Origin of the sequence: Acinetobacter sp. 1566109 (assembly GCF_000582255.1) — a bacterium.
Classification (GTDB): domain Bacteria; phylum Pseudomonadota; class Gammaproteobacteria; order Pseudomonadales; family Moraxellaceae; genus Acinetobacter; species Acinetobacter nosocomialis.
The window spans coordinates 57,672-103,222 of the sequence record NZ_JEYB01000009.1 but is presented as its reverse complement, the minus strand read 5'-3'; the positions used below and the strand labels follow the sequence as shown (position 1 = coordinate 103,222).

General features: G+C 38.9%; 37 protein-coding genes and 4 pseudogenes (1 of these 41 only partly in view). 29 read left to right on the top strand and 12 right to left on the bottom strand.

What is annotated here, in order from left to right; genetic code table 11:
* Nucleotides 1–706: 706 nt before the first annotated feature.
* A complete protein-coding gene (locus J582_RS10340) occupies nucleotides 707–1,528 on the top strand; it encodes a TorF family putative porin (RefSeq protein ID WP_002048960.1) in 822 nt (273 codons plus the stop codon).
* Nucleotides 1,529–1,570: 42 nt separating this feature from the next.
* Here the strand turns inward: J582_RS10340 and J582_RS10335 are convergent, their stop codons facing one another.
* Nucleotides 1,571–2,449, bottom strand: a complete 879-nt coding sequence (locus J582_RS10335; protein WP_002048953.1) for a dihydrodipicolinate synthase family protein — start codon at nucleotides 2,447–2,449, stop codon at nucleotides 1,571–1,573.
* Nucleotides 2,450–2,464: 15 nt separating this feature from the next.
* Complete coding sequence (locus tag J582_RS10330; protein ID WP_031982186.1) at nucleotides 2,465–3,241, bottom strand: aldolase; 777 nt, start codon at nucleotides 3,239–3,241, stop codon at nucleotides 2,465–2,467.
* Nucleotides 3,242–3,352: 111 nt separating this feature from the next.
* Between J582_RS10330 and J582_RS10325 the strand changes: the two genes are divergently transcribed.
* Nucleotides 3,353–4,777 carry a PLP-dependent aminotransferase family protein gene (locus J582_RS10325; RefSeq protein WP_032047829.1) on the top strand — a complete coding sequence of 475 codons (1,425 nt, stop codon included), beginning with the start codon at nucleotides 3,353–3,355 and terminating at the stop codon, nucleotides 4,775–4,777.
* Nucleotides 4,778–4,806: 29 nt separating this feature from the next.
* Here the strand turns inward: J582_RS10325 and J582_RS10320 are convergent.
* Nucleotides 4,807–5,457, bottom strand: a pseudogene (locus tag J582_RS10320) (ATP-binding protein); the annotation flags it as partial.
* 114 nt (nucleotides 5,458–5,571) lie between these two features.
* Here J582_RS10320 and J582_RS10315 point away from each other — a divergent pair.
* The 6 genes from J582_RS10315 to J582_RS10290 all read left to right on the top strand — a co-directional run bounded on the left by J582_RS10315 (nucleotide 5,572) and on the right by J582_RS10290 (nucleotide 12,254).
* Nucleotides 5,572–6,267: a heteromeric transposase endonuclease subunit TnsA gene (locus J582_RS10315; RefSeq protein WP_032047828.1), complete on the top strand. Its 696-nt coding sequence runs from the start codon at nucleotides 5,572–5,574 to the stop codon at nucleotides 6,265–6,267.
* On the top strand, nucleotides 6,264–8,153 hold the full coding sequence (locus J582_RS10310; RefSeq protein WP_032047827.1) for a Mu transposase C-terminal domain-containing protein: 1,890 nt from the start codon (nucleotides 6,264–6,266) through the stop codon (nucleotides 8,151–8,153). Before J582_RS10315 ends, J582_RS10310 begins: the two co-directional genes overlap by 4 nt.
* The gene (locus J582_RS10305) at nucleotides 8,150–9,001 is read left to right on the top strand and encodes a TniB family NTP-binding protein (protein WP_000073961.1); all 852 of its coding nucleotides are present in this window, start codon (nucleotides 8,150–8,152) and stop codon (nucleotides 8,999–9,001) included. Before J582_RS10310 ends, J582_RS10305 begins: the two co-directional genes overlap by 4 nt.
* Nucleotides 9,002–9,020: 19 nt before the next feature.
* The gene (locus J582_RS10300; protein ID WP_000622362.1) at nucleotides 9,021–10,112 is read left to right on the top strand and encodes a TniQ family protein; all 1,092 of its coding nucleotides are present in this window, start codon (nucleotides 9,021–9,023) and stop codon (nucleotides 10,110–10,112) included.
* A gap of 19 nt (nucleotides 10,113–10,131) precedes the next feature.
* Entirely contained in the window at nucleotides 10,132–11,547 is a 1,416-nt protein-coding gene (locus J582_RS10295) for a hypothetical protein (RefSeq protein WP_032047826.1), read from the top strand.
* A gap of 68 nt (nucleotides 11,548–11,615) precedes the next feature.
* Complete coding sequence (locus J582_RS10290) at nucleotides 11,616–12,254, top strand: hypothetical protein (protein WP_000530048.1); 639 nt, start codon at nucleotides 11,616–11,618, stop codon at nucleotides 12,252–12,254.
* Here J582_RS10290 and J582_RS10285 read toward each other — a convergent pair.
* Nucleotides 12,243–13,346 (bottom strand): hypothetical protein, encoded by a 1,104-nt coding sequence (locus J582_RS10285; protein WP_001289337.1) that lies wholly within the window; start codon nucleotides 13,344–13,346, stop codon nucleotides 12,243–12,245. The two genes, J582_RS10290 and J582_RS10285, sit on opposite strands and share 12 nt — an antisense overlap.
* A gap of 487 nt (nucleotides 13,347–13,833) precedes the next feature.
* Here J582_RS10285 and J582_RS10280 point away from each other — a divergent pair, with 487 nt between their 5' ends.
* The 11 genes from J582_RS10280 (at nucleotide 13,834) to J582_RS10230 (ending at nucleotide 24,824) form a co-directional block, all read left to right on the top strand.
* The gene (locus J582_RS10280) at nucleotides 13,834–14,514 is read left to right on the top strand and encodes a DUF305 domain-containing protein (RefSeq protein ID WP_023188004.1); all 681 of its coding nucleotides are present in this window, start codon (nucleotides 13,834–13,836) and stop codon (nucleotides 14,512–14,514) included.
* Nucleotides 14,515–14,604: 90 nt separating this feature from the next.
* Nucleotides 14,605–14,946 carry an ISC system 2Fe-2S type ferredoxin gene (fdx, locus tag J582_RS10275; RefSeq protein ID WP_023188003.1) on the top strand — a complete coding sequence of 114 codons (342 nt, stop codon included), beginning with the start codon at nucleotides 14,605–14,607 and terminating at the stop codon, nucleotides 14,944–14,946.
* An 84-nt stretch (nucleotides 14,947–15,030) separates the two neighbouring features.
* Nucleotides 15,031–15,474 (top strand): hypothetical protein, encoded by a 444-nt coding sequence (locus J582_RS10270; protein ID WP_023188002.1) that lies wholly within the window; start codon nucleotides 15,031–15,033, stop codon nucleotides 15,472–15,474.
* A 49-nt stretch (nucleotides 15,475–15,523) separates the two neighbouring features.
* Nucleotides 15,524–16,723, top strand: coding sequence for a TolC family protein (locus J582_RS10265; RefSeq protein WP_023270954.1), 1,200 nt, complete (start codon nucleotides 15,524–15,526; stop codon nucleotides 16,721–16,723).
* Between the two features lie 13 nt (nucleotides 16,724–16,736).
* Nucleotides 16,737–18,206 carry an efflux RND transporter periplasmic adaptor subunit gene (locus tag J582_RS10260; protein WP_023188000.1) on the top strand — a complete coding sequence of 490 codons (1,470 nt, stop codon included), beginning with the start codon at nucleotides 16,737–16,739 and terminating at the stop codon, nucleotides 18,204–18,206.
* Between the two features lie 17 nt (nucleotides 18,207–18,223).
* A complete protein-coding gene (locus J582_RS10255) occupies nucleotides 18,224–21,358 on the top strand; it encodes an efflux RND transporter permease subunit (protein ID WP_023187999.1) in 3,135 nt (1,044 codons plus the stop codon).
* Nucleotides 21,359–21,370: 12 nt separating this feature from the next.
* Nucleotides 21,371–21,703: a hypothetical protein gene (locus J582_RS10250; protein WP_023187998.1), complete on the top strand. Its 333-nt coding sequence runs from the start codon at nucleotides 21,371–21,373 to the stop codon at nucleotides 21,701–21,703.
* A 40-nt stretch (nucleotides 21,704–21,743) separates the two neighbouring features.
* Nucleotides 21,744–22,457 carry a HupE/UreJ family protein gene (locus J582_RS10245; protein ID WP_023270952.1) on the top strand — a complete coding sequence of 238 codons (714 nt, stop codon included), beginning with the start codon at nucleotides 21,744–21,746 and terminating at the stop codon, nucleotides 22,455–22,457.
* Nucleotides 22,458–22,467: 10 nt separating this feature from the next.
* The gene (locus tag J582_RS10240) at nucleotides 22,468–23,157 is read left to right on the top strand and encodes a hypothetical protein (protein ID WP_023187996.1); all 690 of its coding nucleotides are present in this window, start codon (nucleotides 22,468–22,470) and stop codon (nucleotides 23,155–23,157) included.
* A gap of 76 nt (nucleotides 23,158–23,233) precedes the next feature.
* Entirely contained in the window at nucleotides 23,234–24,541 is a 1,308-nt protein-coding gene (locus J582_RS10235) for an MFS transporter (RefSeq protein ID WP_023187995.1), read from the top strand.
* A 94-nt stretch (nucleotides 24,542–24,635) separates the two neighbouring features.
* Nucleotides 24,636–24,824 carry a heavy-metal-associated domain-containing protein gene (locus J582_RS10230; RefSeq protein WP_023187994.1) on the top strand — a complete coding sequence of 63 codons (189 nt, stop codon included), beginning with the start codon at nucleotides 24,636–24,638 and terminating at the stop codon, nucleotides 24,822–24,824.
* 64 nt (nucleotides 24,825–24,888) lie between these two features.
* On the opposite strand, the gene J582_RS10225 is transcribed toward J582_RS10230, so the two are convergent.
* Nucleotides 24,889–25,761, bottom strand: coding sequence for a DMT family transporter (locus J582_RS10225; RefSeq protein WP_023187993.1), 873 nt, complete (start codon nucleotides 25,759–25,761; stop codon nucleotides 24,889–24,891).
* A 25-nt stretch (nucleotides 25,762–25,786) separates the two neighbouring features.
* On the bottom strand, nucleotides 25,787–26,377 hold the full coding sequence (locus J582_RS10220; protein WP_023187992.1) for a pyridoxamine 5'-phosphate oxidase family protein: 591 nt from the start codon (nucleotides 26,375–26,377) through the stop codon (nucleotides 25,787–25,789).
* A gap of 167 nt (nucleotides 26,378–26,544) precedes the next feature.
* On the opposite strand from J582_RS10220, the pseudogene J582_RS0104545 reads away from it, so the two are divergent.
* Nucleotides 26,545–27,417 (top strand): annotated as a pseudogene (locus J582_RS0104545) (LysR substrate-binding domain-containing protein).
* 55 nt (nucleotides 27,418–27,472) lie between these two features.
* Here J582_RS0104545 and J582_RS10215 read toward each other — a convergent pair.
* The 3 genes from J582_RS10215 to J582_RS10205 form a co-directional block, all read right to left on the bottom strand.
* On the bottom strand, nucleotides 27,473–29,065 hold the full coding sequence (locus tag J582_RS10215) for a hypothetical protein (RefSeq protein WP_023187991.1): 1,593 nt from the start codon (nucleotides 29,063–29,065) through the stop codon (nucleotides 27,473–27,475).
* Between the two features lie 133 nt (nucleotides 29,066–29,198).
* Nucleotides 29,199–29,657 carry a Cu(I)-responsive transcriptional regulator gene (gene cueR, locus J582_RS10210; RefSeq protein WP_023187990.1) on the bottom strand — a complete coding sequence of 153 codons (459 nt, stop codon included), beginning with the start codon at nucleotides 29,655–29,657 and terminating at the stop codon, nucleotides 29,199–29,201.
* A gap of 10 nt (nucleotides 29,658–29,667) precedes the next feature.
* Entirely contained in the window at nucleotides 29,668–32,154 is a 2,487-nt protein-coding gene (locus tag J582_RS10205) for a heavy metal translocating P-type ATPase (protein ID WP_023187989.1), read from the bottom strand.
* A 120-nt stretch (nucleotides 32,155–32,274) separates the two neighbouring features.
* Here J582_RS10205 and J582_RS10200 point away from each other — a divergent pair, with 120 nt between their 5' ends.
* Complete coding sequence (locus J582_RS10200; protein WP_023187988.1) at nucleotides 32,275–32,589, top strand: ArsR/SmtB family transcription factor; 315 nt, start codon at nucleotides 32,275–32,277, stop codon at nucleotides 32,587–32,589.
* Between the two features lie 224 nt (nucleotides 32,590–32,813).
* Here the strand turns inward: J582_RS10200 and J582_RS10195 are convergent, their stop codons facing one another.
* Nucleotides 32,814–34,502 (bottom strand): hypothetical protein, encoded by a 1,689-nt coding sequence (locus tag J582_RS10195; protein ID WP_023187987.1) that lies wholly within the window; start codon nucleotides 34,500–34,502, stop codon nucleotides 32,814–32,816.
* A 40-nt stretch (nucleotides 34,503–34,542) separates the two neighbouring features.
* The gene (locus tag J582_RS10190; protein WP_032047825.1) at nucleotides 34,543–35,526 is read right to left on the bottom strand and encodes a cation diffusion facilitator family transporter; all 984 of its coding nucleotides are present in this window, start codon (nucleotides 35,524–35,526) and stop codon (nucleotides 34,543–34,545) included.
* A gap of 450 nt (nucleotides 35,527–35,976) precedes the next feature.
* Here J582_RS10190 and J582_RS10185 point away from each other — a divergent pair, with 450 nt between their 5' ends.
* The 8 genes and pseudogenes from J582_RS10185 to J582_RS10155 all read left to right on the top strand — a co-directional run bounded on the left by J582_RS10185 (nucleotide 35,977) and on the right by J582_RS10155 (nucleotide 44,883).
* Nucleotides 35,977–37,158, top strand: a complete 1,182-nt coding sequence (locus tag J582_RS10185; protein ID WP_023187985.1) for an efflux RND transporter periplasmic adaptor subunit — start codon at nucleotides 35,977–35,979, stop codon at nucleotides 37,156–37,158.
* Between the two features lie 3 nt (nucleotides 37,159–37,161).
* Nucleotides 37,162–40,326 carry an efflux RND transporter permease subunit gene (locus J582_RS10180; protein WP_008942230.1) on the top strand — a complete coding sequence of 1,055 codons (3,165 nt, stop codon included), beginning with the start codon at nucleotides 37,162–37,164 and terminating at the stop codon, nucleotides 40,324–40,326.
* Nucleotides 40,323–41,804 (top strand): efflux transporter outer membrane subunit, encoded by a 1,482-nt coding sequence (locus J582_RS10175; protein WP_008942231.1) that lies wholly within the window; start codon nucleotides 40,323–40,325, stop codon nucleotides 41,802–41,804. Before J582_RS10180 ends, J582_RS10175 begins: the two co-directional genes overlap by 4 nt.
* A gap of 76 nt (nucleotides 41,805–41,880) precedes the next feature.
* Nucleotides 41,881–42,264 carry a hypothetical protein gene (locus J582_RS10170; protein WP_008942232.1) on the top strand — a complete coding sequence of 128 codons (384 nt, stop codon included), beginning with the start codon at nucleotides 41,881–41,883 and terminating at the stop codon, nucleotides 42,262–42,264.
* 10 nt (nucleotides 42,265–42,274) lie between these two features.
* Complete coding sequence (locus J582_RS10165; protein ID WP_017396455.1) at nucleotides 42,275–42,814, top strand: nuclear transport factor 2 family protein; 540 nt, start codon at nucleotides 42,275–42,277, stop codon at nucleotides 42,812–42,814.
* 121 nt (nucleotides 42,815–42,935) lie between these two features.
* The gene (locus J582_RS10160) at nucleotides 42,936–43,637 is read left to right on the top strand and encodes an IS1-like element ISPa14 family transposase (RefSeq protein WP_001223318.1); all 702 of its coding nucleotides are present in this window, start codon (nucleotides 42,936–42,938) and stop codon (nucleotides 43,635–43,637) included.
* Nucleotides 43,638–43,665: 28 nt separating this feature from the next.
* A pseudogene (locus J582_RS0104535) lies at nucleotides 43,666–44,439 on the top strand (IS30-like element ISAba125 family transposase); the annotation flags it as partial.
* 168 nt (nucleotides 44,440–44,607) lie between these two features.
* Nucleotides 44,608–44,883 (top strand): hypothetical protein, encoded by a 276-nt coding sequence (locus tag J582_RS10155; protein ID WP_032047823.1) that lies wholly within the window; start codon nucleotides 44,608–44,610, stop codon nucleotides 44,881–44,883.
* Between the two features lie 168 nt (nucleotides 44,884–45,051).
* Here the strand turns inward: J582_RS10155 and J582_RS10150 are convergent.
* Nucleotides 45,052–45,551: pseudogene (locus J582_RS10150) on the bottom strand (YifB family Mg chelatase-like AAA ATPase) (its annotated part continues 346 nt past the right edge of the window); the annotation flags it as partial.

Sequence of the window (45,551 nt, the reverse complement as noted above, 5' to 3'; positions counted from 1 at the left end):
ACTTCAAAAAATACGTGATTCTTGTGTTCATTTTTTATCCTTTTTTGCTGGATATGTTTACTTTTTAACCTTGCTTTGAGTTGATTTTTTCAACGATTTATTTTAAGCCTACTTATAAATTGTTACTGTATAACATTATTTTTAGAAGTACTGTATATATGAACCGATTGTTATAATAAGCCAATAGAATTTAATTGAACTGATCAAATCTAGTGCGATATTTTGCATAAATTCTGTGCAGTACTTTTTTTATTTATATTGGTGCCTAAAAAAGACCCAAAATAGTTCATCGACTTTAACTCAGAAATAAATACAGAAATGAAGTAAGCAAAAATGCTCAATCACAGATCATTTCATCTACCGCCTTCAATAATTTACATACTTTTTATATCTCAACTTTAGATCTAAATAGAAAATTTACGCGTATCAAAGGAATACTTCTTACCTCGGTTACTAATTTCCGATAAGGGGTTTTTTCTATGTTGAGTATTTTTAGATTTGTAATAAATCTATTTTATATATTTGTTTTTTATAAATATATTTCTATGAGCGTTAGGCGATATTTTCATTTTAAAAAGAATTTGATTTCAAAACTTATGCAGCCCAGCGATACGAAATATGGACTTGGCACAGCAATTGCTAAAGCTTAAGTAACAAAATTTGTTTAATTCAATTAAATCGTGCGTTCATTGTGGGGGAGATCAAAATGATGAAATTTGCACTTAAAGCAGTAGCAGTCGGCGTACTCACAGCAGGTTCAACCATGGTTATGGCTGAAAGTGCTCCATCTTTCTATGGAATCACGACAACAGGTAGCGTAGCAGCAACCACAGATTATCGTTTCCGTGGTGTTACACAATCTTCAAATAACCCTGCCATTCAAGGTGGTTTTACTTTTTCTCATAAATCAGGTGCTTATTTATCACTTTGGGGTTCAAGTGTTGATTTTGGTGTAACAGGTAACTCAACTGAAACAGATGTCGCTTTGGGTTATACCAATACGTTAAAGTTATCCGATAAGCTTGCGCCAACTTATGATGTAGGTGTGATCCATTATGGTTACATTGGTTCGGGCCATAGTTTTGACCGTAACGGTATTGGTTACGATGGCAAAAATGGATTAGATTTTAATGAAGTTTACGGTAAGTTAACGTTTGCCGACTCTTTATTTAAAGGTGATGCACTCAGTGTGGGCGTTAACTATTCAAATGACTACTGGGCGAACTCTAAACAGTTCTGGTATTTTAACGTAGGTTATTCGGCACCAATTGCAAACACTGGATTTACTGGACTTGCATCAGTTGGTTATAACAAATTCAAAAACAAAGAGGCTTTAGCCGTAGTTGCGGGCGGCCCTGGTACAGACGACAGCTATATCGATTATAAAGTTGGTGTAAACCGTAACATTTTAGGTATTTTGGCTGAATTAGACGTAGTGGGTACCGATGTGAGCACTTCTGGTATGACTGATGCTCAGAAAAAGCCTTATGACGCCGGTCTAGTATTTAGTTTAACTAAAACTTTCTAAGTTTATGCTGTAAAAAAGCGGGTAAATAAACCCGCTTTTTTATTAGTTTTCTATTTCAGAAAGTAGTTGTTTTAACTGATTAAGCTCAATATTTGTGGCTTTAGACAAAGGCTTACGTGGTGACCCCGCAGAAATACCTTTTAACTGTAAACCTGCTTTAATCGTTTTAGGCAAACCACCAGTTACAATAAAACGTAGGACAGGAAGTTGTTGGTAAAATGACTTCTGAGCTTGCTCTAATTCACCATTTTTGACGTGTTGAATAAGCTGTTGAGGTTGTTGACCTAGCAAGTTTGGTGCTGCTGTACACCAACCGCTTGCTCCCGCACATAAGGCCTCTAAAGCTAGAGGATTACAACCGTTATAAAATGGAAGTTCACCTTTTGATAGTTCATAAATTTTATGCATGCGCTGAATATCGCCGCTGCTTTCTTTTACCATCGTGATATTTGCGATGTTGTTAAACATACGCACAATTAACTCTGGAGACATATCAACGCCACTGGTTGCAGGGTTGTTATACACCATAATCGGTAAACTCGTGGCCTGAGCAATCGCTTGATAATATTCAAAAATCTCTTGATCAGTTAGTTTCCAATAAGATACAGGAATCACCATAAGTGCATCTGCACCATAGCTTTGCGCGATCTGGGCTTTTTTGATGGCTTGATCAGTGGTGAGTTCTGAAATTCCAATAATGACAGGCACGCGCTTATTAATGCTTTCAATTGAGGTTTTTGCGACTAAGCACCATTCATCCCATTCAAGATAAGCGCTTTCGCCTGTACTGCCTAAAGGTGCAATTGCATCGCAACCATTTTCAATAAGCAAATTCAGCATTTGTTTTAGAACAGGAAGATTAATGGTGTTGTCATCAGAAAATGAAGTAACAGGGTAGCCAATAATGCCTTTTAGTTTCATGGTCGAAGTCTCTTTTTAAATACAGTCAGAATGGTTTTTCAAAGCTTTACGTGCGTAGTAAGCAAAGTTCACTTTGTTGCGTTTATCGTTAGATACCCAGTCATGTGCTTCTGTTGCTAGACTGTGGGGGATAGGCTGAATTTGCCCGGCAGACATTGCCAGTAGTTGCAGTTGGGCTGCGCGTTCAATTAAAAGAGCCAAGTTACATGCTTCTTCAATGGTTTTTCCTGTGACCAGTTGGCCGTGGTGAGACAACAAAACAGCGCGGTTTTTACCCAGAGCAGAGGAAATCAAAATGCCTTCTTCATTACCTACAGGAACACCTGGCCAATGACCTACAAATGAGCAGTCCTCGTAAAGTGCACAGACGTCCATTTGAGAAATCATGAGTGGAATCTGTAGCATAGATAAAGCAGCTACATGGGTGGGATGTGTGTGAATAATGCAATTCACCTCTGGATGTTCTTTATAAATCCAAGTGTGAAAACGGTTGGCTGGGTTTGCCATTCCTTCTTGATTGATGGGTTCTAGATCTTGATTTACTTCAAGTAAGTTTGAAGCAGTAATTTCATCAAAACCTAATTCGAAACGCTGAGTAATAAAAGTTTCTTTATTTTCACTACGGCAAGTAATTTGTCCCGCTAAACCAGCATCATGACCATGATCAAATAAAATACGACAAGTGAGTGCAAGCTTTTGACGATCAGTTAAATCTGAGTCGCTTATCCACTTTTGCATGTTTTGCTGTGCGTGTTGCATCAGCTCTTGTTTATTTACAGAAACAGTCTTCATCTTTTCTCCAGTCCAGTTGACCAAATTAAGTAGGTGGAGGCAGAATAGAAAACAACTGGATGAATCAATACATCCAGTTTTAATAAGTTATATGGTCCAGATGGGGCGAATATGTTAAGACCTTGGCAAGTACATTTTCGTATCGATGAGAGAGAAGAAAAAACAGTTTTTTTAAAGCTAACTAACTTGATTAGTCAGGAAATTTTAAGTGGCCGTTTAGGGCAGGGGACTATGTTGCCGGGGTCTCGTAGCTTGTCAAAAGAACTAGGAATTAATCGGAAAACCGTACAAGCAGTCTATGAGGAACTAGAGGCACAAGGATGGTTGGTGACTCGGCCCCGAAAAGGCACATTTGTGGCAGATGTTTTGCCTGAAAAACAGCTTCAAATAGAGTCAGTAGCTGAGCGAAAAGTTAATGAGAAGCCAATTATTCAAGAAGTGATTCAACGTCCACATAACGATGGTGTACCAGATCCACGTCTTATTCCATACGAATTATTTTCGAGGGCCTATCGGCATGCACTGATTAAAATTACGCAAAACCAGTACATGGGCTATGGCGACCCGCGGGGAATGATTGAGCTAAGACAAGCCTTACAACAAATGTTATCGATGGAACGCTTTATGAATGTTGCTGAAGATGAAATTTGTATTGTACGTGGTAGTCAGATGGGAATTTTTCTTGCATCTCGTGCATTACCTAATCGGCAGGGTGTTATTGTTGTTGAAGAGCTTTACTACCCATCTGCTTTTAAAGCGTTCCAATCAAATGGTTTTCAGGTCGTTTCTGTCAAATTAGATGAACAAGGTATTGTCCTTGAAGATTTAGAACGGATTTTAAACAAACACTCGGTTGCAGCAATTTATACAACGCCACATCATCAGTACCCTACAACCGTTACTATGCCAATGAGCCGTCGTCTCCAACTCTTAGAGCTTTCAAAAAAATGGGGTTTTTATATTATTGAAGATGACTATGACCATGAATTTCACTATGACAGTCGGCCTATGCCACCCTTAGCAAGTTTGCCTCATTCTGAATTAGTCATTCATGTGGGTTCATTGTCTAAAGTTTTTGCACCCGGTATTCGCTTGGGTTACATCGTGGCATCTTCACCAATCATTCAATCCATTACTGAAGATATTTTATTGATTGATCGGCAAGGTAATAACATTACTGAACTTGCGTTAGCAGATTTAATGCAGCGAGGGGAGATCAAACGACACATCCGTAAAATGAAAAAAATATATCAACTACGCCGTGACCATGCCTTAGCTGAGTTTCAGCGAGTTTTTGCTGAGTCTGTTCAGATACAACCACCTGCGGGCGGAATGGCTTTATGGGTGAAGTTCCAGAAACCATTTACTCAAGATCAGCTTATAAAGTTAAAAGAACTCAATATTGATACAGAGCATAAGTTTAAACAGGGAGAACACCCTAATCATAGTATCCGCTTCGGTTTTGCAGCTTTATCAGAGAAAGAAATTACGGCTTTAATTGAAAACTTAAACAATATTCTTAATAGAAATAAATGAACAGCGGACACATAATCCGCTGTTTTATTTTAAGAATGATTGCCTCGATAGGAGAGAGCTTCTGTAAGGTGAGGACTTTGAATCATCTCACTTTGAGACAAATCGGCAATGGTACGAGCAACCCGTAAAACACGATGATAAGCACGAGCTGATAGATTTAAACGCTGTTGAGCCATTTCAATCATTCGCTGTGACGTGTCATCCAGAATAGCGAACTGCTCTAATTGTTTAGGCGAAAGCGCTTGATTTAAACAATTTTGTCTTTGCATTTGTTGTTCATAAGCTGAAATTACACGCTGTCTTACAGCCGTAGAACCTTCAACAGGCGTTGGATCTTGTAGTTCCTGAGCTTTTAAAGGTGGTACATCAATATGTAAATCGATACGGTCAAGTAAAGGTCCTGATATACGATTTTGATAACGTTTAATACTCTCTGGTGAACACTGACAACGACTGTCTTGATTAAATGCATAACCACATGGGCAGGGGTTCATGGCTGCAATGAGCTGAAAGTTTGCAGGATAAGTAATTTGCCGGGCTGCACGAGAAATAATAATTTCTTTTGACTCGAGCGGCTGGCGTAAGACTTCTAATACTTTGCGATCAAACTCGGGCAATTCATCTAAGAATAGAACACCTAAATGGGATAATGTAATTTCACCCGGTTTAGGGTGTGAGCCGCTGTCATTTCCAAAGAACTATGCGACAATATGAGCTAGGGTCAATGACTTAGACTGCCTTTTACAAATAACTATGCGACAAATTTTATAAAGAACTATGCAACGGAACCCAGAATGAACAATCAATCATGCGACACCGTTAACATCGTACCAGCTCGAAGAAAAATTGGTAATACACGGATTAGTGTATCTGGTTTATACCCTTTTAAAAAAGATTCGGCAGTGGCCTTTGAATCAACACTGGAACGCGATTTTCTCATTCGATTAGAGGTTGACCCTAATGTTCTTGCTGTTGAATCTCAACCCTTTACGATTGAGTATTTTGATAATGGGCAGAAACGAGTTTACACCCCTGACTACCTGGTAACTTATAAGCATGATGATTTTCTTCCATTTATTGCACCTAAACTGGTTGAAGTAAAACCTACAGATGAATTGCAACTTAATTTACATCTATGGAAAGCTAGATATCGTGCTGCCATGAGGGTATGCAAAGAAGAGGGTTGGAAATTTCATATTGCACATGAGGGTCGTATTCGGGACCAGTTATGGTCGAATGCCATGTTTTTACAAAAGTACCGAAAGATGGAATTTCCCCCTGCTGATTCAAAGCACTTATTGGATTATGTGAGAGATCGAGAAGTAGTAACTTTTGAGACTCTATTAGCCAGACATTTTCTTGGCAAATGGGACCGAGCAAATGGAATTAGTCAAATCTGGTATTTAGTTGCTCATGGTTATCTGGTTTGCGATTTAAGTGCACCTTTACAGCCATCTACTGAACTCTGGGTAAGTGGGAGTTTGTCATGAATGATAGACGTGTGAATATCAAAATAGCTGCTGGGGAACCTGTTCAGATAAAAGGGATTCCTCATACGATTATTGAAGTCATTGACCTGAAATCAGTTTTTGTTGAAAACAATAATACAGGTAGGAAAAATATTGCGGCTATCAGTGAATTAAGGCCGTCAATAGCTGTGGAACAGCATGAAGATCTAGAGCTCATCGCTGATAAAGACTGGATTGAGGCTGAAAGACGTTTCAACATCATCCGTCCTTTCATTGAGGGAGGCGTGAGTGGTCGTAAGGAAGTAGAGTTACGAGCCCAAGAACATGATATTAATCCAGCCACTATCTATAGATGGTTAAAAATCTATAAGGCATATGGAACTATTGATGGATTGCGGCCCAGAAAAGAGGGATTGCCACAAGGCAAGAAGATAATTAATAAACATGCTGAAGCAATCATTGAAAAAGCCATCAAGGATTTATACCTAACTAATCAAAGAATAAGTGTTCAAAAAGTTGTACTTGAAGTGAAACGCTTATGTCATGAATACCATATCCTAGAGGTGCCTCATGCCAATACAGTAAGAAATCGTATTGCAGCGATTAGCCAGAGAGACTCTCTTCGTAAGAGGGGACATAAGGAAAAGGCCGATAACAAATTTACACCTGCCGCAGGGAAATTCCCTCATGCTGATTATCCACTTGCCGTCGTACAGATTGACCATACGCCTGTTGATCTTATTCTGGTTGATGATTTTAGCAGGTGTCCTATAGGACGACCTTTTCTTACGTTGGCAATTGATGTGCGTTCAAGGGTAGTTGTGGGATATTACTTATCATTAGATGCCCCCTCTGTTATGTCTATTGCAATGAGCGTTTCTCAAGCTGTACTGCCCAAAGAGAAATGGCTAGCTTCGCGCAAGATTCAAGCTGAATGGCCTGTCTGGGGAATTATGAACACCATTCATGTCGATAATGGACCTGAGTTTCACTCAGAAACTTTCAGAAATGCTTGTATGGCACATGATATTCGTCTGGAATACCGACCAGTTAAAAAACCACGTTTTGGCGGGCACATTGAACGTTTGATGGGAACATTTGCAACCGATATTCACGCAGTTCCAGGAACAACTTTTTCAAATATTTTTGAAAGAAAAGGCTATAACTCAGATGCGGAAGCAGTTTTCACATTCTCCGAATTTGAGGACTGGCTGATTGATTTTATCTGTAATGTTTACCACAAAAGGAAACACTCTGCTTTAGGTACTTCTCCACTACATGCTTTTGAGTTAGGTATCTTTGGTGATAAAAACACGTTAGGTTCTGGGGCTGCTAGATTGCCTGCAAATGATCATAATTTCTTTCTTGATTTTCTACCAAGTTTTGAAAGGACGATTCAAACAACAGGTGTAACAATTGATGGTCTTGCTTATTATGCTGATGTACTAAGAGGTTGGATTAATGCTGTAGACCCTGATAATCAAAAGGAAAAACGTAAATTTATCTTTAGGCGTGATCCAAGAAATATTAGTGAGATATGGTTCTTTGATCCCGAAATCAAAAATTATTTTAAGGTTCCTTTAGCGGATCAAAGTATTCCACCATTTAGTATTTGGGAACACAAAAAGATTCAGGAACTGAAAAAGGAAACTGGCGAATATCTAAAAGATCATGAACTTGGACAGGCTCTAGCTAAACTTCGGGAGCGTGTTCAGGAGGCAAGTACTAAAACTCGACGGGCTCGCAGATCACATCAGCGCAGTACCCAACATCAACAGAGTGTTAACCCTGCTTCAATTCAGGGCAAAAAACCTCAACAAGAGAGTACGATTTTGGAGCAACAGCTTGAAAACGTATATGGTTTATTGCCTCTCGATGAGCTGGAAAATGATGAGGATATTTCATGAGTAACTATTCACATGTTTTTCAAGAGTTTCGCCCTATTGTGGAACAGTCTAATGAGGACAGACTCTACTTCCTGGAAGAGGACCGATGGATTGGGTATCCAGCAGCCAATGACTTGTTAGACCAATTGAAAGGATTCCTGACACTTCCTAAGCGGAGCCGTATGCCCAACTTACTGGTATTGAGTAAGCCAAATAATGGTAAAACCTCAATTATTAACCAGTTCTTTAAGCTGTATGGGGAGGGTTATGTCAATGCAGAAAATAATGCAGTAAAACCTGTAATCATTGTACAGGCACCTGTTTCCCCTGATGAAAAAGCTCTGTATATGGCTATTCTTGATAAGTTCTGGGTTCCTTTTCGAGAAAGAGATCCCGTTGCGAAGCTACGTTACCAAGTGGTCCATTGCCTTAAACTTTATGAGGTAAAGCTCCTCATTATCGACGAAATGAATTCTCTATTATGTGGCAGTCCGATTAAGCAAAGAACAGTAATGAATGCGATTAAGTATTTGTGTAATGAAACACAGATACCCATTGTTGGGTTTGGTACAGAAGAAGCAATTAGTGTTCTGCGTACTGATCCACAGCATGTCAGCCGTTTTCGTGTGGTTAATTTGCCCTTATGGAAACTAGATAAAGACTTTCAAGCTATGGTAAATAAATTTGAGAAAGTTCTTCCCCTCAAACAGGCTTCAAAACTGGCTGAACCAGCAACAGTAAAATATCTGCATGATATTACAGATGGAAACTTAGGTAATCTGCGAACGATTTTACGGGACGCCGCAAAGAAAGCTGTTGTTTCTGGTCAGGAGTTTATCGACCGTAGCTTGCTAGAAAGTGTGAAATAAGCAATGTGGAGGACTAGGTATGATAAGTGCAACAGAAATCCATTCATGGTTTATTCCCACGGACTTAAAGCAAGATGAGGCATTATCTTCTTGGTTGATACGTGCCGCACTTGACAGTGGTTGTGACCCATTAAGTTTAACTGGAGTACTTTGGCCCAAATGGCGAATCTGGTCTGTAGATGTAGATCGTGGTTTAAGTGCAGAGCAAGTACAGGTATTGATCAATACGACAAAAATTGATGAAAGCCAATTTAATTCTGCTACGCTTCGCAATTTTTTAATTAAATATAATCTGGATAATCAAACTCTTGATGCATGGTACTTGGTATTAGGTACAAGAAACCGTAAGCATCGAGGTGGCTGGCAATATTGTCCTGAGTGTCTATCTGAGGATAATGTTGCCTATTTCCGTCTGCCTTGGCGTTTTGCCTGGCATACAGGTTGTATAAAACATAATCAGCATTTACATGATCAATGTCCTCATTGCCATAATGCTATTCAACCTAGACGTCTTGAAGCCCCTGATCAGGTTATGACTTGCTGTTCAATATGTAAAAAAAGTCTATTGGAGGTTAATAAAAGCCTTGTGGATTGTCATGCCTTGGCATTCCAAAAAATCTTTGATCAATTCCTGGAACAAGGCTGTGCAACCTATCAAGACAAGTTGATTTCAGTAACTGATTGGTTAACGGTGATTAAGTTATTTTCACAATTTATTAGAAAAGCTTTAGCTGGCTCAGTAAATGGAAAAGGATGGGCTTTTCTTGAACAACTCAGAATTCAGGTGCCCCATCCTGAGCTTATATCGAATGGATTGGCTGTTAACCAACTTCCAGTTACCGAGAGAGAACGGCTATTTTCCTGTATTTATCAATTACTCATTATTCCCCAGGAAAAGTTTATTGAAACAGCAAAATCTTTAAATATGAACAGGTCTTCATTTTGGGATAAGAGAAACCAGTTGCCAGCCATATTAAGGCCTGTTGAAGAACAATTAGGCTCGATTTATCGGAACTACCCTCCAAAGAGAGCATTGGTAGCTACCTTTAAACCTAAAAGTAAGGAGACTGTAATACGCAAGTTTTTAAGATTAAAAAGAAAACTAGGGTAACTTTTGGGGGGACAACACCATGCCTCAGTGTGATGAATGTGGTGATGCGGTTGAAAAGATACACCGACTTTATAAACAGCGTAACTATTGCCATAAGTGCTATGTACGAGTTTTTAAAAAACAGGATTGTCCGTCGTGTGGTAAAAGTTCCAGATTATATAAAGCTGATAACTTGGCCGTTTGCCAACAATGTGAAACCAATAGACCTTGCATTAGATGTCAGCGTATTGATTACCCTATAGGAAAAATAACGGAGCAAGGCCCTGTTTGTAATAGTTGTTCAGTTTATTTTAGAGAGTTTCAAGCTTGTGAACGGTGTGGTGTGACATCACAACGCTTATCTCGTATCAGCCGTTTTGGAGATAATTTAAGAGTTTGCCCAAAGTGTGCAACCCGTGATTACCAGACATGCCAAAGTTGTAGAAGATATAGGTTGATTGAACAGGATGTTGTGTCAGGCAAAATGCTTTGTAAGAAATGTTTGACCTGTCCACCACTTCAATGTCTAACTTGCCAGCAACAGATTCCTGCTGGATATGGGAAATACTGTGAATTATGTACATGGCGAAGAATATTGGGGAATAGGATTAAGGAACTGGTTAATACATTAGTAAATCCAAGCCTCAAAGGTTACTTTAAAGATTATATGAATTGGCTTGATCATGAGGTTGGACCGCATAAGGCTGCATTACTAATTCGTAAACATATTCATTTTTTTGAAAAGACCAGTGATCTTTGGAGAGATCAGATCCCAGACAATGACTCTTTATTACATAGACTAAGAACAAGTGGTTTACGCAAATATGAGCTGCCCATCCGGTGGTTGGTTGCAGTACATCACCTGCATATAGATACCCAATCTAAAGGCCACTGTTCTGAATTTGACCAACTGAGAAAACTGGCGAACTCATGTCCTGGTTCATCGCTTTCAGCCCAAATTCTTCAGAACTATTATCAGGTTTTAATAAATAAAATGGATTTAGGGAAAACGAGTATACGTTCTGCCCGTTTAGCCATGAAACCAGCATCTGCTTTAATGCTGTTGGTAAGTCAATCACGATTAGATTTACCAACAATGTGGCATGTAAAATATTACTTATTTAAGTCCCCTGGACAAGCTTGCGCTATTGTTGGCTTTCTTAATTTTTTAAACAAGAATTATGATACGAACCTTGATACGTCATGGGTACTAGATGAAAAAATAACAGAAAAAAGTAATATGAAGAAACTGGAAAAACAATTGTTGGCCATCATGAAAGCCCCAGAGGAAAATTTTAATGAACTAGAGTGGATAAAGTTAGGATTGATGTATTTTCATAATTTGGATAAATCCTTTTTTAATCAAATGGATAGTATTAATTATAGGGGGCTGAATGATGGCTTTGAAGTGAGGTTTGGTGATCAGCAATATTGGATACCTAAATTGCTTGTATAACTGGACCATATAACGCTAATGTAGCTACATAAAGTTAAAACTGAATTTTGGGCTTCCAGAGGGTATGTATGGGGCAATTAGGTCATGAATATTGTGTTCATAATGGATTCAATAGGTCTCATGCAGGGAAATATGTTTATTCACTTGCTACGTTTATATCTTGGATATTGATTTACTTTTTACTGAAGTTCTTGGGTGGATTGTCTCCTTATTGGAATGTCATCATTTCTAGTGCTATCACTGCTTTATTATTTCTTACTTTTTATTTTCTATTTGATAAATGGATATGGAAAACAGGTTTATTTTTCAAGATTCTGAAATATCCTGATATTTCGGGAGAATGGTCATGTAAAGGTATCTCTGATTACCAAGAAGAAAATTCTGAAATGATTAAGCACAATAGAGAGTGGATTGGAAAAGTAACAATTTTACAAAGTTGGGATAAAGTAAGAATCAGATTAGAAACAGAATTTTCCACATCTGACAGTATTTCTGCTGCAATTATTTATGACGAAATTGAAGAATACAAAGTTCTTTATAGTTATGAAAACAAACCAAAAGATTTAGATCATGAAGAGTTACGTATCCATCGAGGATTTGTAGAGCTGACACTTCATAAAGACAATAAAAGTGCCAGTGCTAAATATTATAATGTTACTGGTCGAAGAACCATGGGAACAATGTTATGGGAAAAATTAGATAACTAATGGATAAGAGCCAATGGTTTCGTCATATAGGTAACCCAAATCTTTACGTATTTCCGTAACGAGTTTATCTAAGGCAATGCTCATTGTTGTGAGAGAGGTTTCTTTCTGATAACTATCAAATATTTTTCTGGTCATATCAGGTGTATATAAGCTATTTCTATAGTTTGGGTTATGATACAGATAATCAAAAAATCTTTTTGTTTCAAGAACTATTGCTAAAGCATTTGTTCTACCTTTCTTTAAATTTTCTAGATTGGAATGATACATAATAGAGGCTAGATCAAAACTACTTAAGTAAATTACTTTGCCCTCTTCAACTAAATCGGCTTTTATTGTTTTACAAAGGCGGATAGATTTTTTCAATCCTCCATCAGCATAGTATTTACATTTGTAATCTATATAAAAAATATGCTTGAAAGGTAAGTTCATCAATGTAGTAGGAGTTTTATTATCTAGAATATTGACTCCTCTTAAATAAAGGTGCTTTTGTTGTTGGTACTCATATGTTTCTACCCAATGAGAGGGTACAACATCTACATCCCGAGGAAGTGATCCACCTGTTAAAGTTATAGATTTAGCACCAGTAGTATCAATTGTTACGGCAGGATATGCTTGTCTTAATTCATAAGTGCACGCGTTCCTGAGTTCTCTTAATATTTTTATATCATCATGACGTAAAGTACCTAAATAACCCTCTGTACGATAATGTGATTTGTTAAGTACAAGTAAATCAACATCACTTACACCTTTGATATGAATATTTAGGGGAACTGACCCTTGTAATCTGTATTCTGTGACAATGTTATGATTATTTAGTAGCCTAGGCTCTAATTGTTTTTCAATTCTTTTAGCAGTTTCAATACTGATTTCTGTGTAACGTTTACTAACTTCTTGCATTGCTCCTACTGCATAACGGATAGATGGTTTGTCTGATACAATCTGCCATTTTTCTATTGTACGTTTTAATTCATCAAACTCATTAAATGAAGTTACGCCTGCTGTTACACTATCAAAAGCATTGTATGTAAGGTCAGTACCTTTTCGTCTTTTCTCTAATCTGTTCAATCTTTTATAAAAATCAATTTCAGACATTGTGAAACTCAAAAAATAGTAGTTATGGTTAAAATAATTATACCTTAATAATTATTTTAAGGTTTTAATAAATAAGGTTTTATTGTCATAAATGCTCAAATTTAAGATGAGAAGTAAGATAATTTTTAAGTATAAAGTTTGAGAATGTTTGTAGTCTTTTGTAGTGCATCCAATAATCAAATAAATAATTGTGAAACCATGAAAACACATATCACATTTATATTTATATAAAAATATTATTTGTGATTGGAGGTGATTTTTTTAATTCTATTGATTATTGTGACTCACTACGGAGTTAATTGTATTTAAGTATTTGTTTTTAATTGTTTTATTTTTTAATTATTTTTATTTGATTAGGTGTTGACCTTACCATAATTGGAAAGAATAGAGTTACTACATCAAGGGTAATGATGTACCTGATAGGAAAGAATAACTTCCGAGCTTATTACCCATTATTTTTTCATAATTGTAGTAAGAGGATAACTCCATGAAACGCTTTGTTCCAATGTTAATGATCGGTGCGATTGTATTTAGTGCGGGGTGTTCCTCTTCTGACGCTCCAAAGGATAATTCAATGAGTGAGAATAAACATGAAAGCCATTCAATGCACCATGATATGAATGGTTCAGCTAAAACAGATAATCCATCTACAAATGCCTATATGGAAGTAAATACTCGTATGCACAGCGGAATGGGTATTGATTTCACGGGAAATGCAGATACTGACTTTATGTTGGGTATGATTCCTCACCATCAGGGTGCGGTTGATATGGCAAAAGTAGTTCTTCAATACGGCTCTGATCCAAAAGTGCGTCAGCTTGCTGAAGATGTTATCTCTGCCCAGGAGTCAGAAATCAAGATGATGAATGAATGGTTGGCAAAAAATAAAAATCATTCTGACAGCAAAAATGAAGATAGCCCATCAACTCAAGCATACATTAAGGTCAATGATGAAATGCACGCAGATATGATGGTTCCATTTACAGGAAATGCTGATGTTGATTTCATGAGAGGCATGATTCCCCATCATCAAGGTGCAATTGATATGGCTAAAGTAGTTCTTCAATACGGTTCTGATCCAGAAGTGCGTCAGCTTGCTGAAGATGTTATCTCTGCCCAGGAATCAGAAATCAAGATGATGAATGAATGGTTAAGTAAACATAAGTAGATACTTCTCTATTCGATGTTCTTTTAAATGAGGGGCTTTTTAAAGCCCCTTGTTTTATCTATAAATTTGATGAATTGAGGATTATGTTATATGCCAAAAATTATAGTTCTTCCGCATGAAAAGATTTGTCCACAGGGTGCGGAACTTGAAATTGAAAGTGGAAGTAATTTATGTCGAAGTTTATTGGATCATGGCATTCCCATAGAACATGCCTGCGATTTATCAGGTGCATGTACAACATGTCATGTTGTCGTGAAAAAAGGGTTTGATAGTCTGGAAGAAATGGATGATGTAGAGGCTGACTTACTGGATCGTGCTTGGGGGCTTACGGCTGAATCAAGACTATCTTGTCAGGTTAAAGTCCAAGATGAAAACTTGGAAGTAGAAATCCCCAAATACACGGTAAACTATATTTCAGATCATCATGAATAAGTGTTTCTAGTTTGTTTTTAAGACATTTACTTTTGAAACTTGATTAAGTATTCTTGGTACAGATAAAAGGTGAATCTGGTCAGTATGTCAAATAATAAGTTCATAAAACTTATTCTTGTATTTGTCCTGTTTTTGTTTTCAATAACAACTACGGGTGTTTATACATGGGCGCCTGTAATTGCTAAAAATTTAGACCATCACCATGATCTAAATATTTCTATTGTGTCTGGAGATATAAGTCACTGGACTCTAGTTCATCATGATAATCAAATTTCTCAGGAAGATACAAAAAATCATAATTGGAAAAGTTATGATCAATCTGCTTTACAACATTCAGTTAAGCCTATTACGATTCAAGAACATTTTGCTCTTGATCCTGTATTCTTCTTGAGCTTTGCCCTACCTCTTATACTACTTTTTCTTAGTTTTTTTGAAATACCTATTAGGTCTTTTGGATTTAGGAAAAGGCAATCTTTTATTAGTAACTCTTATACTTATACAAAAGCTTTAATCGTTTTACGTAATTGATTTTTCTATACAAAAAATAATTTTTCATTTTTTTTGTATAGGTAAAGTCATGTCTAAAATTTATCAGATATTTCTTACCTGTGGTTTGGTAGTCATGGCAGCACCTGCTTTTGCAGAGCAAGATTATGCCCGACTACAACAACAGGTATTAGCAAATGATGTAATTCTCAAGAGTTTGCAACAATCTCAGTCTGCGTATGATATCAATCAACAATATGCTGGGCGATTGAACAATCCAACTTTTAATATGGAGCTGGATAATTTAGGAAATTCCAAGCTTAAAGAACTTGATGGCCCTACTACCATGATTGGGCTTTCTCAAGATATTCCCTTAAATAATAAGTTACAGTTACGTAAACAACTGGCAGGATTTCAGGGCAACAATAATCAGTTTGAGATTGTAAAACGTCAGGCAGAACTTAAATCAGAATTAAGGACTTGTCTGTCAAACTGGTATGTTGCAACCCAGCGTGCTGAAATTTTTTCAACTGAAAGTAGTTTGTATAAGCGACAAGTCAATGTACTCACTGAAAAGTTAAAATTCGGTCGAGTGATTCCCTCTGATGTCCAGTTAAGTTCGGCATTGTCAGCAGAATCAGCTTTACGTCATCAAAATGAGTTAAAGAGGATTCAATATCAGAGAAACCTCTGCTCTAAGTATCTTCCTGATTTGCCAAATCAAGCCATTGAAGTGCCTCTAGATATTAACTTTTCCAATCGTGTCAGTTTATTGGAACAGGAAAGTGTCTTAAAAACACAGTTGGCAAAAACACAACTTGAATTGGCAAAAAGAGAGGCCGTACCTGATATTACATTGGGTGTTGGTGTCCGAAATTATCAGGAAACCAGTGACAAGGTATTTTTAGTTTCCACCTCAATTCCCCTCGCTGTCTTCAATCGTAATAAAGGCAATATTGCCATTGCTCAAGCTACCCAAGCCAATGCAGAAACCCAATCTGTCTGGGCAAATCGTAACGCTAAAATTGAATTGGAAAATAAATCGGTTGAGATTTCAAACCTGATTGATGCAATCAAGCAATATGACAGCACGGTATTACCCGCAGCCAATGAAAGTTTACGTATTGCTGAACTGGGCTATCAGGCAGGCAAGACTTCCCTATTGGAATTTAATAGTAATAAGCAAATTTGGTTGGATAAACAGTTAGCCCGTTATGACCTGTGGTTGGCTTTGCAAAATCAAATTGCAGAGATTGAGAAAAACTACGTCACCAATTTAGAACAGGAATAGGGGGAACACAAACATGAATAAAACCACCAATACTTTAATTGCAACAGGTGTTGTTGCATTACTGATTATCCTGTGTGCGATTGCTTGGTATAAGACAGGTAATAAACCAAAGGCGAATTCAGGTGAAACGGTAGAGGAAAGCGTTGCAGTTGCAGGTGATGAAAAAGGCCAACATGGTGGACGTTTATATCGAGATGGCGATTTCTCTACGGAAGTTAAGATTTTTGAGGAAGGTGTTGAACCTCATTTACGTGTATATGGCTATTTCAAGGATAAGCCCTTAAAGCCTCAAGAACTGACTGCAAATATTTTCATCAAGCGTCTTGATGCGGAACAAAATATTAGCTTTGTACCTGAAAGTGACTATCTGATTGGAAATGAAGTGATTTATGAACCACATTCATTTTTGATGATGATCAATGTGGAATATCAAGGTAAAAAGCATACATGGAGGTGGGACACCAAAGAGGGTCGTACCAATATTCCTGATGCCAGTCTAAAAAGTAGTGGACTCGAAGTATTAACTGTTCAGCCTATGATGTTTGAAAATAGCTTACAGCTTAAAGGTGAACTTAAATTTCCAGACAATTTTGAGAGTTTTATTACCCCTAAAGCAAGTGGCACACTGGTTAAAACCTATCGTACGATTGGTGATAAGGTCAGTAAGGGTGACTTATTGGCAACCGTACAAAGTCAGGATGTGATTCGTCTAAATGCTGAACGTACTATCGCTCAGGATACCTTGCAGTTTACACGTAAAAAAATGGAGCAAGAACGGGCTTTATGGCAGAAACGTGTTTCCCCTGAAATTGACTATATTAATGCCGAACGTGAATTTGATAATGCCCATGTTCGTGTCAATGAGTTAAGTAACATCATTAACTCTTATGGTGGTTCTGGCAATGGAATGATTGAAGTACGTGCCGCGATGTCAGGCACAGTGCTGGAAATTCTAAGTGCCATTGGCACAAATGTTAACCCATCTACTCCGATGTTTAAAATTGCCAACACTTCACAACTTTTAGCAGTAGTGAATATTCCTGCTGATAAATTGAATGTGGTGAAAACAAGTAATAAAGTCACCATCCAATCACAGACAACAGCTTCGGAAGAAGCATTGGGGCGCATCAAATATATCAGTGATGTGATTGACCCTAAAACTCGTACTGCTCAAGCCTTTGTTGAAATTCCGAATCAGTTTAACTGGCGTTCAGGTCAGTTGATTTCAGCACAAATCTTTGAAAGTCAATCCATGAAACCGATGGTGGTGCGTGAAGATGCACTACAAACCTATCGTGACTGGGACGTGGTTTTTCTTCGTGTTGGTGATGACTTTGAAGTTCGTCCACTTGAGTTGGGTGAGAAATTCAATGGATTTGTTGAGGTCAAATCGGGTTTAAAAGTTGGACAAAAATATGCAGCAGGTAATTCTTATCTCATAAAAGCAGAGCTGGGTAAATCTGGCGCTTCTCATGACCATTAAAAGCAGGAGTAGCGAACATGTTTGACCAGATTGTAAAACTGTCAATCAAGAACCGTTGGTTCGTATTGATTGTATTTTTGTTTATTGGGGCATTTGGTGTCTATAACTATTTCAAACTGCCGATTGATGCAGTCCCTGATATTACAAATGTTCAGGTACAAATTAACAGCGAGGCTCAGGGACTCTCACCACTGGAAATGGAAACTCAGGTGACCTTTCCAATTGAAACAGCCCTAGCAGGTATCCCCAATCTTAACTATACCCGTTCGGTGTCAAGATATGGACTATCACAAGTCACTGTTATCTTTAAAGAAGGTACAGATATTTATTTTGCCCGCCAATTGGTGAATGAAAGGCTTCAGGGTATTGTACCAAGTCTGCCAAGTAGTATTTCCACTTCAATGGGACCTGTGTCTACAGGACTTGGCGAAATCTTTATGTATACCGTTGAGAATACACCCAATAATCCAAATCCAATGTCAGCTACGGATTTAAGGACATTGCAGGATTGGGTGATTAAGCCACAACTGCGAAATGTTGAGGGTGTCAATGAAATCAATACCATTGGTGGCTATGTAAAACAATTTGTGGTACGTCCTAATTATCCTTATTTGCGGAGTATCGGCTTAGACCAACAGGTAATTGTTGAAGCTATTTCAAAAAATAGCATGAACAAAGGTTCTGGTTATATTGAAAAAAATGGTGAGCAATATCTACTGCGTTCAGATTCACAAATCACATCAATTGAGCAAATCAAGAGTATTCCAATTACGACAAGTAATGGCTATATCCTGCGTTTAAATGATGTTGCAGAAGTATCTATCGGAAGTGAATTGCGTACAGGTGCAGCGACCAAGAATGGTCAGGAAATTGTATTGGGTACAGCATTCATGCTCATTGGAGAGAACTCTCGTAGTGTCGCCCATGCTGTAGATCAAAAATTACAGGAAGTCCAGAAGTCACTACCAGAAGGTGTGGAAGCGAAAGCTGTTTATAACCGTACTACACTGGTTGATGCAACAATTGAAACCGTTAAAAAGAATCTGTTAGAAGGTGCAATCCTTGTGATTGTGGTTCTATTTATCTTTCTTGGGCATTTCCGTGCCGCACTTATTACAGCAATGGTCATTCCATTATCCATGTTGATGACCATTACAGGCATGGTCAATCAGAAAATCAGTGCCAATCTAATGAGTCTTGGGGCATTGGACTTCGGGATTATCGTTGATGGTGCTGTGGTTATTGTCGAAGCATCTCTGGCAAAACTTGCTTTAAAACAGAAAGAGTTAGGGAGAGTACTAACTCGACAGGAACGATTTGCCACAGTATTTGATGCCACCAAAGAATCTAGAAAAGCCATTCTTTATGGTCAGCTTATCATTATTCTGGTTTATCTACCTGTGATGACGCTGACAGGTGTTGAAGGAAAAATGTTCACGCCAATGGCAGCAACAGTGGTGATGGCATTACTTGCAGCGATGATTCTCTCGATTACTTTTGTCCCTGCCATGATTGCATTAGTTACCACAGGCAAAGTAAAAGATGAAGAGTCCAAAATTGTTCATGGCATTAAAAAGTTTTATCACCCTGTTCTGGACTGGTCACTTAACCATCGACTGATACTGGTTGCTTGTGTAGCAGGTTTCTTTGTATTTACTGCCAGTTTGTCTACTCGTCTTGGTTCAGAGTTTATTCCATCGTTGGATGAGGGTGATGTGGCATTACACGCATTACGTATTCCTGGAACATCACTAAGCCAGGCAATCGAAATGCAATATGCACTTGAACGAGAAATCCAAAAGATACCAGAGGTGAAATCGATTTTTGCCAAAATTGGAACAGCCGAAATTGCAACAGATCCTATGCCACCTAATGTGGCAGATAACTATGTCGTGTTAAAGCTCCGTAGGGAGTGGCCGAATCCTAACAAGGAGAAAGCTGATGTCGTGGCAGAAATCGAACGAGTTTCAAAAGGTGTTTATGGCAATAACTACGAGTTCACCCAACCCATTCAGATGCGTTTTAATGAGTTGATTTCTGGTGTACGTACGGATGTTGCTGTAAAAATTTCAGGTGATGATTTGGAACAACTGTTGGAACTTGGCAATGAAGTCGCAGATATCCTTGAAACTGTTAATGGAACTGCCGATTTAAAAGTTGAACAAATGTCTGGTCTACAAATGGTTTCTATTGAACTTAAGCGGGACATGATTGCCAATTATGGTTTAGATGCTGAAGATGTTCAAAATAAAGTATCTAGTCTGATTACTGGGCAAACCGCAGGCAGAATGTTTGAGGGTGATAGAAAGTTCGATATTGTCGTTAGAATGGAAGAAAGTGCGGTCAGTAATCTGGAAAAACTCTATCAAATTCCAATGCGTTTGCCAGATGGGTCAAGTGTACTGTTGTCCGATTTGATTGAGTTAAAAACCATTCAAGGTCCAAACCAGATTTCTCGTGAAAATGGTAAACGCCGAATAGTCATCACTGCCAATGTACGTGGAACAGATATGGGTAGTTATATTGCTGAAGCTCAAGCCAAAGTAGATTCCCAATTCAAATTACCAGAAGGTTACTGGATGTCTTGGGGCGGTACATTTGAGCAGATGCAGTCTGCTACTAATCGTTTGATGATTATTGTACCTGTAGCACTATTATTAATCTTTACCATGATTTACATGGCATTAGGGAATATTCGTAATAGTTTATTGGTCTTTACTGGTGTGCCATTTGCATTAACTGGTGGTGTCATCGCTTTAGCATTAAGGGATATTCCACTTTCAATCTCTGCTGCTGTGGGCTTTATTGCCCTCTCAGGTGTGGCGGTATTAAATGGATTGGTCTTAGTCACCGCAATTCAACGCTTGCAAGCTCAAGGTCAAAGTTTGGTTGATGCGGTAAAGCATGGTGCTTTAGAAAGATTAAGACCTGTATTAATTACGGCTCTGGTTGCTTCTCTGGGATTTATTCCAATGGCGTTAAATGTCGGCATTGGTTCAGAGGTTCAACGCCCAATCGCAACTGTAGTTATTGGCGGGATTATTTCTTCCACATTACTTACATTGATTATTCTGCCTACCTTGTATGTCTGGTTCAATCAAAGAGCCAAGCGTAAAGCAGAAGTAGAAAATTTCTCTGAGCAACAGGTTTAGGGAAGAAATGAAATGATAGGCATGGTGCAAGATAAAAAGTTTAAAGGAACAATGATGTGGCTTGTCTGCATCCTTAGTCTTGCATTGTGCCTGCATTCTAATACACATGTAACTGAAATCAGTTCATTTCAGAACGCACCTTATGCAGAAACACATCCACATGAAGTGAATCAACCGCATATACATAGCCACCAAGATACTTATCATGAACATTTTGTTGGTTATGATGTTGGTCAAAATATTAGTTTTATTGTACTGATTTTCAATTCTCAAATTATTGACAGAATCAAACACTATACCCTTTTAGTGATGAGTCGCATTTTTAAACCGCCAAAAAATGAATGAATTATCAATTCATCATTTAATTTTTTGGAGTTTAATTTATATGACAAGTTCTTTCTTGCAGTGGGTGAAATCAAGAAGCCGCTTAAAACTGATAGTAGTATTAAGCCTATTCTTGTTTAGCCCAATGTTATTTGCGCATGGTGTTTCGGAAGGTGACAAAGGTTACATTCAGGAAATCTACGGTGTCCATATCATCCCATTTATCTATTTGGGAGCGAAACATATGCTCACGGGATACGACCACCTATTGTTTCTCGTTGGCATTATTTTCTTCCTATATCGAATAAAAGATATAGGCTTATATGTCAGCCTTTTTGCCATTGGTCACTCAATCACCATGCTGATTGGTGTGTACTACAACATCTCAATGAATGCCTACATTATTGATGCAATCATTGGTTTCTCTATTGTTTATAAAGCCTTAGATAATTTGGGTGCTTATCAAAGATGGTTTGGGTATCAACCCAATACCAAAATTGCAACCTTAATTTTTGGTCTGATACATGGTTTTGGTTTAGCCGTCAAAATTCAGGAATATGAAGTCCCTAAAGATGGCCTATTGGCAAATTTAATTTCATTTAATGTCGGTGTTGAACTCGGTCAGCTCATGGCACTGTGCATCATTTTGCTATTTATGACCATGTGGCGAAAAACCCCTTACTTCTTTAAAACAGCTTATCAAAGTAATGTCTTTTTGATGTTTCTTGGTTTTTTATTGGTCGGCTATCAGCTTACTGGCTTTATCACACAATAAGGATTGAATTATGTACAACACTGAAATTCCAAAAAATATTCAACTTCCATCTTCCAAAAAGTTGATTAAATCAACAGTAATTGCAGCCATAAGTGCGGTAGTTGTATTAGTGACATGTGTGATGCCCGCTGAATATGGTATCGACCCAACAGGTATAGGAAAAGCCATTGGTTTGGTTGAGATGGGAGAAATTAAACAGTCTTTAGCCAAAGAAGCTGAACAGGGATTGGGCGAAAACACTGGCGGTTTTGCAGAAGAGTTTGATATTTCTGGACAAGATACTAGTGTTTCAGAGGCAACCCAAGCTCTAGGACAAACAGAAGCAAATACAAAGGTTTCAAATGAAAGTGAACCAGCCAAAATGATACCTGCTGTGACCAAAGAATCTATTTCGATTGACCTCAAGGCTGGTCAGGCAACAGAAGTGAAACTGGCAATGCCTAAAGGTGCAAGTGTTAATTTCGACTGGAAAACATCAGGTGGTGGTTTGAATTTTGATACACATGGAGACCCAGTGAATGCCCCGAAAGATTTTTATCATGGTTATGGCAAAGGTCGAAATGAAACTCAGCAATCAGGGACTTTAACGGCTGCATTTGACGGTAAACATGGTTGGTTCTGGCGAAACCGTAACAAAGAATCTGTCACAGTAACTTTAACAGTTGAAGGACAGTTTAGTGAAATAAAACGGATTTTTTAATCTATTTAAGGACATTTAAGGGCAATGCTCTTAAGTGTCCTATGGATAAAGCAGGTGAACTAGGAGAGCCGATAAAATGTTTACAGTATTAAAAAACACAACATATAGACATCTATTTCTTGCACAAGTGATTGCATTAATTGGTACTGGCTTAATTACGATTGCATTGGCTTTACTTGCGTATGATATGGCTGGCGAAAAAGCGGCACAGGTTCTCGGTATTGCACTGGCAATTAAAATGATTGCTTATATTGCCGTCGCACCTGTTGCCTCAGCTTTTGCAGAACGTTTACCCCGAAAAAAGGTTTTGGTTGGATTAGATATTATTCGGGCATTAACAGCACTTTGCTTACCATTTGTAACCCAAATCTGGCAGATTTACCTGTTAATTTTTATTTTACAATCCGCATCAGCAGCATTTACCCCTACATTTCAGGCAACGATTCCAGATGTATTGCCTGATGAAAAAGATTATACCAACGCCTTATCATTGTCCCGTCTAGCTTATGATTTAGAAAATATAATTAGCCCGATGTTAGCAGGGCTGTTATTGACAGTTATTAGTTATAACAATTTATTCTTAGGTACAGTCATTGGCTTCATTGGTTCAGCATTATTTGTTGTCAGTGCAAAACTACCTGTAGCAAAAATTCCTGAATTTAAAGGTATATATAGTCGAATCAAACAGGGGGCAAAAATATATTTTAATACTCCACGATTGAAAGCCTTACTTGCATTAAATCTAGCCATTGCTTCGGCAAGTGCTGTAGTTATTGTCAATACAGTGGTACTGGTTCAATCAACCTTTAAACTGACAGAACATGCAACAACTTGGGCGTTTGGTCTATTTGGTCTTGGTTCTATGCTTTCAGCATTTATATTGCCTAAAGTTCTTGATAAATTTAATGATAGAACCGTGATGTTAACAGGTACAACCATACTGACCATTGGCTTGTTCTCTGGCTATTTTATTCATTCCTATGCTTGGTTATTGGCATTGTGGTTTATTTTAGGTGTGGGCTATTCAGTGGCTCAAACACCAACAGGGCGATTAATTCGTAAATCAGCATCCAGTGAAAATAGAACAGCTTTATTTGCAGCACAATTTGCGTTTTCTCATGCGTGCTGGTTGATTACTTATCCATTAGTTGGGTGGTTGAGTACCAATGTGGGAACATTACAGACTTTTATACCTATGGCAGTAATTGCCGTTATTTCACTCATACTTGCGATGCGTGTATGGTCAGCTCAGGACGAAATGTATTTGGCTCATAATCATGATGATTTACCACCAGAACATGAGCATTTGCAACAACATCTGGTCAATGGAATCCATATTCATGAATATGTAATTGATGATTACCACCAGAAATGGCCAAAATAACTACTTTTTACTTAATTAAATTTTAGTAAGACTTGACCTTACAATTATGGCAAGGTTTATATTAAATAAATCTTGAATAATAGTGGAGATAAATATGGAATTTCATGTTGAAGGTATGACCTGTGGCGGTTGTGCCCGTGGTGTCACCAGAGCAATTCAAGCAGTTGATGCTAATGCAAAGGTAATTACTGATCCTCCAAATCGCAGTGTGAAAGTTGAAACAACTGCAACTCAGCAACAAGTGGTTGAGGCTTTAACAGAGGCTGGTTTTCCTCCTCGCTAAGAGTGAACAAAATAATAAAGCGACTCAAAGTAGTCGCTTTTTATTTCCAATAAAAAGCTAAAACTTAAGTATTTTTGGGAAGTTGAATTAACACCACCCCTCCAAGAATCAAAACTAATGCCAATAATTCAATTACTCCTATACTTTCTCCAATCATAGCGCCAATGATAACAGCCACAATTGGGGCAATATATGTAGCCCCAGCAGCTTTTACTGGTCCAAGCTTTTGAATGATGTAGTAATAAATGAAGAAAGCACCTCCCGTTCCCAACATCCCTAGGCCAATAATCACCCCCCATAGTGTATGGATGTCCGATGTAATCGCAGTAATATGGTCAAAGTCTGTTAGAAGCAACAATGTAAGTGTTGCGATGCCTGACTGCCATGTTGCTAATGCCACTGGAGGTAAGTTTAAGGGAGAAAGAAAATATCGGGCATAAACAAAAGAACATCCAACACTGAGTGTTCCAACAATCATCCATACGATACCCATCAAAGGGATCTCCTGTGTGCTTTCCCATGGTCTGGCACTTAAGATGATGCCTAGGAATCCTAGTATAATTCCAAGGGTCATCCGCTTTGTAGGTTGTTCCTCACGAAGAAATATGATGGAAGCCAAGAACGTAAAAATGGGAATAGAGCCACTAAGCAGTCCAGCGATACTGGTGGGAAGAAGAGCTGTTCCAGCGACAAACCCATAATAATAGAGTGTCGTTGCCAATACTGACATCACGGTGAAATGAGGGAGATAACGTAATTGCTGGCGATTGATTGCCCTTGTATAAATAGCAATCACTAAAAGAGGAAGAAATCCAAATAGGACTCGCAGGAATACGGTTTGTGAGGGGGAAATAAGGATAGTGGCCCATTTCATATAGATAAAATTTGTTCCCCAAATGATTCCAAGTAGAACTAGTGCGACATAAGCGCGAAGCATCTTATCTGTATCCTATTGAGTCAGTTTAGGGGTTAATCCAATGGCTATTCATCAAATTTCCATCGTTGTCATAAGTGAAATATGCACGCTGGTTGTTTTGGTGCTGCAATTGAAACCAGTCTAAAATCTCAATCTGGACAGAAATAACACCAAAACATGAATATCCATCTTGTCTTTCATCACTGTCTGTTTCTAGAAGTGAGTGGCAACCAGTGGTAAAAGCACACTCATCTCCTGGTGGTCCACCCGTATAGGTTCTCTGTGTCCATATACTCAATGATTGCCATGCCTGTTGAGCAACTTCAGTACCAGAAGCATGAAGTGTGGCAATACCTTTTAGGCGAAGCTGCAAACGCGTCTTTGAGCAAAACCCCAGAATGGTCGTAGATGGGTTTGCCAAGAGTTCATTCCATTTTGGACTGCGAATATCGGTATGGATCTCAAGAATACGTTTTAATTGATTTACATGTCTTAGCACGACCATTCTGGCCTGTGGCGTATCCTCTTTATCTACCGAGCATAGATTGATATAGCGGAAACCTGATTCAGGGGTGATAGTTGCCAATTCAAGTTCTTTCCAGGCCAAAGTATTAATTTGAATAAGATCATTTGCCATAACAGACACCTCAGTCAGGATAATTTTCCAGTCCTATACTTTATTTTCTAAAGGAAGACTCAGCATAAAAATTGCTTTTATTAGGACATTATTTCAACTAGTTGAATGACTTGCACACGATTAATAAACGCATTAGAGTGTAGAAAAACTACTGTCTATTTGGTTCTATGTTATCTCGTCGGAAACTCCCATCTTTAAATGCTTTGCGTGCTTTTGAATCGGCAGGACGGAAGTTGAGTTTCCGTGCTGCTGCGGATGAACTGGGAGTTACCCAAGGTGCGATTGCTCAGCAGGTCCGGGCATTGGAGGAACATCTGGGGGTTACACTATTTCAGCGTCTTCCAAGAGGACTGGCTTTGACTCCAGAGGGAGCTAATTACTTGGTCAATATGACTCATGCCTTTGATATTCTTACAGAATAAACGGAATCGATTTTGGATCAACCTGATAGCGTAACCATTAGTGTAACTCCGACGATTGCTGCCAAGTTGTTGATCCCTCTTTTAGGTAAACTACATACATCATTGCCTGATATCAAGCTGCATACATTAGCTACTGAAGCTGTATCAGATTTTGATCGGGATCAGGTTGATATTGCTGTACGCCTTACTAAAAAGTCATTTCCAGAGAATTTGGAAGCGCAGTTATTGTTCCGTCAGGAACTGATTGTTGTGGCAAGTCCTTTTCTTGTCCAAGATTTAACTCTTCCTTTAAAGCCTGAACAATTAATATCAATGCCACTTCTACATGATGCTCACGATAACTGGCCCAAGTTCCTAAATACAAATGTTAAGTTATCTGGACTTGTTTTTAGTCAAACCACTCTGGCATTAGACGCTGCTTTGTCAGGGCAAGGCATTGCGTTAGCATGCCGAGCCTTTGTAGATGAAGAGATTAAATCAGGAAAACTGGTACAGGTTGTTTCGGAAATAATGACCATTGAACCAAGTTATTATCTTGTACGGAAAAAATCCTCACACTCTAATACTACTGTGAACAAGATTTGGCAGTGGTGTATAGAATATCTTGGTACTAATTAAAAAACTCTTTAAGTAATTGACTTATATATTCTTACTTTATTGGTTATATATGTGGTCATATAGACATAACCTCTTTTTCATTTGCAGGTGTTATTGGAGTTAATGTGGTCATCCTTTTATATCGACCAAGATGGTGTTTGTTATCTGCTTTGATTTTGTAAGTATAATTTTTCTTGGATTTAGTATTATTAATTACAGATAAATTTGGATTAGTGAATGTATGTCTTATAAAAACATCTTTCTTTATATTCTCTTTGAATACATTGTCGAGCTCTATAATTATATTCTGTTGGATAATAATCTCACTACTTCCCATAAAGGTGCTGATAGATAGTAGAGAGTCCCTAATCAAGGTAAAAGTACAAGAAAATTTATTATTGATCTGAACTGCTTTTATTGCCTTGGCAGTTTCAAAAACATCGCGGTATTCTTCAATACTAAACGTAATGTCACTTTTGAATGGTAATTCGATATGAAGAACATTACAAATGAGTCTGCAATAATAAGTATATGATAGTAAAGGTAATAGTCTGGAAAAATAAGTTTTTCCAATTGAGGTGCTTGAAGAGAATACTTCTAAACCATCTATATATATGATTGCTTTGAATTCTTTACTATTTGACAATGATTTATAAAATTTAAAAATTTGATCAAAGTAAGGTAATTTAGATAAGTTTTTGTTATCCCATAACTGGAAGTTTAAATCCAGATTAAAACCATCCTTTATAGGTTGTCCAGAATATGGAATTTTATTGATTTTAAAACTTAGAAGATGATTATATTTCATGGAGGAAAAGGAAAAGGTTTCTTTTCCTAATATCAATTCATCTTCAAAACTCATAAGCGTTTCACCCTCTTCATCCTGTATCTCAACAATGGCAGTTCTTTTATTATTGGGCTCAATAATCAGGATGCCATCCTTTAGGTTCTGGGGAAATATTGAGTCTAGCCCTAATGAGTTGGTGGTTACCTTGGCAATATCACATGAGAGAGTTTGGCCATGATCTATTAAGTCCGAAAATTTTTCATTATATTCAGATGGATCAATAGGAATAAAGTTGATGATAACAGGATCATCTGTATCTTCTTTAACATTGATCTCAAAGTGGTTAGAACCATTGATAAAAGAGTATTCCACATCTAGCCGTGGGTCTAATTTATGAATATATGATTTTACAGCTCTTGCTACTTCTGAGATGGAAGTCTGCATTCGATCAGATAGGTTTACTCCTATACCTTGTAATAAGGTACGATGAACTTTGTAGTCTGCCTCATTCTGCGTATAAAGCCTTGAGTTTGAATTAATTTTTATTCTATGTTCTGCTTCTTTCTTCCAATGGTGCAATAAAGGGGCTGGATAAGCCTCTGGTTCCCTATCTATTTTTATAGAGCAATGTGCACAAAGCCAAATTGCATTATTGATGTCTTTTCTTTCTTCAGTTGTCATCTCTGCCTTATAGCGAGGACCACCGATAGATGCAGCACAAATATGTGCTGCTACACCTGTATCAATTACTTTTGTTGGATCAGTCGCTTGAGGCTCCACTGTTAGAACATAGCATTCAGGGTTTGAACAACAGTTTGATACTCTGCGACGTAGTGCATCAATTGTTCTTTGGGTGAAATTATCTCTTGTTCTTTTTGACATATATATTCATAAATGTAGTTAATTAATTAGATTTTGAAGAACTGATATTAGAAGTCAATAAGCTATATTGATTTATAAGAATTTTTATAGGTATGGCATAGGAGGTTATATTGATATAACCTCCCATTATTTGTCATTTCTTTCGGGTTAAAGGTGAAACGGAAAGCAGGTCATTATGATGGTGAACGTCCTTTATATCATTGTGGGGCTCTTGCAAACCTTCAAGAATCGGACAATCAGGTCTATTATCACCAGCACAGCAGTCGATTAAGTCCTTGAGAGTATTCGCCATTTGCTGTAGGTCATTGATACGTTCTTCCAGCTTTTCAATATGACCCTGAGCCAGGCGTTTGACATCAGCACTCTGTCTACTGCGGTTATTCCATAAATCGAGTAGGTCTGATATTTCCGCTACTGAAAAACCGAGTTCACGACTTCGTTTGATAAACTTTAAACGTTCAACATCATTTACTGAGTAAGAGCGATATCCTGCATTATTACGTCCAGCAGCGGGAATCAGGCCAATCTGCTCGTAATAACGAATCATCTTGGCGGTAACTCCTGAAGCTTTAGAGACTTTACCAATGTTCATCATATCCTCCTTAGCCTTGACTGACGGATGGTGACTGGAATCGACGTAAACGTAATGCATTACCGAGTACAAATACACTGGACAAAGCCATTGCACCTGCTGCAAAGATTGGGGACATCAGTATTCCATAGGCTGGGTACAATATACCAGCAGCAACAGGAATCAACATGGTGTTATAGGCAAATGCCCAGAATAAGTTCTGATGAATATTACCAATCGTTGCTTTGGACAAGGCAATCGCATTGGCAACACCTTGTAAGTTCCCTGACATTAACACGACATCGGCAGATTCAATTGCAACATCTGTACCTGTACCAATCGCAAGTCCCACATCAGCTTCAGCCAAAGCTGGCGCATCGTTAATACCATCACCCACAAAAGCGATATGGCCATATTTTGCTTTCAGCTCTTTAACCGCACTAACTTTACCCTCTGGTAAAACTTCAGCAATCACTTCATCAATACCCAATTGTTTGGCAATCGCTTGAGCAGTACGAACATTGTCACCAGTAACCATTGCCACCTTAAGCCCTAATTGGTGTAGAGCCTTAATCGCTGCTGGCGTTGTGGATTTGATTGGGTCGGCAACTGCAATAATTCCTGCTAGTTCGCCATCGACAGCAACATAAAGAGGGGATTTACCCTCATCACCAAGACGCTGAGCTGTAACAGCAAATGGAGCAACATCAATACCAAGTTGAACCATATAACGGTCTGCACCAATATTGATTTTTTCATTACCATTGATGGTTGCATAGACACCCATACCAGTGACTGAATCAAAGGTATCGACTTTAGGTAGAGCTAGGTTTTCACTTTTTGCCGCATCAACAATTGCTTTAGCAATCGGATGTTCAGAACGGGATTCGACAGCCGCAACCATGCCTAGAACATAATCACGCTCAAACAATTGGGTTACTTCAAAGTCAGTCAGCACAGGATGACCCTCTGTCAACGTCCCTGTTTTATCAACTGCAACAACTTTAGCATCTTTTAATAGTTGTAAGGCTTCACCTTTACGGAACAACACTCCTAACTCTGCACCACGACCTGTACCCACCATAATTGAGGTTGGTGTCGCTAATCCCATTGCACACGGGCAAGCAATGATCAGCACTGCCACAGCATTAACCAACGCAAAGGTTAAGGCTGGTGATGGACCAAAAATAAGCCAGACTAGGAATGTAAGTACTGCGGCAATCATCACCGCAGGGACAAACCATAAGGTAACTTTATCCACCACAGCTTGAATCGGCATTTTAGAACCCTGTGCTTGCTCAACCAAACGAATGATTTGAGCCAGCATAGTTTCGCCACCCACCGCCACAGCGGTAAAGGTCAACGTGCCATTCTGGTTAATGGTGCCGCCTACCACATCACTGCCGATGCCTTTCTCAACAGGGATTGGTTCACCCGTAATCATGGATTCATCAACAAAACTTTTTCCATCAGTGACTTGACCATCGACAGGGATTCTTTCACCTGGTTTCACAATGATAATGTCATCTGCAACCACTTGGTCTAGTGCAATATCTACCATTTGGCCATCGCGTAAAACATGGGCAGTTTTGGCCTGTAAGCTGACTAAACGCTGGATTGCTTCAGATGTTCGCCCTTTGGCTTTTGCTTCAAGAAAACGACCCAGTAAGATTAATGCCACAATCACCGCAGCAGCTTCGTAATATACATTTACCGTTCCTGTGGGAAGGATGTTGGGTATGAATGTGGCAACAATAGAAAATAGGTAAGCTGCTAATGTACCAACCGCAACCAGCGAGTTCATATCAGGTGCTAAACGGAGTAATGCAGGCAAACCTTTTAGATAGAATCTTCGTCCTGGAATAACTAAAACCAACGTGGTCAGGATGAATTGTAAATACCAGCTATTCTGCATCCCAATAGTTTGATCAATCAGTTGATGAACACCAGGGATAAGGTGAGATCCCATTTCCAAAATAAATACAGGCAAAGCCAATAGGGTTGCAAGAATCAAATCACGCTTAAGTTCAGCACGTTCTTGATCTTTTTTCTCAAGCAGCTCTGTCTGGTCAGGAATAGAAGCTTGAATTTCTGTGGCATCGTAACCAGCTTTATCAATTGCGGTAATCAAGTCATCGACATTTGCTGAACCACTGACCGTTGCACGCTCAGTCGCAAGATTGACATTGGCCTCTTTTACACCTGCAACGGCTTTAAGGGCTTTTTCGACACGACCTACACAACTAGCACAGGTCATGCCTTTAATTGATAATTCAATATTATTTGCGGGCACGTCATAACCTGATTGTTCAATGGCATGAACCAGTACCTGACGATCCACAGGCTGATCAAGTACAATATCTGCACGTTCTGTCGCTAGATTGACCGAGGCAGACTGTACACCATCAACTTTTTTGAGTGCTGTTTCAACACGCCCAACACAGCTGGCACATGTCATCCCTTCAATTTTTAATGTAACTTTCATATTATTAGAAAGCTTATCTGTTGCCTTTCCCATAAGATATACCTATAGTGCTTACCCAATTATTAAGAGCATAAACCTTGCCATTATGGGAAGGTCAAGGGTAGAATATGTAAACATATATATTTTCTAAATAATAGGAATTTAAGTATTAGTATGAATTTTAATAATCACCCGATACCATTATCTCAAGATGAGATTATGTCTTTAGCTGAAACATTTCGGCTATTAGGTGATGCTTCACGACTTAAAATTCTACTTTTTTGTATGCGGGGGCCTAGTTCAGTAGGTGAAATCAGTGATGCTCTTGATTTATCCCAATCTTTAGTCAGTCATAATCTTCGTTTATTGCGTTCAGCTCGTTTAGTCAAAGGCGAAAGACAATCTAAACAAGTATTTTATGAGATTGATGATTTACATGTTAGTCAGGTTTTATTAGATATGGCAAGTCATATTAGTGAGGAGCACTAATTTATAGTAGTACGTAATGTATTGCAAAAATATCTAAATTAAATAACTTTAAGGGGAAAGAGGGTTATAGGAATTCTTTATTTTTATTACTCTAAACAAGAAATATATCATGCATTTATTTAAGTTATCAGTATCATCTACAAAAAGTTAAGATCAAGGGCATATAATTAAGAAATGTCTAGCTATATGCCTTGATATCTATTTGAGGAAAGTGCTATCTGTTTTTAACAGCAACTTGTAGTGTTATCTTCAAATGCACTTAATCGGCAGAAACAGGATGCTTCAATATTAATATCAGCCGAGGCAAGTGCTATATCACGTTGCAGCGAAATATCTCGAGCTTCTTTCTCTAGACCTAGTTTTGCTAAACACTCATAAAGTCCATGAAGACTCCATACATTGTTAGGGCGAATTCGGCGACGTCCAAGGTCACCTTCTAGCCCCAGTTCAATCCGATATTCTTGGGCTGCTACTTCAAAGTTTCCTTGTTCCATATTAAGTGCGCAGAATGCATGCCGAACTGGTTGTAACCAAGCTGGAGGATCACAATAAGGAAGAGCATCTTCTAATTTAATGCCTTCTCGCAAGATTGCGAATGCTTCTTTCGTATTACCTTTACGATACTCAATTTCGCCATGAATCATTTTGGCAGCAATTTTTAAAGCTTCGACCTCTTTAACAGGTATAGAGTTAAAGCGCTCTTCTGATACATTAGCTACTGCTTTTATAAAAGACTCTCTTTCTTTTTCGGCCTCTTTAACTCTTCTTAATGAAGCAAATGCTATGCCTTTTGCGTAGTGAATCATTGCGGTTGTGGAACTATATAGACCTTTATCTTTAGGTAGCTCAAGTTTCAGAATATCTTCCCACATGCCAAATCTAATCATAACATGTGGTAGTGTTGTGCAATGGCTTTCAGTTAAATTAGCCATTGGCGGTGTAGTGATATGTAGTACTTCGGGTGTTAAAATGTCATTGATACGATGAGCCATAAATAACGCTTCCTGTGATTTACCTGCCATCATTGCACCATAAGCACCTACCATTAAATTATGAACGCGATACAAGATATTCCAACCACCTGGATTCTTTTCTCTAGAAAAATATCTTTCATCGGCTGCGATTGCATCAAGATTAGAATAAACCACTCGACGCCAATCTCCGCATGCATTATCAATATGTGTGGACATATGGGCTAAATGTGACCCATCAGGTGATAAATTACGAAGGTTATCAGCAGCTGGCAATGCAACTTCAGGATAAGGTGACATTTCCATTAAATGTATATAGAGATGATTAATTACAGGATGACGATTTGCCCCAGGTTTAGTGAAAGCAACTTCAAGCACGTTTCTAGCTTCAACTGTACCTAAACCTATGGCTTCACCGGTATCTAAATCCCACAATTTACGAGGGCTCAAGCACATGAGTGCATCTGCAAACATTGCAGCTGCATCAAGATCATTAGAATATTTTTCATAAAATGATCTCATAGCTTGAGCATATGCAAAATTCAGCTCATGAAAGTCTTGTTCATCTATAGTCACGTGTTTTGGAAAGCGTGGAGCAAGGGCATCAATTAAATCTTTCTCAAATTGTGTCGCATTATGAGTCGCTGCTAACTTTGCTTGTTCCATAATTTCATTAATATATGGAATGGTATTCTGTAAGTCTGAAGGATCAAATAAATGCCAAGCTTTATTGTAATTTGGACCAGATGCAAAGGCGATGCCCCAATAAGCCATTGCGCATTTTGCATCATGTTCTAGAGCTTTCTTAAAACAATTTATGGCTTCACTCGGATTGAAACAATATGTCCATAATAAGCCACGATCAAACCAAAGTTGAGTATCAGGAGATGACGTAGTTATTTGACGCTGGTAATCTCCTAAATTGTAGTATTTATCAGACATTAAAGTCTCCTCATCAGTGAATAACAATAAAGATTTAAGGTTAGTGATTATGTCCAGCGTGTGGATCAATTTGAGTTGGGTTTTCTAAGCTACAAGTACTATTGCCTTGCCAATCAATGGCTATAGTTGGATGTTCAATAGAAAATTTGGATTTTAGCTCATTCTCAATGTTGAGAGTTAATGTCGCGAGGTCAACTCCATCTTTGGGTTTGACATGCAACGTTGCCATAGATCTACCTGATGTAATCATCCAAATATGTATATGGGTAATTTTTTCAATACCACTTACATTTTTCAAAAGATATTCAGTGATCTCTTGGGCATTAGCATTCTCAGGAGCACCCTCAAGTAAAATATGAAGAGTACGTTTAAATAAAGACCATGCGCTGCGTAGTACAAGTAAAGAAACTAGAACAGATAAAATTGGATCGATAGGAGTCCAGCCTGTGTACCAAATCACTATGGCAGCAATAATTGCTCCAACAGAGCCGAGTAAATCGCCCATTACATGGAGAATAGCTCCTTTAACATTGACATGTTCTGTATCGCCTCTTGTTAAGTACCATAAAACAAATAAGTTAACGAGCATACCTATAATAGCAACGATAAACATCGGTCCTGCCATGACAGGTTGAGGTGATTGAAAGCGTTCAATAGCCTCATAAATAATCCATCCAACGATTGCGAATAATGTAAGAGAATTCATTAAGCCAGCAATAACTTCGAATCGCATGTATCCAAATGTTTTTGAATTATCTGCAATGCGGCGACCGAAACGAAAGGCAGCATAAGCTAAACCTAAGGCAACGGCATCTGTAAGCATATGCCCTGCATCAGCCAGAAGTGCGAGTGAACCAGAGATGATTCCTCCAGTGGCTTCTACAAGCATGAACCCGAAAATGATAAAAAACGAAATCAGAATTTTTCTTTCGTTTCCGTTACTCACATCAGGAACATGTGAATGATCATGACCTTCATGCGAATGATCATGACATTTATGATTGTGATCGCGTTGATTACTCATGTATAAAAACCTAACATGTATATATTTTTACATATGAATATATGTTCATATGTAAAAATTGTCAAATTTAATTTATTAATTTTAATATAATCAATGGCATGTGCCATTTTTGAGCTAATAGGGAATCAAATTTTCTAAAGTAATACTGTTTTTACTTATTCTAAGAGAAATTTCTACTTAGGATAAAATGAATAATTTGACAGTCTAATACTGGAGGGATATTGCATGAATTTAATTTCCATAGACGGAGGTATGTTTTATAAAGCTGAAAAAACGGACTATTAAACTTATAGAAATTCACTTTTTAATAATTCATATAAATATATGTTCATTTGTATAATCTATTCAGATCACCCTATTGACCTTCCAATTATTGGAAACATTAGCATGTGTGCAACTGCTACAGAAACCTATCCAGAGTGATGTAGCTTTGCATAAAAGGTGAATATCATGAAAAAACGAATGACAGCGGTTGCTGTAGCAGTAGTGATTGCTATCTCAGGTGGTCTGCTGTACACAGCAAAAAATATATCGGATCAACCCAAGCAACAAGCTAGTTCAGCTCAAATGCCTATTCCTCAGGTTCCAGTTGCGGAAGTAATTACACAAGAACTTAATCCAACTGCCGAATATACAGGCTACTTATCGGCACCACAAAGCGTTGAAATCAAGTCCCGAGTCGGTGGTGTCATTAATAGTGTTAGTGTTCCTGAGGGCAGTTATGTTCGTAAGGGACAGGTATTATTTAAAATTGATCCTGCACCTTTTCAGGTTGCTCTGAAGACAGCCCAGGCACGACTGAAAGCAGCAGAGGTTCAGTATAGCCAGGCTGTTCTGGATTTTAACCGGGCAAATAAACTGGTCGAAAGTGGTGCCGTCTCCAATAAGGTTTATGACGATGCACTGGCAACCAAAAATAACCGTCAGGCTCAAGTACAGGAGGCTCAGGCAGCCGTCAGTGCAGCGAAGCTGGATTTATCTTATACCAATATTACAGCACCGATTTCAGGACGTATTGACCGTGTTCTTGTCACCAGTGGTAACTTGATTGCAGGTGGAAATACAGGCAATGCCACAGCCTTAACCACCATCGTTTCAGTCAATCCGCTGTATGTTTATTTTGACCTTGATGAAAAAACCTTTCTCAATCTAAAGGGACAAAATAAATCTGGACAATTCAACTTGCCAATCGAAATGGGATTGGCAAATACAGAAACTTATCCTTATACAGGGAAATTAAACTTTGTAAGTACTCAAATTGACCAGCGTACAGGGACGCTACGGGTTAGGGCATCTATTACCAATGATTCAGGTGAATTAGCACCAGGTATGTTTGCCAGAGTTAAGCTGACCACTGGAAATAAACAGTCCACCATTCTGATAGATGATCAGGCGGTGGGTACAGATCAGGGCAATAATTTTGTTCTGGTTCTTGGTTCGAATAATACGGTTGAATTTAGGCCTGTAACACTTGGCTCGGTCGTTGATGGATTGCGGATTATTAGCAGTGGTCTGCAAACTGGCGATAAAGTCATTATTAAAGGGCTGGTTCGCCCAGGAATGCAGGTCAAGCCAAATATCGTTCCAATGCAAACGCCTACTCCGACTGAAAGTGCCGCACAGGGGAAATAAGCCATGAAGAATTTCCCTCATTTCTTTGTTAATCGGCCAATATTTGCGGTCGTGATCTCTGTGCTGATCGTCATTCTCGGTGCTTTATCACTGTTTAAACTGCCATTGAGTGAATATCCAGCCATTACACCACCGACTGTACAGGTCATGGCAAGTTATCCTGGTGCCAACCCCAAAATCATTGCCGAGACGGTTTCCTCCCCTCTGGAACAAGCCGTGAACGGTGTTGAGAACATGTTGTATATGAGTTCTCAAACCGCAGCCGATGGCAAGATGGTACTGACCGTCACCTTTAAACAGGGTACAGACCCTGATAAAGCACAGATACAGGTACAAAACAGGGTTTCTCGTGCATTGCCACGCTTACCTGAAGAAGTTCAACGCATTGGTGTGGTCACTGAAAAAACCTCACCCGATATTCTCATGGTCATCAATTTGGTGTCATCCAACAAGAATCATGATCCACTATATTTGTCCAACTATGCACTGTTAAATGTGCGTGATGAGCTTGCACGTTTACCAGGTGTTGGAAATATCGAGATTGGTGGTGCTGGTGAATATTCGATGCGTGTCTGGATTGATCCTGAAAAAGTGGCTGCCCGTGGTTTAACCGCCAATGATGTGGTTGCAGCCATTCGTGAACAAAACATGCAGGTTGCTGCGGGTTCTGTTGGTCAACAACCAAATACAACATCGGCCTATCAAGTTACTGTTAATACGCTGGGACGTTTAACCACTGAAGAGCAATTCAGTGAAATCGTGGTTAAAGCTGGTGACACTGGACAAATCACACGCCTGAAAGATGTTGCACGAATTGAACTGGGTTCTGATGCTTATACCATGCGAGCTTTACTGGATGGTAAGCCAACATCTGCCTTACAAATCTTTATGACACCAGGTGCCAATGCACTCGATGTTTCAAGTGAAGTCCGTGAAACGATGGCAGAATTGAAGAAAAGCTTCCCTGACGGTGTGGATTATAAAATTCCTTATGATCCAAATATTTTCGTAAAAGCTTCTTTGAAATCAGTCATTACCACTCTGTTAGAAGCCATTGCACTGGTTGTGCTTGTTGTCATCCTGTTCCTGCAAACATGGCGTGCATCCATTATTCCTTTAATTGCCGTTCCCGTTTCACTGATTGGTACGTTTGCAATTATGTATTATTTCGGCTTCTCCCTAAATACATTGACCTTATTTGGACTGGTACTGTCGATTGGTATTGTGGTCGATGATGCAATTGTGGTGGTGGAGAACGTAGAACGGCATATTGCATTAGGCGAATCACCAAAAGAAGCTGCCCGTAAGGCAATGTCTGAGGTGACAGGGCCAATTATCGCGATTACTGCGGTTTTATCTGCTGTATTTATTCCATCGGCATTTCTTACAGGATTGCAGGGTGAGTTCTATCGCCAATTTGCCTTGACCATTGCGATTTCAACCATCTTATCTGCAATCAACTCTTTAACACTTTCACCAGCTTTAGCAGGTATCTTGCTTAAACCACATCAAGCTGGAAATAAAAAACGTGATTTAACCGAACGCTTATTTGGTTGGTTCTTTAGAGGATTCAATCGGTTCTTTGATAAGGCATCGGACAAATATGTAGGTGCAGTCCGCAAGGGGGTACGTTTAAGTGCCATCATGCTGATTTTGTATGTAGGTTTTCTTGGCCTAACTTGGTTAGGTTTTAACAAAGTGCCGCAAGGCTTTGTTCCTGCACAGGACAAGTATTATCTAGTTGGTATCGCCCAGTTACCTACAGGCGCATCTTTAGACCGCACAGAAGCTGTAGTTAAACAGATGACGGAAATTGCACTGAATGAACCTGGTGTGGAAAGCGTCATGGCATTCCCAGGCTTTACACCAAGTGGTCCAGTCAATGTACCAAACTCTGCCTTGATGTTTGCCATGCTTGATCCATTTGAGGCTCGTCAGGACCCCTCATTATCAGCAGGAGCAATTGCTGGAAAATTAATGGGTAAATTCAGTCAGATTCCTGACGGATTTGCGGGCATCTTTCCACCACCACCAGTACCTGGCTTAGGTTCTATGGGCGGATTCAAGCTACAAATTGAAGATCGGGCTGGTTTAGGCTTTGAAACACTGGCACGTGTACAGGGCGAGATTATGGCGAAAGCCTCTCAGACGCCTGAACTTGTCGGTATGCTTGCGAGTTTCCAGGCAAATGCTCCACAGATTGAAGTTGATATTGACCGTGTAAAAGCGAAGTCACAAGGTGTACCACTGACCGATATTTTTGAAACACTACAAATCAATCTGGGGTCAATCTATATCAATGACTTTAATCGGTTTGGTCGTACTTATCGTGTAATTGCTCAGGCAGATTCCCCATTCCGTATGCAACCAGAGAACATTAATCTGTTAAAGGTGAGAAATGCAGCGGGAGACATGATTCCGCTTTCGACCTTTGTCACGATTAAGCGTAGTTCTGGCCCTGATCGTGTTATGCACTATAACAGTTTCCCATCAGCCGATATTAGTGGTAACGCTGCATCAGGTTATTCATCTGGTCAGGCAACTGCCGCAATTGAAAAAATTGTGCAGGAAACATTGCCACAAGGTATGACCTATGAATGGACCGATCTGGTCTATCAGGAAAAGAATACAGGCAATACTGCGGTCATGGTTTTTGCTCTAGCAATTATTTTGGCGTTCCTTTTCCTTGCAGCTCAATACAACAGTTGGTCAATGCCTTTTGCAGTATTACTTATTGCACCAATGGCCTTGTTATCTGCGATTGTAGGTGTTTGGGTAACTGGTAGTGATAACAACATCTTTACCCAGATTGGCTTTGTTGTTCTGGTGGGACTTGCTGCAAAAAATGCCATCTTAATTGTGGAGTTTGCCCGAGCCAAAGAGGATGAGGGTTTGAATCCTTTTGATGCAGTACTTGAAGCAGCCCGATTAAGATTACGCCCGATTCTAATGACCTCAATTGCATTTATTGCTGGTGTGATACCACTGGTATTAGCCACAGGTGCTGGTGCAGAAATGCGTCATGCCATGGGTATCGCTGTTTTCTCTGGAATGCTGGGCGTGACAATCTTTGGTTTGCTGTTTACACCCATTTTCTATGTCGTCATTCGTAATTTTATTCTGCGTAGAGAACAGGCCAAAGCACTGGTACAGGAGGGTTCAAAATGAAAAATTTAACACTTCATTTAAACCGATACACCTTCCTCAAGAAAATGAGTGTACTAACCACTGCCACTATTCTTGCAGGATGTTCAATGGCACCCATATATGAGCGACCTGTCTCTCCTGTGTCGGAACACTATCCAACAGGAGAGGCTTATCCAGGGCTGCAAGTGAACAATGGAAAGCAAACAGTCGCAGCCGATATTGGCTGGCGTGACTTTTATACCGATCCTGTCTTACTCCAACTCATCGATCATGCATTGAAAAACAATCATGATTTTAAGGTGACAGCTTTAAATGTTGAGGCGATAGAAGCACAGTATCGTATTCGTCGTGCTGACCGTTTACCGCATGTGGGTGTTACCGCAGAGTCAGCCAGTCAGCGTTTACCGTCTGATCTTGCTTATAACCCCCGCATGTATCAGGTTGGTGTTACTTCGGTCGCATGGGAAGTCGATTTATGGGGCCGAGTACGCAGTCTGAGTGATCAGGCTTTACAGAACTATTTGGCTTCTAAAGAGGTCCAGACAGCATCACAGTTAAGTCTGGTATCCGCAGTTGCTAATGCTTATCTGGTCTATAAGGCCGATCAGGAAACGTTAGGTTTAACCAAGGCGACTTTGGCGACACAGCAGAAATCCTATGACTTGACCAGGAAACTTGTTGATGTTGGTAATGCAACCCGATTTGATTTACGTCAAGCTGAAATAGGACTGCGCACCGCACAAACCAATTATGCAAAATTCTTGCGTATTACTGCACAGGATCGTAATGCTCTGGTGTTACTTCTGGGTTCACCATTAACACAGGAATTGGCGGCCCAATTGGACCAGTCCCCCAAAATTCCTGATCAGGTTGTTATGCAGGATATACCAGTTGGTTTGCCATCGGATCTACTTCAACGTCGTCCAGACATTCGTGCCGCAGAACATAAGCTTCAGGCTGCGAATGCAAACATTGGAGCAGCCCGTGCAGCATTTTTTCCATCCATTACCCTAACGGGTTCGGCGGGGACGGCAAGTTCCAGTCTGGATAATCTATTTAATGCAGGTACAGGTGCATGGAGTTTTATGCCCAAGATTAACTTGCCCATATTTAATGCAGGTTTAAATCAGGCAAATCTGGATCGCTCACACATCATGAAGCAGATTGAAGTCATCAACTATGACAAATCTATTCAAACAGCTTTTCGTGAAGTTGCTGATGGGCTGGCTGGCAAGTCCACACTAGATGAACAGATCAAATCGCAGCAGCAAATGATTGCGGCCAGCCAGGATGCCCATAAGTTGGCAACCTTACGTTTTGATGCTGGTGAAGATAATTATCTCGCAGTCCTCGACTCACAACGAACTCTGTATGCATCTCAGCAGGCACTTATACAGACCCGCCTGGAACGCCTGAATAATCAGGTCAACCTCTACAAGGCATTAGGTGGAGGCTGGAATGAACATACCGTACAGATTGAACGTAAATCTTTGAAATAGCACATCGATGGAATTCATCTTTTGATGGAAAGAGATGAATTCCTGACAAGATGAAACAGAATATGAGGTCATATAAATGAAATTTATTATCCATGATATAGAAAACTTCCCATTTGTTGAGTTTAAGCAAGATCAGGCAGTTCCAGGTTATTCACCTCAATGGCAGTTGGAAATGCAGGAATTCTTGGAAATGAGCAGTCCGTTTGTGATTGTTTATGATCAATTATCAATGCAAGAAACACCTGAAGACTTTAAACAACGTGGTCTTTGGCTTAAAAACCATAAAGATGAACTTAATCAGTTATGTAAGGCAATTATCTGCATTGAACCTGATCAGGAAAAAAGAGTTGCCATCAGAAAGATGACGGAAATGGCTGTAAAGGCATTTGGCATTCCTTATGAAATCGTCAATACCAGGGAAGACGCCGAACGGATTGTGGATGAACTTATTCAAGTCTAAGGTGAATATGATGAACACTATTTATATCAATCAATTGAAGCAAGATGTTGATGGTCAAGGGAAAAAATCAAAGCCTTTTTTCATGACATTCTTACTCATTCTTATGACGTTAGGATTAGCTTCAATTTCGCATGCAAAAGCACCGATCAATACAGCTTTGGAAACCGTGGAGAGCTATCTTAATATCTGGAATGGTACGCAGCCAGATGACCTGACTAAAGTTCTTGACACGAATGTTGAGTATTTCAATACAAGTAATGAAGAAAACCGTAAAGGTACAGCATCTGTAATTGAGGTACCCAAGTTTTTATTAACAGTCATTCCTGATCGGAAGATGACGCTTACATCCCCGCCACTCATTGTTGGTGATAAGGTTGCTGTCGAATGGCAGCTTCAGGGAACCCTCAATAAAAAAGACCAGTCTGGTAAAAAAGACGCAAAAGTAATCACTTTTAAAGGTGCTTCATTTTTTGAGGTTAAAAATAATAAGATTATATACATCGGTGATTACTACAACAATCATCCATTGCGTAGTCAGTTAGAGCCATAATCAGGAGTGCTATAAAATGTCTTCGCACAACCATACACAAGATCACAAACATAACCACTCTGGGTGGTGTTTCAAAAAGTATGCTGAAACAAAGCAGGTTGAATTTTGATAAAATAGAGAAATGCGAATAACTCTAGAAATCAAATGTCCAACCTGCCTCAGTGACAGTATAAAGAAAAATGGCATCAAAGTAGATGGGAAACAAAACTATCAGTGCAAAGACTGTAAACGTCAGTTTATTGGTGACCATGCTCTGAGCTATCTAGGATGTAATTCAGGCATTACTCGAAAAATATTACAGTTGATGGTCAGAGGTAGTGGTATACGAGATATCGCTGAAGTTGAGCGAATCAGTATCGGTAAAGTTTTACGTACTTTAACCGAATCGACCTACCAAATTCAGCCTAAACAAAGTCATTATGAGTCTCTTGAAGTTGATGAGTTTTGGACTTTTGTGGGAAATAAAAATAATAAACAATGGCTTATTTACGCCTACCATCGAGAAACAGGTGAGATTGTTGCTTATGTTTGGGGTAAAAGAGACTTAGCTACAGTTCAACGATTGAAAACAAAGCTTAAACAATTAGGTATTCACTACACCCGAATTGCAAGTGATCATTGGGACAGTTTCATAACTGCTTTTAAAAACTGCAAGCAAAGTATTGGTAAATTTTTTACTGTAGGTATTGAAGGTAATAATTGCAAAATAAGGCATCGAATTAGGCGTGGTTTTAGAAGGAGTTGTAATTTTTCAAAAAAGATTGAAAACCATTTTAAAGCTTTCGACTTAACCTTTTTTTACATCAATAATGGCTTCATTTAATGTCAGCATACTTTTTGAAACACCACCGAAATTTATTGTTGAAGCGATCCGTTGTTTATGGTCTCCTCAGCAAATAGCAAAGCGTTTAAAGACATTTCCTGATTTGGATCAAACAATGAATGTAAGCCATACAACGATTTATTCAACGATACGAGCATTACCCAAGGGTGAGTTGAAAAAAGACTTATTATCCTGTCTGCGTCATGAAAATAAAAAGCGAAAAGCTAACGGTGAACCTAAAAAAGATTCTATATTACAGGATATTAAAACTATTCATGAGCGCCCAGCCGAAGTTCAAGAAAGAAAAATACCGGGTCATTGGGAAGCTGATTTAATTAAAGGTAAAGACAATAAAAGTTCGATAGCAACACTTATTGAACGAAATACACGGCTCTGTATCTTGGCAACATTACCTGATGCAAAGGCAGAATCAGTGCGCAAGGCTTTAACTGAAGCTCTGAAATATTTACCTGCAGAACTGCGTAAAACGTTGACCTATGACCGTGGACGCGAGATGTCAGAACATAAAATACTCGAAGAAGATTTAGGCATAGATGTATATTTCTGTGACCCACATTCACCTTGGCAAAAAGGCACATGCGAAAATATGAATGGTTTAATTAGGCAATATTTACCTAAAGGGATTGATTTAAATCAGGCAGATCAGCATTATTTAAATCAAGTTGCCATGTCACTGAATACTCGTCCTAGAAAGGCGTTAGATTGGCTTACACCATTAGAGAAATTTGCTCAGCTTGTTGATTATCATATGGCTTTTGAAACTGTCGCACCTCATGTTTGAATTCGCCTAGGTTTAGACAGGCCTTATTGGCAGCCTCCAGAATCCCCAACTGAGCCTTATCAACTTAAATGGAATACAAGAACTGATGTATTTAAAGATAATGGCAGCCCTGTATCAACAGATAGATTTCAATCGGACGAATATAAACATATATCTGGTGTGTTTGTAATGACTGCACGAGAAGATTACGGAATTAGCCTTTCTGTATATGGTGATGAAAAAAATGTAGGCTTATTGGTTAAGAACTTAAATAGTAATAATATTCTGCCAGATGGCCTACTTAAGACACGCACTTATGATAGTAATGAATTGCGTAAGTTAATAGATCCAACTATGCGTAAGCCAATAACTAGTTTAGTTACCCGCACTTTACATGGGCAGTATTTCTTCATGGTTCAGCATCTGAACAAACTTTCCCAAGAACATGTAATAGAGGAATCGTAGTAGAAAATAAATTTAATGAAAAATACAAATACAAAAGATATGGCTGAAGTTTTTTAAAAGTTAGGAATACATTTGACTATTTTGAAGCAATTTACTCTTCTTTTAGGTGTTATTAACTTTTTTAATTTTGTCGCACAGTTCTTTGTAATGTCGCATAGTTCATTGGAAATGACAGCCGCCCCCAACTAGTGCAATTGCTGATGCTGTATGGTGGGGTGCACGAAAAGGACGCTGCCCAAAAGTATGGGGCGTATTTGAAATCGAATAAATACTAGCAACTTCAAGCGTTTCTTGAGTAGAAAGTGGTGGCAAAATTGAAGGAAGACGTGAGGCGAGTAAAGTCTTCCCTGTGCCCGGTGGTCCTTTAAAGAGCAAGGAGTGCCCTCCAGCGGCTGCAATTTCCAATGCACGACGTGGGCGTAGCTGACCTTTTACATCTGCAAGGTCAAATTTATACGGCATGTCATTTGAGCGGGAAGATGATTGCACCTGAGATAGCTTAGTATTTCCTAAAAAGTGTTCACAAACTTCTTTTAAATGACTAACCGGATAACACTCAAGATTTGGTAAATGACTAATATCCTGACTATTATCTTGGGGTAAAACAATTTTATGCTGGGCTTGCTGGCATGCCATGGCCAAAGTTAAAGCGCCTGAAACTGGTCTTA

Bases quoted from the DNA above. Each gene is read 5' to 3' on its own strand.
- J582_RS10195 (WP_023187987.1), bottom strand. From the start codon at position 34,502: ATGTCTGATAAATACTACAATTTAGGAGATTACCAGCGTCAAATAACT.
- J582_RS10270 (WP_023188002.1), top strand. From the start codon at position 15,031: ATGTCAAATAATAAGTTCATAAAACTTATTCTTGTATTTGTCCTGTTT.
- J582_RS10245 (WP_023270952.1), top strand. From the start codon at position 21,744: ATGACAAGTTCTTTCTTGCAGTGGGTGAAATCAAGAAGCCGCTTAAAA.
- J582_RS10310 (WP_032047827.1), top strand. From the start codon at position 6,264: ATGAATGATAGACGTGTGAATATCAAAATAGCTGCTGGGGAACCTGTT.
- J582_RS10175 (WP_008942231.1), top strand. From the start codon at position 40,323: ATGAAAAATTTAACACTTCATTTAAACCGATACACCTTCCTCAAGAAA.
- J582_RS10315 (WP_032047828.1), top strand. From the start codon at position 5,572: ATGAACAATCAATCATGCGACACCGTTAACATCGTACCAGCTCGAAGA.
- J582_RS10340 (WP_002048960.1), top strand. From the start codon at position 707: ATGATGAAATTTGCACTTAAAGCAGTAGCAGTCGGCGTACTCACAGCA.
- J582_RS10300 (WP_000622362.1), top strand. From the start codon at position 9,021: ATGATAAGTGCAACAGAAATCCATTCATGGTTTATTCCCACGGACTTA.
- cueR (WP_023187990.1), bottom strand. From the start codon at position 29,657: ATGAACATTGGTAAAGTCTCTAAAGCTTCAGGAGTTACCGCCAAGATG.
- J582_RS10180 (WP_008942230.1), top strand. From the start codon at position 37,162: ATGAAGAATTTCCCTCATTTCTTTGTTAATCGGCCAATATTTGCGGTC.
- J582_RS10325 (WP_032047829.1), top strand. From the start codon at position 3,353: ATGTTAAGACCTTGGCAAGTACATTTTCGTATCGATGAGAGAGAAGAA.
- J582_RS10260 (WP_023188000.1), top strand. From the start codon at position 16,737: ATGAATAAAACCACCAATACTTTAATTGCAACAGGTGTTGTTGCATTA.
- J582_RS10285 (WP_001289337.1), bottom strand. From the start codon at position 13,346: ATGTCTGAAATTGATTTTTATAAAAGATTGAACAGATTAGAGAAAAGA.
- J582_RS10235 (WP_023187995.1), top strand. From the start codon at position 23,234: ATGTTTACAGTATTAAAAAACACAACATATAGACATCTATTTCTTGCA.
- J582_RS10265 (WP_023270954.1), top strand. From the start codon at position 15,524: ATGTCTAAAATTTATCAGATATTTCTTACCTGTGGTTTGGTAGTCATG.
- J582_RS10305 (WP_000073961.1), top strand. From the start codon at position 8,150: ATGAGTAACTATTCACATGTTTTTCAAGAGTTTCGCCCTATTGTGGAA.
- J582_RS10215 (WP_023187991.1), bottom strand. From the start codon at position 29,065: ATGTCAAAAAGAACAAGAGATAATTTCACCCAAAGAACAATTGATGCA.
- J582_RS10160 (WP_001223318.1), top strand. From the start codon at position 42,936: ATGCGAATAACTCTAGAAATCAAATGTCCAACCTGCCTCAGTGACAGT.
- J582_RS10290 (WP_000530048.1), top strand. From the start codon at position 11,616: ATGGGGCAATTAGGTCATGAATATTGTGTTCATAATGGATTCAATAGG.
- J582_RS10200 (WP_023187988.1), top strand. From the start codon at position 32,275: ATGAATTTTAATAATCACCCGATACCATTATCTCAAGATGAGATTATG.
- J582_RS10220 (WP_023187992.1), bottom strand. From the start codon at position 26,377: ATGGCAAATGATCTTATTCAAATTAATACTTTGGCCTGGAAAGAACTT.
- J582_RS10335 (WP_002048953.1), bottom strand. From the start codon at position 2,449: ATGAAACTAAAAGGCATTATTGGCTACCCTGTTACTTCATTTTCTGAT.
- J582_RS10155 (WP_032047823.1), top strand. From the start codon at position 44,608: ATGACTGCACGAGAAGATTACGGAATTAGCCTTTCTGTATATGGTGAT.
- J582_RS10280 (WP_023188004.1), top strand. From the start codon at position 13,834: ATGAAACGCTTTGTTCCAATGTTAATGATCGGTGCGATTGTATTTAGT.
- fdx (WP_023188003.1), top strand. From the start codon at position 14,605: ATGCCAAAAATTATAGTTCTTCCGCATGAAAAGATTTGTCCACAGGGT.
- J582_RS10185 (WP_023187985.1), top strand. From the start codon at position 35,977: ATGAAAAAACGAATGACAGCGGTTGCTGTAGCAGTAGTGATTGCTATC.
- J582_RS10225 (WP_023187993.1), bottom strand. From the start codon at position 25,761: ATGCTTCGCGCTTATGTCGCACTAGTTCTACTTGGAATCATTTGGGGA.
- J582_RS10250 (WP_023187998.1), top strand. From the start codon at position 21,371: ATGATAGGCATGGTGCAAGATAAAAAGTTTAAAGGAACAATGATGTGG.
- J582_RS10230 (WP_023187994.1), top strand. From the start codon at position 24,636: ATGGAATTTCATGTTGAAGGTATGACCTGTGGCGGTTGTGCCCGTGGT.
- J582_RS10170 (WP_008942232.1), top strand. From the start codon at position 41,881: ATGAAATTTATTATCCATGATATAGAAAACTTCCCATTTGTTGAGTTT.
- J582_RS10190 (WP_032047825.1), bottom strand. From the start codon at position 35,526: ATGAGTAATCAACGCGATCACAATCATAAATGTCATGATCATTCGCAT.
- J582_RS10330 (WP_031982186.1), bottom strand. From the start codon at position 3,241: ATGAAGACTGTTTCTGTAAATAAACAAGAGCTGATGCAACACGCACAG.
- J582_RS10255 (WP_023187999.1), top strand. From the start codon at position 18,224: ATGTTTGACCAGATTGTAAAACTGTCAATCAAGAACCGTTGGTTCGTA.
- J582_RS10205 (WP_023187989.1), bottom strand. From the start codon at position 32,154: ATGGGAAAGGCAACAGATAAGCTTTCTAATAATATGAAAGTTACATTA.
- J582_RS10165 (WP_017396455.1), top strand. From the start codon at position 42,275: ATGAACACTATTTATATCAATCAATTGAAGCAAGATGTTGATGGTCAA.
- J582_RS10240 (WP_023187996.1), top strand. From the start codon at position 22,468: ATGTACAACACTGAAATTCCAAAAAATATTCAACTTCCATCTTCCAAA.
- J582_RS10295 (WP_032047826.1), top strand. From the start codon at position 10,132: ATGCCTCAGTGTGATGAATGTGGTGATGCGGTTGAAAAGATACACCGA.